General features: G+C 38.9%; 46 protein-coding genes and 1 pseudogene (2 of these 47 only partly in view). 20 read left to right on the forward strand and 27 right to left on the reverse strand.

Annotation, left to right across the window (positions count from 1 at the left end; genetic code table 11):
- The 3 genes from pstA to C9J42_RS03780 all read right to left on the reverse strand — a co-directional run.
- Positions 1 to 349, reverse strand: partial view of a phosphate ABC transporter permease PstA gene (gene pstA, locus C9J42_RS03770; protein ID WP_107206298.1) — the 5' portion only. It extends 539 nt beyond the left edge of the window; only the first 349 of its 888 coding nucleotides appear in the window; it begins with the start codon at positions 347 to 349; its stop codon lies beyond the left edge, outside the window.
- 5 nt (positions 350 to 354) lie between these two features.
- Positions 355 to 1,266 carry a phosphate ABC transporter permease subunit PstC gene (gene pstC, locus C9J42_RS03775; RefSeq protein ID WP_107206299.1) on the reverse strand — a complete coding sequence of 304 codons (912 nt, stop codon included), beginning with the start codon at positions 1,264 to 1,266 and terminating at the stop codon, positions 355 to 357.
- An 86-nt stretch (positions 1,267 to 1,352) separates the two neighbouring features.
- The gene (locus tag C9J42_RS03780; RefSeq protein WP_107206300.1) at positions 1,353 to 2,174 is read right to left on the reverse strand and encodes a phosphate ABC transporter substrate-binding protein; all 822 of its coding nucleotides are present in this window, start codon (positions 2,172 to 2,174) and stop codon (positions 1,353 to 1,355) included.
- Between the two features lie 450 nt (positions 2,175 to 2,624).
- On the opposite strand from C9J42_RS03780, the gene C9J42_RS03785 reads away from it, so the two are divergent.
- From C9J42_RS03785 to C9J42_RS03795, 3 genes are all read left to right on the forward strand, one after another.
- Complete coding sequence (locus C9J42_RS03785) at positions 2,625 to 3,539, forward strand: LysR family transcriptional regulator (protein WP_107287108.1); 915 nt, start codon at positions 2,625 to 2,627, stop codon at positions 3,537 to 3,539.
- Positions 3,540 to 3,849: 310 nt separating this feature from the next.
- Complete coding sequence (locus tag C9J42_RS03790; RefSeq protein ID WP_107206302.1) at positions 3,850 to 5,115, forward strand: NupC/NupG family nucleoside CNT transporter; 1,266 nt, start codon at positions 3,850 to 3,852, stop codon at positions 5,113 to 5,115.
- Between the two features lie 101 nt (positions 5,116 to 5,216).
- Entirely contained in the window at positions 5,217 to 5,492 is a 276-nt protein-coding gene (locus C9J42_RS03795; protein WP_107301657.1) for a hypothetical protein, read from the forward strand.
- A gap of 82 nt (positions 5,493 to 5,574) precedes the next feature.
- On the opposite strand, the gene C9J42_RS03800 is transcribed toward C9J42_RS03795, so the two are convergent.
- A complete protein-coding gene (locus C9J42_RS03800; protein ID WP_107287106.1) occupies positions 5,575 to 8,115 on the reverse strand; it encodes an Ig-like domain-containing protein in 2,541 nt (846 codons plus the stop codon).
- Positions 8,116 to 8,385: 270 nt separating this feature from the next.
- Here C9J42_RS03800 and C9J42_RS03805 point away from each other — a divergent pair.
- The 3 genes and pseudogenes from C9J42_RS03805 to C9J42_RS03815 all read left to right on the forward strand — a co-directional run bounded on the left by C9J42_RS03805 (position 8,386) and on the right by C9J42_RS03815 (position 10,790).
- A pseudogene (locus C9J42_RS03805) lies at positions 8,386 to 8,769 on the forward strand (DUF805 domain-containing protein).
- A 186-nt stretch (positions 8,770 to 8,955) separates the two neighbouring features.
- Positions 8,956 to 9,198 carry a hypothetical protein gene (locus C9J42_RS03810; protein WP_107206306.1) on the forward strand — a complete coding sequence of 81 codons (243 nt, stop codon included), beginning with the start codon at positions 8,956 to 8,958 and terminating at the stop codon, positions 9,196 to 9,198.
- Positions 9,199 to 9,614: 416 nt separating this feature from the next.
- Positions 9,615 to 10,790 (forward strand): amino acid permease, encoded by a 1,176-nt coding sequence (locus C9J42_RS03815; protein WP_107206307.1) that lies wholly within the window; start codon positions 9,615 to 9,617, stop codon positions 10,788 to 10,790.
- Between the two features lie 286 nt (positions 10,791 to 11,076).
- On the opposite strand, the gene C9J42_RS03820 is transcribed toward C9J42_RS03815, so the two are convergent.
- Positions 11,077 to 11,643 (reverse strand): C40 family peptidase, encoded by a 567-nt coding sequence (locus tag C9J42_RS03820; protein ID WP_107287105.1) that lies wholly within the window; start codon positions 11,641 to 11,643, stop codon positions 11,077 to 11,079.
- A gap of 371 nt (positions 11,644 to 12,014) precedes the next feature.
- Between C9J42_RS03820 and C9J42_RS03825 the strand changes: the two genes are divergently transcribed.
- Together C9J42_RS03825 and C9J42_RS03830 are read left to right on the forward strand one after the other, a co-directional pair.
- Positions 12,015 to 13,187, forward strand: a complete 1,173-nt coding sequence (locus C9J42_RS03825; protein WP_233218474.1) for an extracellular solute-binding protein — start codon at positions 12,015 to 12,017, stop codon at positions 13,185 to 13,187.
- Positions 13,187 to 15,253 carry a diguanylate cyclase domain-containing protein gene (locus C9J42_RS03830; RefSeq protein WP_107301658.1) on the forward strand — a complete coding sequence of 689 codons (2,067 nt, stop codon included), beginning with the start codon at positions 13,187 to 13,189 and terminating at the stop codon, positions 15,251 to 15,253. Before C9J42_RS03825 ends, C9J42_RS03830 begins: the two co-directional genes overlap by 1 nt.
- A 122-nt stretch (positions 15,254 to 15,375) precedes the next feature.
- On the opposite strand, the gene C9J42_RS03835 is transcribed toward C9J42_RS03830, so the two are convergent.
- Together C9J42_RS03835 and C9J42_RS03840 are read right to left on the reverse strand one after the other, a co-directional pair.
- The gene (locus tag C9J42_RS03835) at positions 15,376 to 15,843 is read right to left on the reverse strand and encodes an RNA methyltransferase (RefSeq protein ID WP_005368466.1); all 468 of its coding nucleotides are present in this window, start codon (positions 15,841 to 15,843) and stop codon (positions 15,376 to 15,378) included.
- Between the two features lie 111 nt (positions 15,844 to 15,954).
- Positions 15,955 to 16,290, reverse strand: a complete 336-nt coding sequence (locus C9J42_RS03840) for a PBPRA1643 family SWIM/SEC-C metal-binding motif protein (RefSeq protein WP_107259588.1) — start codon at positions 16,288 to 16,290, stop codon at positions 15,955 to 15,957.
- A gap of 604 nt (positions 16,291 to 16,894) precedes the next feature.
- Here C9J42_RS03840 and zwf point away from each other — a divergent pair.
- From zwf to C9J42_RS03860, 4 genes are all read left to right on the forward strand, one after another.
- The gene (gene zwf, locus C9J42_RS03845) at positions 16,895 to 18,394 is read left to right on the forward strand and encodes a glucose-6-phosphate dehydrogenase (RefSeq protein WP_107206311.1); all 1,500 of its coding nucleotides are present in this window, start codon (positions 16,895 to 16,897) and stop codon (positions 18,392 to 18,394) included.
- A 2-nt stretch (positions 18,395 to 18,396) separates the two neighbouring features.
- Complete coding sequence (pgl, locus tag C9J42_RS03850) at positions 18,397 to 19,122, forward strand: 6-phosphogluconolactonase (RefSeq protein WP_107301659.1); 726 nt, start codon at positions 18,397 to 18,399, stop codon at positions 19,120 to 19,122.
- A 1-nt stretch (position 19,123) separates the two neighbouring features.
- On the forward strand, positions 19,124 to 20,572 hold the full coding sequence (gene gnd, locus C9J42_RS03855; RefSeq protein WP_105059961.1) for a decarboxylating NADP(+)-dependent phosphogluconate dehydrogenase: 1,449 nt from the start codon (positions 19,124 to 19,126) through the stop codon (positions 20,570 to 20,572).
- Between the two features lie 330 nt (positions 20,573 to 20,902).
- A complete protein-coding gene (locus C9J42_RS03860) occupies positions 20,903 to 22,060 on the forward strand; it encodes a hypothetical protein (RefSeq protein ID WP_107301660.1) in 1,158 nt (385 codons plus the stop codon).
- 284 nt (positions 22,061 to 22,344) lie between these two features.
- On the opposite strand, the gene torA is transcribed toward C9J42_RS03860, so the two are convergent.
- The 6 genes from torA to C9J42_RS03890 all read right to left on the reverse strand — a co-directional run bounded on the left by torA (position 22,345) and on the right by C9J42_RS03890 (position 29,672).
- Entirely contained in the window at positions 22,345 to 24,813 is a 2,469-nt protein-coding gene (gene torA / locus C9J42_RS03865) for a trimethylamine-N-oxide reductase TorA (protein ID WP_107301661.1), read from the reverse strand.
- Positions 24,814 to 24,836: 23 nt separating this feature from the next.
- Positions 24,837 to 26,015: a pentaheme c-type cytochrome TorC gene (gene torC / locus C9J42_RS03870; protein WP_107206315.1), complete on the reverse strand. Its 1,179-nt coding sequence runs from the start codon at positions 26,013 to 26,015 to the stop codon at positions 24,837 to 24,839.
- A 42-nt stretch (positions 26,016 to 26,057) separates the two neighbouring features.
- A complete protein-coding gene (torE, locus tag C9J42_RS03875) occupies positions 26,058 to 26,234 on the reverse strand; it encodes a trimethylamine N-oxide reductase system protein TorE (protein ID WP_045153582.1) in 177 nt (58 codons plus the stop codon).
- 427 nt (positions 26,235 to 26,661) lie between these two features.
- Positions 26,662 to 27,765, reverse strand: coding sequence for a phosphoribosylaminoimidazolesuccinocarboxamide synthase (locus C9J42_RS03880; RefSeq protein ID WP_107301662.1), 1,104 nt, complete (start codon positions 27,763 to 27,765; stop codon positions 26,662 to 26,664).
- A 198-nt stretch (positions 27,766 to 27,963) separates the two neighbouring features.
- Positions 27,964 to 28,728: a metal-dependent hydrolase gene (locus C9J42_RS03885; protein ID WP_107206317.1), complete on the reverse strand. Its 765-nt coding sequence runs from the start codon at positions 28,726 to 28,728 to the stop codon at positions 27,964 to 27,966.
- A gap of 236 nt (positions 28,729 to 28,964) precedes the next feature.
- Positions 28,965 to 29,672, reverse strand: a complete 708-nt coding sequence (locus tag C9J42_RS03890; protein ID WP_107206318.1) for a DUF445 domain-containing protein — start codon at positions 29,670 to 29,672, stop codon at positions 28,965 to 28,967.
- A gap of 244 nt (positions 29,673 to 29,916) precedes the next feature.
- Between C9J42_RS03890 and C9J42_RS03895 the strand changes: the two genes are divergently transcribed.
- Positions 29,917 to 32,238, forward strand: coding sequence for an ATP-dependent helicase (locus C9J42_RS03895; RefSeq protein WP_107301663.1), 2,322 nt, complete (start codon positions 29,917 to 29,919; stop codon positions 32,236 to 32,238).
- Between the two features lie 618 nt (positions 32,239 to 32,856).
- Here the strand turns inward: C9J42_RS03895 and C9J42_RS03900 are convergent.
- The 5 genes from C9J42_RS03900 to C9J42_RS03920 all read right to left on the reverse strand — a co-directional run bounded on the left by C9J42_RS03900 (position 32,857) and on the right by C9J42_RS03920 (position 38,879).
- A complete protein-coding gene (locus C9J42_RS03900; RefSeq protein ID WP_107206320.1) occupies positions 32,857 to 34,101 on the reverse strand; it encodes a dicarboxylate/amino acid:cation symporter in 1,245 nt (414 codons plus the stop codon).
- 306 nt (positions 34,102 to 34,407) lie between these two features.
- Complete coding sequence (locus C9J42_RS03905) at positions 34,408 to 35,538, reverse strand: S-(hydroxymethyl)glutathione dehydrogenase/class III alcohol dehydrogenase (protein WP_107206321.1); 1,131 nt, start codon at positions 35,536 to 35,538, stop codon at positions 34,408 to 34,410.
- A gap of 618 nt (positions 35,539 to 36,156) precedes the next feature.
- Entirely contained in the window at positions 36,157 to 36,726 is a 570-nt protein-coding gene (gfa, locus tag C9J42_RS03910; RefSeq protein WP_105059970.1) for an S-(hydroxymethyl)glutathione synthase, read from the reverse strand.
- Between the two features lie 176 nt (positions 36,727 to 36,902).
- Positions 36,903 to 37,508 carry an S-(hydroxymethyl)glutathione synthase gene (gene gfa / locus C9J42_RS03915; protein WP_107301664.1) on the reverse strand — a complete coding sequence of 202 codons (606 nt, stop codon included), beginning with the start codon at positions 37,506 to 37,508 and terminating at the stop codon, positions 36,903 to 36,905.
- A gap of 144 nt (positions 37,509 to 37,652) precedes the next feature.
- Complete coding sequence (locus C9J42_RS03920; protein ID WP_107301665.1) at positions 37,653 to 38,879, reverse strand: NAD(P)/FAD-dependent oxidoreductase; 1,227 nt, start codon at positions 38,877 to 38,879, stop codon at positions 37,653 to 37,655.
- Positions 38,880 to 39,335: 456 nt separating this feature from the next.
- Between C9J42_RS03920 and C9J42_RS03925 the strand changes: the two genes are divergently transcribed.
- Positions 39,336 to 41,042: an alkaline phosphatase gene (locus tag C9J42_RS03925; RefSeq protein WP_107301666.1), complete on the forward strand. Its 1,707-nt coding sequence runs from the start codon at positions 39,336 to 39,338 to the stop codon at positions 41,040 to 41,042.
- Between the two features lie 232 nt (positions 41,043 to 41,274).
- On the opposite strand, the gene budA is transcribed toward C9J42_RS03925, so the two are convergent.
- From budA to C9J42_RS03955, 5 genes are all read right to left on the reverse strand, one after another.
- Entirely contained in the window at positions 41,275 to 41,994 is a 720-nt protein-coding gene (gene budA, locus C9J42_RS03930; RefSeq protein ID WP_107206325.1) for an acetolactate decarboxylase, read from the reverse strand.
- A 12-nt stretch (positions 41,995 to 42,006) separates the two neighbouring features.
- Positions 42,007 to 43,671, reverse strand: coding sequence for an acetolactate synthase AlsS (gene alsS / locus C9J42_RS03935; protein WP_107287099.1), 1,665 nt, complete (start codon positions 43,669 to 43,671; stop codon positions 42,007 to 42,009).
- 242 nt (positions 43,672 to 43,913) lie between these two features.
- Positions 43,914 to 45,104: a NupC/NupG family nucleoside CNT transporter gene (locus tag C9J42_RS03940; protein WP_105059977.1), complete on the reverse strand. Its 1,191-nt coding sequence runs from the start codon at positions 45,102 to 45,104 to the stop codon at positions 43,914 to 43,916.
- 675 nt (positions 45,105 to 45,779) lie between these two features.
- Positions 45,780 to 47,246, reverse strand: a complete 1,467-nt coding sequence (locus C9J42_RS03950) for a lytic transglycosylase F (protein ID WP_107301668.1) — start codon at positions 47,244 to 47,246, stop codon at positions 45,780 to 45,782.
- On the reverse strand, positions 47,243 to 48,436 hold the full coding sequence (locus C9J42_RS03955) for a VWA domain-containing protein (protein ID WP_107301669.1): 1,194 nt from the start codon (positions 48,434 to 48,436) through the stop codon (positions 47,243 to 47,245). The genes C9J42_RS03950 and C9J42_RS03955 overlap by 4 nt, the downstream gene beginning before the upstream one ends.
- Positions 48,437 to 48,623: 187 nt before the next feature.
- Between C9J42_RS03955 and C9J42_RS03960 the strand changes: the two genes are divergently transcribed.
- From C9J42_RS03960 to C9J42_RS03970, 3 genes are all read left to right on the forward strand, one after another.
- Positions 48,624 to 49,526, forward strand: a complete 903-nt coding sequence (locus C9J42_RS03960) for a hypothetical protein (RefSeq protein WP_233220721.1) — start codon at positions 48,624 to 48,626, stop codon at positions 49,524 to 49,526.
- Between the two features lie 78 nt (positions 49,527 to 49,604).
- On the forward strand, positions 49,605 to 50,090 hold the full coding sequence (locus C9J42_RS03965) for a DUF1456 family protein (protein ID WP_105059980.1): 486 nt from the start codon (positions 49,605 to 49,607) through the stop codon (positions 50,088 to 50,090).
- 150 nt (positions 50,091 to 50,240) lie between these two features.
- Positions 50,241 to 51,146, forward strand: coding sequence for a cation diffusion facilitator family transporter (locus C9J42_RS03970; protein ID WP_107287096.1), 906 nt, complete (start codon positions 50,241 to 50,243; stop codon positions 51,144 to 51,146).
- A gap of 52 nt (positions 51,147 to 51,198) precedes the next feature.
- Here C9J42_RS03970 and C9J42_RS03975 read toward each other — a convergent pair whose 3' ends face one another.
- Positions 51,199 to 51,444 (reverse strand): hypothetical protein, encoded by a 246-nt coding sequence (locus C9J42_RS03975; protein ID WP_107206331.1) that lies wholly within the window; start codon positions 51,442 to 51,444, stop codon positions 51,199 to 51,201.
- Between the two features lie 412 nt (positions 51,445 to 51,856).
- On the opposite strand from C9J42_RS03975, the gene lgt reads away from it, so the two are divergent.
- Complete coding sequence (gene lgt / locus C9J42_RS03980) at positions 51,857 to 52,657, forward strand: prolipoprotein diacylglyceryl transferase (protein ID WP_107292121.1); 801 nt, start codon at positions 51,857 to 51,859, stop codon at positions 52,655 to 52,657.
- Between the two features lie 85 nt (positions 52,658 to 52,742).
- Here the strand turns inward: lgt and C9J42_RS03985 are convergent, their stop codons facing one another.
- From C9J42_RS03985 to C9J42_RS03995, 3 genes are read right to left on the reverse strand one after another with little or no spacing between them, the layout of a single operon-like run.
- On the reverse strand, positions 52,743 to 53,585 hold the full coding sequence (locus C9J42_RS03985; protein ID WP_107292120.1) for an energy-coupling factor transporter transmembrane protein EcfT: 843 nt from the start codon (positions 53,583 to 53,585) through the stop codon (positions 52,743 to 52,745).
- A 2-nt stretch (positions 53,586 to 53,587) separates the two neighbouring features.
- Positions 53,588 to 55,282: an ABC transporter ATP-binding protein gene (locus C9J42_RS03990; RefSeq protein WP_107301670.1), complete on the reverse strand. Its 1,695-nt coding sequence runs from the start codon at positions 55,280 to 55,282 to the stop codon at positions 53,588 to 53,590.
- Positions 55,283 to 55,284: 2 nt separating this feature from the next.
- Positions 55,285 to 55,836, reverse strand: a complete 552-nt coding sequence (locus C9J42_RS03995; protein ID WP_005368393.1) for an ECF-type riboflavin transporter substrate-binding protein — start codon at positions 55,834 to 55,836, stop codon at positions 55,285 to 55,287.
- Between the two features lie 908 nt (positions 55,837 to 56,744).
- On the opposite strand from C9J42_RS03995, the gene uvrY reads away from it, so the two are divergent.
- Both uvrY and uvrC read left to right on the forward strand, forming a co-directional pair.
- Positions 56,745 to 57,389: a UvrY/SirA/GacA family response regulator transcription factor gene (gene uvrY / locus C9J42_RS04000; RefSeq protein ID WP_005368391.1), complete on the forward strand. Its 645-nt coding sequence runs from the start codon at positions 56,745 to 56,747 to the stop codon at positions 57,387 to 57,389.
- Positions 57,389 to 57,671, forward strand: the beginning of a protein-coding gene (gene uvrC, locus C9J42_RS04005) for an excinuclease ABC subunit UvrC (protein ID WP_107206335.1). Its footprint extends 1,568 nt past the window's final position; 283 of the gene's 1,851 nt are visible here — the first part of the coding sequence; its start codon is at positions 57,389 to 57,391; its stop codon lies beyond the right edge, outside the window. The genes uvrY and uvrC overlap by 1 nt, the downstream gene beginning before the upstream one ends.

Here is a 57,671-nt window from a genome sequence, read left to right on the forward strand (position 1 = left end):
GAATGACTTTAACTAAACGACTGCCTACTTTTGCGTATTCAGTTAAGTAGATAGCCGTCATAATACCTAACGGTGCTGCAACTGAGATAGAAGCAATAACCATATAGATAGTTGAGACGATCATTGGCCAAATTCCTGACTCTTGGCCAATAGTGGTATAGCCAGAAGTAATAAAGGACCAATTAACATGGGCTAGACCATTACTTAAAATGTACCAAATCACCCAAAGTAAAAAACCAACCGTGATACCTGCTGATAACCAAATTAAAAATAAAGCGATCTGATCTTTACGTTTTTGTGCTTGCGGGTTGGCTTTGGCCAATACCGATGTATTTGCTGTTAATGACATAACTTTTACCTCGCACGCTCACGGTTTAAAAACAAAAGCGCGCCGTTTAGCATCATGATGAAAACCAGAAGGACAATACCTGTAGCGTACAATGCACTGGCGTGAATACCGGTTGCGTAAGACATTTCGATAGCAATATTTGCCGTTAGTGTACGTGCCGACTCTAATAGACCATCAGGCATAGCAGGGGAGTTACCCATCACCATAATAATTGCCATCGTTTCACCTAGAGCACGAGCAACACCTAAGATGACGCCAGTCATGATGCCTGAGCGAGCTGCCGGAACCAGTAGTTTGAAAATGGTGAACATCGATGATGCTCCCAATGCTAAAGACCCTTCTTTATACGCACGAGGTACAGCGCGAATAGAGGTTTCAGATACCGTAATAACTGTTGGTAAGATCATGACGGCAAGCACGATGATACCCGCCAGAATAGTGTTACCGGCAGGGACATTAAACACTTCTTGGATAAGCGGCACGATAATAACTAAGCCAAAGAAACCATAAACGACAGAAGGAATACCAGCTAATAGTTCGATCATTGGACGAATTAAATCGGCTAGACGTTTTGGGGCTACTTCTGCAATAAAAATAGCAGTTAAAACACCAATGGGTACACCTAACACAACAGCACCAGCCGTTGAAACCAGTGATGCAACGATCATTGGTGCAATGCCGTATAGCGCTGGTGGTAACCAATCAGTACCAAGGACGATACCAGCTACACCAGCTTGCGCAAAGGCAGCATAACCTTCGCGGAAAATAAAGTAGCCAATGGTAATAAGAGATAAAATGCCGATAGCGGCACTTAGCATAAATAGATTTTTAAAGACTATTTCTCGCCAATCAATTCGTTTTTTTGATTTTAGCGAAGAAGTGCTCTTTGCTGTTTTTTCAATATTCGCGATGGTCATTACTTACTCCAGAACCAGTACAAAAGTGACCGGTTACTGACAAACAAAAAACGCTCAGCCCTAATGAGCTGAGCGTAAAATACTAATTAATGTGTAGAAATGAAGCCTTTGTTTTCAACAATTTTCTGTGCGTCTGCTGATTTCATCCAAGATAGGAATTTTAGCGCTTCAGCAGATGGACGGCCTTCTTTGAACACAACAAGGAATGGACGTTGAACTGTGTAGTCACCAGACTTGATTGCAGCAACAGAAGGTTTGTGACCGTCGATCGCTAGCGGTTTAACAGTATTATCTACTGAACCTAAAGAGATATAACCAATAGCAAATGGGTTGTTTGCAACGGTTGTTTTCAGCTGACCATTACCACTAGCAACTTGTGCTTTCTGTGAAATAGCTGAAACTTTAACGCCATTGATTTTTTTCTTTAGTTTCATGATGTCTTCAAAAGCACCACGAGTACCTGATGCTGTATCACGTGTAGCAACAACGATTGGCTTATCTTCGCCGCCAACTTGTTTCCAGTTAGTTACTTCACCTTTATAGATTTTTGCAACTTGCTCTTTTGTTAGGTCAGAAACCGGGTTGTTGTTATTAACAACAACAGCGATACCGTCACGAGCAATAACCACTTCTTGTACTTCAGGCGATTCTTCTGATGCTTTAAGTGCACGAGAAGACATACCAAAATCGGCTGAGCCATCGTGTGCAGTACGAATGCCAGCTGATGAACCTGGGCCTTGAACCTCTACTGTTACATCGTTTCCTTTCGCGTAAGTCTCACCAAAAACTTCCATAAGCGGTGTTACTGAGCTTGAACCTACAACAGAGATAGTTTCACCTGCAATTGCTGCAGTGCTAGCTACCATTGTTCCTGCTAAAGCGATTGCACCGATAATCTTTGTTTTCATTTTCCTAGTCCTTCGTGGTTGCTTATTACTGTAGATATAAATGAACGTGACAAAGATTAGGAAAGTTGTGTGACACTTATGTTTCAGAACTTTGAACACTCTATGAATGTTGTCACAAATACTTAATAGGGATTAATTGAGGCGTTAATTGAATGTTATTAAAGCGGTAAGCGTGCTTTATCGCTATTTGGTATCTTGTTTTTATGGGGTAATTTATATAGTTACAGCTGCTTGTGAGCGATTTTTCACCTATTTATATGCTCAAAGATTGAATGTTACGATGCGTAGAACTTAATCGTTGTTAGATGAAAGCTTATTTACGATATGAATATGAGCCTCTATATCAGACAGTTGTTTGACACTTTATCTATAGTAAAATGAACGGTTGTAATGGATAGTTAAATTGTAATGACTTCCTAACCAGACTTTTTATGTTAATAAAGGCTATCAATGTTAAAAAAAGCGCAGCAAATGGTGGTGTTTAATGCTCTAACCAAGCAGAAGAGTTTTACAAAGGCTGCTCAATTACTGGAAATTTCGCGTACTCAAGTGAGTAAACTGGTTCAACAATTAGAAGAACGTCTAGGTGTACAACTCGTACAGCGAACAACACGGTCTTTTGCGTTAACAGAATCAGGGCGAATTTTTGCGAAACATTGCGAAGTTGTTGTCGATGAAATTAATGAAGCTGAGAGTGAGCTGTTGATTTTTGGTGATAGCCAGCAAGGATCATTACGGGTGGGTATTGCCCAGTCATTTGCTTCAAATCATGTGGCGCCTTTCATCAATGAATTTCATGAACAAAACCCATTAGTTAATCTTGAACTCAGCTTATTTGATCATCGTGTTGATTTGATCTCAGAGCAATTAGACTTATGGATAGGTTTTATGGATTCTCCTCCTCAAGGTTTTGTTGCTCGTCACTTAACAAATTGTGACTTTGTTCTAGTCGCTAGCCCTGATTATTTAGCAAAGCATGGTGTGCCTTATCATCCAGATGATTTACAACATCACAACTGTATTACGTATTTTAGTCGTGAGCGTAAAGACAATATTTGGAATTTCAGCTTAGGTAATGAAGAACAACAGGTGAAGGTAACGGGCAATTATCGAGTGGATTCTGCTGATGCAATACGTGATGCAACCATTTCTGGTAATGGAGTAGGGTACTTAGCGACGTATTTATTAAAAGATGAAATCCGCCAAGGTAAATTAATTCGGTTAATGCCGGATTGGCAGTTAACACAACATATGCCACTGTATGCAGTTTATCCTCGCCATAAGTATTTACCCTCGAAGGTGAATCTTTTTATTGAGTTTATTCGTGAACATATCGCGTTAGGGAATATCTCATGTCAGGTATAGTGATCCATTAAACTTTTCATGTTGGTAAGTCTTTATTTTCATCAATCATATGATGTAAAAAACAGCAGCGTGACGCAAACGGTTAGCTAAACGCTGTTTTAAATGTTTCTAATTGTAAATTATGGGAACAATACTATCCCATATAAGAACCAATCAAACGCTTTTCGTTTGCTTAGTTTGAAAAGTAGCCGTTTCCTGTGTTTTTTGTTTCTCGATTGTTAATTGTAATAACAATTTGATCCTTGTCACGTTTTTATTTCTCAATAGAATCCCCCCGCAATCGTTTACTACTACACATTGGAGATTGACCATGCATTATTTGGTCGGCATCTTAGGCATTATTGTTATTTTTGCCGTTGGTTTTTCATTTTCAGAAAATCGTCGTGCAATTAATTGGCGTAGCGTGTTGGGTGCATTTTGTATTCAAGTTATTTTTGCGGGCTTCATTTTATACATTCCTATTGGTCGTGTAGTTTTAAACAGCATATCTGGTGCCGTATCCGGTATTCTTGAATATGGCCATGAAGGTACGGAATTTCTGTTCGGTCAATTAGCACAATTTAAATTAGGTTTCATTTTCGCTGTTAACGTTTTGCCTTCAATTGTGTTTTTCTCTGCGCTAATTTCTGTACTGTATTACTTAGGCGTTATGAAATGGGTGATCAGTACGATTGGTGGCATATTACAAAAGCTACTGGGTACAACACGTACAGAGTCAATGTCTGCAACGGCTAATATTTTTGTCGGTTCAGTGGAAGCGCCTTTAGTTGTTCGACCATTTTTGGCTCGAATGACACGTTCAGAATTATTCGCAGTAATGGTTGGCGGTTTAGCATCTGTTGCTGGTGGTACCATGGTGGGATATGCGGGATTAGGTGTTCAGCTTAAGTACCTTATCGCAGCAAGCTTTATGTCTGCTCCTGCAGGTTTGATGATGGCAAAGTTGCTTGTTCCTCAGACTGAAGGTGTTCACACCATGGAAGAAGAAGACGATGGTGAAGAAGACGAACCAGTTAATATGGTTGATGCCGCTTCTCGTGGTGCGTTAAGTGGTTTACAAATAGCTATGGCAGTCGGCGCAAGTTTACTGGCGGTTATCAGTTTAATCGCGCTTGTGAATGGCGGCTTAGGTCATATTGGTAACTGGTTAGCCTCTTTGGGTCAGTGGTTAGGCTTTAACTGGGATGGTTTACATCATTTAAGCCTTGATATGATCTTTGGCTATCTATTTGCGCCTGTTGCATGGTTAATTGGTGTGCCATGGTCAGAAGCAACAACCGCTGCAAGTTTGATCGGTACTAAAATTGCCGTTAATGAATTTATTGCATTCGCTGATTTAATGAAGCCAGAAACTGTCGCTAAATTAAGTGAGCACTCCCAAGCGATTGTGACCTTTGCATTGTGTGGTTTTGCTAACTTAACCTCTATTGCAATGTTAATGGGCGGTTTAGGTGGTATTGTCCCACAACGTCGTCCTGAGATTGCACGTTTAGGTATGAAAGCTATTTTTGCTGCAACACTTGCTAATTTAATGAGTGCGACATTGGCAGGTTTATTTATTCCTCTTTCACTGTAGTATAGAAAGCAGAATAAAATACAAAAACAGAGAGCCGAGGCTCTCTGTTTTTGTATATGTGTTTCAAGTCGCGATTAAATAACAAAAAGGAAACGAATATCATGAAATCTGATGTGGATAAGCTTGTAGCAAAACATGCTGAACTCATTCATAGCGATGGATTGAAAGTTCGCTCACATACTCAGCGAGAAGACGGTGAGTGGATCCTGCATACGTTGATGATTGAAGGTTACGACGTCCCATTTAAATTTAAACGAAAAAAAAAATATCAAAGTTTAAATGGCTGTAAGGTGAATATAACCTATTACCCTGAAGTGATGATGGTGGCAGGGTTTGAAGTTGAAACGATGAAAGTGGTTCGAATTAAGCGCTATTAATGATTTTCCTTATTTCAAAGAAAAACGCCAAGATGCATAAATAGCAACCTTGGCGTTTTTTTATCACGTATATGGATACGGGTTAACGTTGACTATTCATTTGTTGAAGCTTATCTCCGATAGGACCTGAGAAATTAAAGCCATCATGAACATCCCAGTTAATTGACCACGTCATTACACCGCCAAAGTTAGGATACAGTTTAGTCGGTACGACCGAGCCACAGCTACTGCCTTTGGTGACACAATCTAGTGCATCAATAATATTTTGTGTTGGTGCTTGTCCAGAGTTCGCAGAACTTGGTCCTGACGGCAAGCCAATCGCAACTTGATCATCGCGAAGTGGTGCAAATTGACTGCCATCTGCCAGTTCAAACCCTTCTACTAACATTTTGACTGATGCCACCATCATATCAACCGATCCTTCAGGGGCGACTCCTGACGTATATGGATTTGCTAAACCACCGTTGTTATATAGTTGTACATGCAGCAGATTTAGCATGTCACGTAACTCATTTATCATCGGGATGTAAGCGCCCCAAATTCCTGAGTAAGCAATCATGCCGCCTTGAACATAAGGGTGTTCTGGTGCCATGGTTAAATACATATCACCACCAATGTTGGCTTCGATTTGTTTTAACGCAACGGGTAAACGGGCTTGGATCTCTGTGCCATGGAGTAAGTTTGACCCACTTTCTAAGTCAATATCGAGTCCGTCAAATCCCCACTCATTAATAATATCAGTCAAGCTTGAAACAAAGTTTGCTTGGTCGGCATCGTTATTTAAAGTGATAGTACCCTCAGCACCACCCAGTGAAAGAACGATGATTTTACCTTGTGCGCGTAATTCACGAACATCATCTTTAAATTGTTGTGGATCAAGCGGCTCACAACTACTGCGAATGTCACCGTTGTATAAATTAAAGTGAACAGTACCGTCGCTGTTGCGATCATTATCAGCAAATGCGATATCGATAATATCCCAAGCGGGTGAAATATCACGAAGACGTATTGGACAGCCAGAGCCATTAACGAAGTTATGCCAATAGCCAATTAAGTTATGTTGAGTCTCAATCGGTTCTTGAACTTTTACACTGGCTGCGGTTGATAGTGCGGTTTCACCGTTACCATTCGTAGCGAGGGCTGTGACAGTGTAATTACCTGCAGATTGCGCCGTCCAAGAACTGCTATAAGGTGCAGTTTTATCGGTTGCAACAACATTGCCGTTAATAATGAAATCAACTTGTCGAACATCACCGGTTAGTGCTGTCGCTGTTGCTGAAAGGGTGAGTGCTTTTCCTAGTGTGACAACAGAGCCACTACTTGGAGATGTTAAGCTAGTAACAAGAGCCTGATCGCTTACAGTAACCGTAGCGCTAGCTTCATTCGTGTTCGCTTCATTATCAGTGGCAACGGCTTTAATCGTGGTATTACCTAAATCTGATGCTAACCACTGTGTGCTATAAGGGGCTGTAAGAACGGTGTCAATAAGTTGTTCGTTAGCATAGAAACTGACTTGTTCGATAGTACCATCGGCATCAGTAGCATCAGCATCAATCGTCAGAGTCGTTCCTGCTAATACCGTTTGTTGATCACTAAGAGAGGTGATCTTAACGTCAGGAGCAATGGCGCAAATTCCTAAATCTGTCCATGCATCTGTCCAATACTGTCCCTCACCAGGCTTATAAGCCCAATCAGATGATGATGAACACCAACCTGCGATGTCACAACGGTATTTATGATTATTACTTTCTACTAAATCACCTGCTAGATAATCAGTACCAGATTTAAAGGTTGGAATATCACTACAACCACCACCAACAATAGCGTCATCAACAGTGAGAGTTATCGCACTTGATGTGGTTGTACTATTTTCATTGTCTGTTGCTTTGGCTGTAATTTGATGATTACCAGCCGTTGATGTCCATTGTGCAGTGAATGGGGCTGAAGAACTTGTTGCGATTAGTTGGTTATCAACAAAGAACTCTACCTGAGTGACGGAGCCATCTTTATCTTCGGCATTTGCTGTGATCGTTACCGTATCGCCTTCAGAAATAGGAGTATCAGATGTTGGTGAACTAATTGAAATACTTGGCGCAAGGTTTTCACTCGCTGAAACGACACTAATATTCACAACATCTGTTTTAGTGGCATTTTCATTATCCGTTGCTGTGGCTGTAATGGTGTAGTTACCAAGCACCGTTGTCCAATTAATTTGGTATGGGGCTGTATCGACAACTGCAATAGATTGTTGGTTTATGAAAAACTCAACATGTTGAATAGAACCGTCTTTATCACTTGCGTTGGCAGCTAACGTAATATCTGTTTGCGCGGTTAATTGTGCATTATTAAGCGGTGAGATCAGTGTTACGGATGGATCTTGATTTCCACTGCTCATGCAGCTATCAACGAATGTCCATTCTTGCCAAGGCCCTGAGTGGCTCGCTGGCTGATTGCCTTGAGACCACCAATTTGCATTATATATGTTATTGTCTTGTTGGACTTGGCTACCGCCATTATAGGCTATATCTGCTTGCCATTCGGCGATATTAGAACAATCTGCCGCATAAGCATGCGATGTGCTAAAGGCGACGGCTAACGCACAGGTAAGAAGTGTCTTTTGCATTGTCTATCCCTATTGCAGTTACAATTCCTCGAAAGTGAGTAGAATAATAATGCGAGAGAAAGTGAATAAATGTTAAAAACAAGACACATATTTTTTAGGCTTTATTAAGTCACTCACAGTGTAAATAGAATACAAAGTGAATGTCATTTTTATTTTTGAGCGGTCTCACAACAAAGAGATAGTTAAAATCGCTTGGCTATAGTTATGAAAAGGAATACATTTTGTGTAAGAGGTTTATTAGCCTAGAAATATCGGACTAAAGGAAGAAAAATGGATTGGTATCTTGCTGTTTAAAAAAAATATGCACAGTTTAATGGTCGTTCACGTCGTAAAGAGTTTTGGTTTTTTACGCTTTTTAGCGCTTTGATCAGTATGGCACTAGGGTTTGCTGATAGTCTTTTAGGTTTACCAACCATTGGGGATGACTATGGCGTATTAGCGGCATTATATTCACTGTTTATTGTTATCCCTAATATTGCCGTGATTGTCCGTCGTTTACATGATCAAGATCGTACCGGTTGGTGGGCACTGATCATGTTTGTTCCGATTGTTGGTATCTTAGTGCTGATCTATTTTATGGTACAAGACAGCAAGCCAGGTGATAACCGATTTGGTCCCAACCCAAAACAAAATGAAGGTTCATTCACGGTGTAAATACCAATTAATCATTATGTTGAACGTAAAGCTCAGACAAAAGTTCTGGGCTTTTTTATGTGTGAAATTTAAGCAGCCAATGAAAAAAAGTATAAATTGATAAACGTCCCCTTGCATATCTTAGTGTGTTTGGTAAAAAGAAATGAGCGAATATGGAAAGCGCGGTTATTTTTGTAGGAGGCAACGATGCTTATTGCTGATAAATTATTAAGTAAAGCAATTCAAGAGCAAGTAAAGCGTGAAGGTGCGTTGAACGCTTTAGAAACCGTATATTCAAAAGCGCGTTATGCACACTTTAAGCGTGTGAAATGGGGTACTCAGTTCTTTGATGGTATTCAGTTTGGCGACGGTAGCTTAATTGCTGTAAAACCAGGTTCATTTAACCGCTTAACTCTCGTTAGCCTTGCTTCAGAAAAGCACGTGGGGTGATAACCCATTATTCTGAGTAGTGCTCTCGTTAAAGCATTCTATAAGCCTATTGGTGGCAAGCCCTGAAGGCTTATATAAGCAGATTGCTGGTCTGAGGATATAATCTATTATTTCATTCTTTAGAAATGTGTTTTAGTATTGCAACAGATGAGTGATGTTCGTTTTGACCGAAATGAAACATCATGACCACTCATCATTATTAATATCGTTTTTGGAGTACGATTAATGTTGTGTAACTTTTCTATTCATCAAGTTCAACGACAATGCTCGTTGGCTGTCTTTTCGAACCTATCTTTATATTCATCTCGATTTAGTCACGGCTATTAATTAGCCGACAATCTAAAGATTAAAATCATTTGATAATACGCAGCCATAAGCTGAGGCTTTGTGTTGCATATATAAAGTAAGGGTATTGTGTGAATTTAAAATTAATAGGTAGCTCGCTGATTATTGCGGGTACAGCACTCGGTGCAGGAATGCTCGCTATTCCAATGGTATTGGCTCAGTTTGGCTTATTGTCAGGCACAATTTTAATGTTGATTATTTGGAGTGGTACAACGTATTCAGCATTATTATTACTTGAAGCCAGTATTAAAGTTCGCGGTGGTTTAGGTATGAACACTATCGCGAAACAATCATTAGGAAAGGGTGGACAGTTAATCACTAATGGCTTGTTATACGCACTATTAATATGTTTATTAATGGCTTACATCATTGGTGCCGGCGACTTAGTGCATAAAATGGTACTGAATTTAGATTTAGATATCTCGTTAGTTCAAAGTCAAATTTTGTTTGCTGTTATTGCTGGTGGTATTGTCGCGGCTGGTACTGGTGTGATTGACAAGCTTAATCGTGTGTTATTTCTCTTAATGTTAGCAGTGCTTATTATTACGCTCTTTGCCTTAGTGCCAAATATGTCACTGGCACACTTTTTCACTGCAACAAATGACAGTAGTATTGATCTAATCAAAACCAGTGCTGTGTTATTTACCAGTTTTGGATTTTTTCCTGTTATTCCATCATTAGTGTCTTATAACGACAAAGCGACACATGCGCAATTACGCAATATGGTTTTACTAGGCTCGTTTATTCCACTTGTGTGCTACTTATTGTGGCTTTACGCTGTTGTGGGAAGTTTATCGTACGAGCAATTAACACAGTTCAATAATGTTTCCGAGCTAATTAATGTGCTGGCCACTCGATTTGAAGGAATCCATGTCATTCTTTCATTATTTACGGGACTAGCGTTGCTGACTTCATTCTTTGGTGTGGCTCTTTCATTATTTGACCAAAATATTGATTTATTTAAACAAAATCGTGCGGTGACGTATGTTTTAACCTTTATTCTTCCATTATTAGGCGCCATATTTGCTGCAGATAAATTTTTAGCAGTATTAAGTTATGCGGGCTTAATTATGGTGTTTATTGCAGTGTTTATCCCTATGATGATGGCTCTTAACTTAAGAAAAGCAGAGGGTAAGACACAAACAGCAATAAGTAATGATGCGTATTACGAAGTTGGAGGTGGGCAAATTGCAATGATGGTTTGTTTTGGCTTTGGTTTATTCTTGATTGGAGCGCAAGTTATTTAAACTAAGCGTAATAGTAAAAGTGTGGGGCTGATAGATTGACCGATCTATCAGCCCCTTATTCTAGGTATGTATTAAGTGACCGACTTAGACATACCAAACAGAGAGTGACTATTGGAGTGCGATAGGAGTATCGCTAGCACACACTGTTATTTTTTCAAATAATACAAAGTTTCTGGTAGTAGGGCTAGATGATGAGAATTTTAGGAAATCTTACAGTGTAAAGAAATGATTACAGATAAAGGGAGCATGGTGCTCCTTTTATCGCTAAATTGCTCGATTATCTGTGCTACATTTTGATTACTGTTAAGTAACGCTTTGGATAACCACTTTTGTAATAGTCGGTTTCAGTTACACCAAAATGCTTTTTAGATGAAGAGCTATGAACAAATTTCAATGTGTTTTTACCCACTTCAGTAATAATACCAGCATGACCTGGTTTACGAATCTTCGGATTTGTTCCTGTGAAAACAATAAGATCACCTACTTTGGCATTTTTTAGTGATACTTTTTTATCATAAAGATTAGGGTAAGCCGCTGTTGTACGAGGTATTGAAATATCGTACTTGTTATAAACATATTTAATGAAACCTGAGCAATCAAAACCTTTAGGCGTTGTCCCACCCCACACATACTTTGTACCAAGATACTTACGTGCGAAGTTGATCATGTCTTGTTCTTTTTTTAACTCAGTGTTTGAGATAGGGGTAACGGATGGCTTAATAACTGTTTTAGCTACCATAGGTTGTTTTGAGAGCGCTTCGGGCTGTGGTGATGCATTTACCGTTGATTCACAAGCAGTAAGAAAAAAAAGAGAACAGGTGATAAGTGCCACTGAGGATTTAGGTAATGTCATAACTTTATGTGCGCTTGCTGTTTAAAAAAGGAAAAGATAGCTCATCATAACGGTTAGATGAAAGTTGTGTTAATTTTTTACTTGAATCCCTTCACATTAAGGTGATTAAGTTATCGATGATCAACAAAAATAAAAATTAATTATGTAACCTATTGTATTTTATTTAAATATTAGTGCTTTTAGGGAGTAAAACGAAATACATAATCCGTTTTGTTACTATAAGTTATTGATATGTCACATAAGGTTTTACTGGTAGGTGTTTGATTCTTTTTGGGAATACTCTATCATACCGATTATATCGATAGGTGTGTATTATATTTATAATATTGTTCGCGCTTTATCGATATCCTAAAAAGGTATTTGGTGTGGTTATGTTAAGAAGTGTAGTATTTTTTCTGATGATGTTTCTTTCTTTATCTGCGAAAGCTGAAGAGAGATTAACGCTTTGGTATTCGCATCAAGATAATAGTTTTATTGAATTATTGGTAAGTGAATTTCAAAAAGAAAATAATATAAATATCTCTCTTGTTCAATTTGATCCTGAGAAGATAAAAGCTGAAATTTTACTGGGCGCACAATATGGTGGTTTACCTGATCTTGTCATTTTTCCCTCTGATTTTGTTGGCCTACATAGTTTAATGAAACTATCAAGTATTCCTAAAAGTTGGTTATCACCAGAGCTTTCTCGAACGGCGATGATGACAGCGTACGTTGATGATAAATATTGGGGAGTTCCTGTTATTCAAGGGAATAACCTATTGTTATATTATAATAAAAAGCTAGTTTCTCAGCCAGTGAGTAGTTGGCATGACATTATCGATACCAAGCAAAAGTGGCTTGATAAAAATATTTTGCCTATTGGGTGGAATTACCTCGATATGTATTACTTTATACCATTTTTATCTGCGTTTAATGGTTGGCCCATTATTGATGGTGAAATATCACTTAATACACCAGAAATGGTTAAGGCTTTAAAATATTATCGTTATTTATCAGAGCAAAAAATTGTAAATCCTGAATGTAATTATACTTGTTCACAAAGTGATTTTATTCAAGGTAAAGAGGCGTATGCGATTAATGGTGATTGGGCATATCAAGATTTAAAGAAGGCAATGGGCAATGCTCTAGGCGTAGCCTTATTACCTACTGTTGATGGTAATGTAATGCACCCAATGAGTAGCACATTTCTTCTGTCATTACCTAATTACAATAACCACACGGTACATAAAAAAGCCTTAATTAAAAAGTTTGCTAAGTTTATTCAACGCTTAAGTATTCAACAATTGGTCTATAAAGAGACACGTTTATTACCTACGTCAGAGAAATTATTGAATCGCTATCAGCAGCAGGCTACAGGTGATGAGCAAATATTGTTTAAGCAATTTGAATTATCTAAACCAATGCCATCAACAATAAAAATGTCGATAGCATGGCAAGCGATGGCTATTGGCTTTAAGCGTTATGAAGATGGACTATCAGCAGAAAAAACGGCTGAATTTATGCAGCGTATCGCTATTCAGCAATGGAAGCGGTTGAGTAAATAATGAAACTAAAATTAAAGTCATCACTGGCGCTATTAATGGTTTTCGTTGCGGTTTTACCAGCATCTATTATTGGCGGTTTATTAATAAAGCAGCAAACAGAAGTTGAAACTAATTACCGAATTGATCTCATAGAGCGTTTATCCACAACGTTAGCACAAGAGTTTAATTATCGCTTTTATCTATTATCTACTGCGCTAGATGTGTTATCACGAGATAGGTTGTTAGTGCAGGGCATTGATGACTTCTTTCTGACTAGCCATGTCGATGCCACATTAGCAAATTTAGTTGATAACACGCCATTAGCACAAGCGGCTTATTTGGTTGATGCTAACTGGGATGAGGTAGAAAATTATAATGGTATTAATGGAGTAAAATCCTTCTCCAGTTTGAAAACCTTGTTGAGTAAGAGTGTGGGTACGAGTAAAAGTACAGGCAATCAATGGGTGTTTAATTATGGTGATGAACATTTGATGCCTGATAAATTTAACCCTAGTCATAAAGGCGTTGCCATAGGTGTACCTATATATCAGTCAACGCTGACGGAAGGGCTAAAGCGTAAACCGTTAGGTTATTTAATTGTTATAGTGCCTGTGGAAAATATTGTTAAGGTTCTTCGCCCTTATTTAAAAGATGGCGAGCACGTTATTTTTCATCATAATGGCATGGATAATATTGCGGTTTATAAAGGTAAACTTGATCCCTTAATGCCGACGGTATCAAAAACGGCTGAAGTGACGATAGATAATAAATATATTGCAGAGCCAATGTCTTATGAAGCTCAAGTCTTCATGAATAAATATTTGGGAGAGAATCCCTTTACTAATTCATTAAAGATATTAACTATTGTCGCTATTATTGTAATTATGTTTACGTTATTAACGGCGACAATATCGTATCGTTGGTTCGCAAAACCTTTAACCTATCTTATGGACAGTGTAAGGGGGTGTTTAGGTGGCAATTATAATATATTAGATAAAGATTTAAGATTTTCTGAATTAATCATGGTGAATAATCTTATTCAGAAAATGTCGACCACAATAAAAGCCCAGCTTAGTGACTTAGAAGATAAAAATGTAAAGTTGATGACTTTTAATGATCAACTAGAGCAGAAAGTACATGAAAAGACGTTAGAGTTAACTCACTCATTACAGCGCGAAGAAAAACGTCGAACCATGCTTCAGTCACTCTTGTTATTTAGTAATAAATTACAACATGGTGATATTCACTCTACGGTTATGACGCAGTTAGTGAGTCTGTATCCTTATTCAGGATGGGGGATGCAGTTATTTATAAACAATAATACAAATTGGTTTAGTGAAGGCTTGTCTAACATTAATTTAGACAGTATTGATGCAGATGCGCATTGCAGTGATTACTTTCGTATTAATAGTGGCGATAAAGCGCTTCAATGTTTCAAAATTGTCGATACACATGGTGTGTTATTGGGGATTATTGTGATGGAGCACCCTAATATTGCACGAGATGACTATGAAATTATTTCATTATTTATTCGTCAATTATCTGCAGAACTTGAAGGTCGATTACTGAATGAAGAGTTGGAAAGAAGCGCAATCACAGACCCATTAACGGGGCTAAGTAATCGTAAAGCGTTTGATGTTGATCTTGATGAGTGGATAAAAATTGCACATCGATATCCAGAACAATACTTTGGTTTGTTTATGATCGATGTGAATGGTTTAAAGCAAGCCAATGATGAATATGGGCATCATATGGGTGATCAGCTGTTAATCGAAACGGGCAGGCTTATTCAAAGTGTTTGTCGTAGTACCGACAAGGTATATCGTCTCGGTGGAGATGAATATGCGATTATTATCAAAGGTGGTGATAATGTAGGCTGTGATAAGTTAACGTTGCGTTTACAACAGTTAGTTATAGATAAGCATTATGCACGCCTAGCTTCAGGAGAGAAAGTGGCTATTCACTTTGCTATGGGCTGTGCTAGCACTGAAAATATTGATGCACGTGCACTTTATCAAGTAGCAGATAAAGCAATGTATTTAGATAAAAAAGCATATTACGAACAAATTGGTAAAATGCCAAGGTAGCTTTAGATCACTCTAATAAAAAGAGTAATGCACAAAACAAGGAAGCTAACATCAGAAAATGCATAAAATTAAGCCACGATAGCTGATGATTCAGTTATCGTGGCTTTTTATGATTAATCGCGTTATTTGTGATTTGAAAAGTTATCGCCTTTAGCTAAACGATCATAAAGAATCACATTAACGGCAGCGGCAAGATTCATTGAACCATTCGTTGGTACATAAATCGTTTCACGACAAAAATCAGTAATTTCTTTTTTTAAGGTGCCGTCTTCAGGGCCAAAGATATAGAAAGCACGTTTTGGATGCTTATAGTCAGGTAATGCTTTTGCACCTTCGATTAAATCAACAGCAACGGGTACACAGCCGATAGGAATGATTTTCTTTAAGTCTTCAACACCTATTAGCGGTATATCAAGTGATGCTTTTTTTGTATCAGTACAAAACTGTGCGGCATGATCATAACGCGTTCCCGTATAAAACACAGAGTTAACACCATAACAGCCAGCTGCGCGCATAACAGATCCAACATTCTCCGGTGTTTTGGGATTAAATAGGCCAATACAAGAATAGCCTTGGCTTTTTTTGCTCATACTTCTATCTACTTTAAATTACAGATAAATAAATGTTTAACCGGTGTCAGTTAGACATGTATTTGAAGCTAAAAACAAAGCAGGTACGAATACCTGCTTTTTTGTTTGTTACTACTTACCACAGCACTTTTTGTATTTTTTACCACTACCGCATGAACATGGGTCATTACGGTTGGGTGTCTTTTCAAACACAGTGGTTTTGGGTTTATTTAAAACACTGTCTAGCTCTGCAATATCTTCTGCAATGTCAGCATTGATCGTGATATTTGCAAACAGTTGGTTGTCATTAACTTGCTGCTGTACTTCTTGTTGACGTTCTTCGCTGTTCACAATCAATGTGAGTGGGTTGGTTTCCGTGCCCAGTTTGGTTTCGCGTTTCGTGTTGTAACCAAAGCTTTCATATTTTGGTTTCTTTTCGATACGACCTTTGAAGAAGAATTTAGACATGGGATAACCTATTTACCATGAATTAACCCAAACCATAATCGTGGGTTAATTGTTACGAATAAAAAACCACCGCGTGGGTGGTTGAAATTGCGGGCATAATAACCGCCATTAGTGAGCTTATCAATAGTAACCCATATGCGGTATAAGGTATTTTGAACGGCTAAGTGAGAGATGAAGTATGATTGAGAATGTGAATTGGTGAACGTTTAAACGTTTGCGTCAGTCTGGGTATCTTTTAGATTGACGATCGTTTCTAATAATGAGTACTTTAAAGAAAAGCGCAAGAAGAAACGGCGCTCAAAGGCTTAGCCTATTGGCATAATAGAAAATTTCGACTGGTACTGATAACAAATGTTGTTAACATAAGCCGTAATAATTTTCTGTATTAGTGATTTATCGCTGTCTAGTCAGCGATTTATGCATCGAGTTGGTGTTAATAGTCATTATACTTTTTAACAAAAATAATAAGGTATAACGAAATTTTTTTATTTTTTTCATATTTATTCGTAACGAATGAAAAAAATACGGCATAATAAGGCCCCGTTATACCAAGCAATTGATTGCTGTCGCAGGTCTGAAGATCTGAAATTAATGGGAAAATGATATGGTTCAACCAGAAAATAACTCAATTGTAATTTTTGGTGCGTCAGGTGATTTGACACACCGAAAGTTAATACCTGCGTTTTATCACCTTTATGCTAATGGTTTATTGCCTGAAGATTTTGCAATTTTAGGGGTAAGTCGTACATCATATAGCGATCAAGAATTTCGTGATAAGTTAAAGCAATCTTTGACAGAAAATGAAAAAACCGATGACGAAACATTGGTTAATTTTTGTCAGCATCTTTACTACCAAGCATTAAATACGTCTGATAAAGATGAATATGCAGTCTTGAAAGAACGCTTAGATACTTTCAAAGTAACGCACAATACCCAAGGTAACGCTGTTTTCTACCTCGCGACACCACCAAGCCTTTACGGCGTGATCCCAGAATGTCTAGCCGCTCATGGCCTAAATGATGAGACAGAAGGTTGGAAAAACCTGATTGTTGAAAAACCATTTGGTTATGATCTAGCGTCAGCGATCTCATTAGACAAGCAAATTCATGCTTGTTTTCAAGAGCACCAAATCTACCGTATCGATCACTACTTAGGCAAAGAAACGGTACAGAACCTGCTTGTATTCCGCTTTGCAAATGGCATGTTTGAGCCGCTTTGGAATCGTAACTTTATTGATTACGTTGAAATCACTGCGTCTGAATCATTAGGCGTTGAAGATCGTGGTGGCTACTACGACGGTGCCGGTGCTGTTCGAGATATGTTCCAAAACCATTTGCTGCAAGTATTGGCAATGGTTGGTATGGAATCGCCTGCTGCAATTAATGCTGATTCTATCCGTGATGAAGTGGTTAAAGTGATGCAAAGCTTTAAACCATTATCAGATGATGATCTTAAAAATAACTTAGTGTTGGGTCAGTACACGGAATCAGATGCTCGTGGTAAGCATTTGTTAGGTTATCGCCAAGAGCCAGGTGTAGCGGAAGACTCACGTACTGAAACTTACGTTGGTATGAAAATGTTTATTCAAAACTGGCGTTGGAATGGTGTGCCATTCTACGTTCGTACAGGTAAACGACTACCAACACGTGTGACGGAAGTGGTTATTCACTTTAAGAAAACACCGCACCCAGTGTTTGGTGAAAATGCACCTGAGAACAAGCTAATTATCCGTATTCAGCCTGATGAAGGGATTCTAATGAGCTTTGGTCTTAAAAAACCAGGGGCAGGTTTTGAATCTCAAGAAGTATCAATGGACTTCCATTACGACAAGCTTGAAGAAACCCATATGCTGACAGCGTACGAACGTTTACTTCTTGATTGTATGAAGCAAGATGCAACCTTGTTTGCACGTACAGATGCTGTTCGCGCTTGTTGGAAATTTGTTCAACCAATTCTTGAATACAAAGAAAACCCAGAACACTTATTTGGTTATGCCGCAGGTACGTGGGGACCAAAACAAGCTGATGACTTACTTGCATCAAGTAATCGTGAGTGGCGTTTTCCTTGTAAGAATTTAGCAAACACTGACTATTGTGAGCTATAAGCATGATTAATTATCGCGTATTTGAAACACCGCAGGATGTTGTCGTTTCATTAGCTGACACCATGATGGCAATGAGCAAGCAGGTGAAGCCTGTCCATATATCGCTTTCTGGTGGGAGTACACCAAAACTGTTGTTTAAAACATTAGCGCAAGCACCTTATGCGAAAAATGTTAATTGGAGCAACTTACACTTTTGGTGGGGCGATGAGCGTTGTGTTGAGCCAACCGACCCGGAAAGTAACTTCGGTGAAGCAAACGAGTTATTGTTCCAACAAATCGATATTCCAGCTGGCAATATTCACCGTATTAAAGGTGAAGATGATCCTGCTGTAGAAGTGGTTCGATTTGCAGAGGAAATGGATGCAGAAATTCCACTTAAAAATGGCTTACCTGCATTTGATTGGATTTTATTGGGTATGGGAACCGATGGGCATACAGCATCATTATTCCCGAACCAAACAGACTTTGACGATCCTGAGCTTTCTGTGATTGCAACACATCCAGATAGCGGTCAAAAACGCATTTCAAAAACAGCGCGCTTACTTGAAAATGCGGATCGTATTACCTACCTGGTGTTAGGTGAAAGCAAAGCTGAAGTATTGCAAGAAATTAATAATACGCCTGCAGAAGCTCTTGCTTATCCTGCAGCGAAAATTAAAGCCGTAAATGGCAAAACAGAATGGTTTTTAGATTCAGCAGCGGCAAAACTGCTGGCGCAAGGAGAATAATATGAAAGGCGATATCGGTGTAATTGGCTTGGCAGTAATGGGCCAAAACCTGATCCTAAACATGAATGACCACGGCTTTAACGTTGTTGCTTACAACCGTACTGTAGCAAAAGTGGAAGAATTCCTTGAAGGCCCAGCAAAAGGCACAAACATCGTTGGCGCAACGTCTCTTGAAGATCTTGTTGCTAAGTTAGAAGCACCACGTAAAGTGATGCTAATGGTTCGTGCTGGTGATGTTGTTGATGCATTCATTGATCAACTAATTCCACTATTAGATGAAGGCGATATCATTATCGACGGTGGTAACACTAACTACCCAGATACTAACCGTCGCGTAGCGCATTGCCGTGAGAAAGGCATCTACTTCATCGGTACTGGTGTCTCTGGTGGTGAAGAAGGCGCTCGTTTCGGTCCTTCAATCATGCCTGGCGGCGCAGCTGAAGCTTGGGAAGCGGTTAAGCCAATTTTCCAAGGTATCTCTGCTAAAACTGATGCTGGTGAGCCTTGTTGTGACTGGGTTGGTAACGACGGTGCTGGTCACTTTGTTAAGATGGTTCATAACGGCATTGAATACGGTGACATGCAGCTTATCACTGAAGCATACCAGTTCATGAAAGATGGTCTAGGTATGAGTGCTGATGAGATGCAAGCAGTATTCGCTGACTGGAACAAAACTGAGCTAGACAGCTACCTAGTTGAAATCACAGCTGATATTCTTGGCTACAAAGATGAAGATGGTGAAGCACTAGTTGAGAAGATCCTAGACACTGCTGGCCAAAAAGGTACGGGTAAGTGGACTGGTATCAACGCACTAGACCTAGGTATTCCACTAACGCTTATCTCTGAGTCTGTATTCTCTCGTTGCCTGTCTGCACTGAAAGACCAACGCGTTGAAGCTGCAACGTTATTCGGCAAGACAATCACGCCAGTTGAAGGTGATAAGCAAGAGTGGGTTGATGCACTTCGTCAAGCACTACTAGCATCTAAGATCATCTCTTACGCGCAAGGTTTCATGCTAATGCGTGAAGCATCGAACGAAAACGGTTGGGATCTAAACTACGGTAACGTAGCACTAATGTGGCGTGGTGGTTGTATCATCCGCTCTGCGTTCCTAGGTAACATTCGTGATGCGTATGAAGCGAACCCAGATATCGCATTCCTAGGTTCTGACGAGTACTTCAAAAACATCCTACAAGGCAGCCTAGCAGCATGGCGTAAAGTAGCAGCGAAATCTCTAGAGTCTGGCATCCCAATGCCATGTACGATTTCTGCGCTATCTTTCCTAGACGGTTACACAACAGCTCGTCTACCTGCTAACTTGCTTCAAGCTCAACGTGACTACTTCGGCGCTCACACTTATGAGCGTACTGACCGTCCACGTGGTGAGTTCTTCCACACAAACTGGACTGGTACAGGCGGCAACACTGCCTCTACTACTTACGACGTTTAATACCTAAATAACGTAAGCAAAAAAACCACCGTTCGCGGTGGTTTTTTTATATCTGATTTTTAAGTGTATGTTTTTTTTGTTCTTTTTTTATTTGAACTAATGATATTGATAGCTTAGTCTGAAATCGGATTTCATTGAAAGGGGATATGGATCACTTTTACCATCTCGAAACAACAAGTAAAGAGATTGGGGGTGTTGAAGAATATGTTTCAGAAAGTATAGACAGGAATAAACAGTACGCTATCTGTTCACTGCTGCTGATGACTGTCTATGTTCTACTTAACTTGAAAGTTTAGCTTTAAACTTTTATGGCTATGAGACTAGGACGCTATGAAAATATTAAAAAAAACAGGACTTACTCTTTTTGTTTTACTCTCGTCTGGTTCTGTATTTTCTGCTGATGACTCATCATTTTGGAATCAAGAACTCACGAATTTGATGAGAAGCTCAAAAGAAAATACGTTTGCAAACTGGAGTAATGATCCTTCCATTCAAGTTGGTGCTATTGGTTATTTAAACGATCTCACCGGTGAATTTACTTTAGTTAGTACAGATATGGTTGATGACCCTGTTTATTTTCTGACTAAACGTAAAGATGAAAAATGGGAGTTCTCATCAAAAAACACATCTAAAAATAGTGGTGAAGTAAAAGTTGACGGTGGGTACTTAGATCCAAACTCAGGGGTTAAAGTAGACGTTGGAATGGAACACTCTTGGGTTTTTTCAAAAGCGAAAAGTTTAGCTGCGACGTATATTATTGCGGTAGAAGCATATACTAATAACCCTTATGGTTTAGTTGCTGATAAATGGGATATTATAAAAAGTGCAGCCGAAAAAACACCGTATATTGACCATGACACCGGAGATATATCTCAAGGGTTTGGCTATATCAGTGGGGTAAAATGGGCAAGTCGTGGTGTTGCTATTGCAAGCAACGATGACGAAGGTCAGTACAGTATCGTAACCTCGGTGAATGTGGCCTCACCAAAGAAAGATCAAATAGGTCTTACTCCAAAATTAATTTCTGAAAAAGGCAGTAATTCTGTTACTGCAACTAAATTCCCAGCAACAAGAGATGAAATCGGTGATCTGGTTCCTGTTGCTTTTACGTTTACTTCAATTGACGGTAAACGTCCAATCAATAATTGGACTCAACCAATTAATCAGTTAGAACTCATCATCAATAGTAAGCCCGGTAGTACGTATATAACCAAGTGGCAATTAGCATATAAGACAGTAACGAATAAAAATATTCAGCACAAATCTGGTGCCTTCCCTGCACCACAAAGTGCTTCAGTTTATTTGCCTAAAGATGCCGTAGATGTTCAGTTATCTATTAAGTTACCCGGTGTTTTTTCAAGTAATAGATGTGAAGTCGTTTGGAAAGATTCTATTAATCAGTGGAATAAAGGTAAAAAAGAAGTTCAGACGTACGGTATATGGCCTGCAAATGCATGGTGTACAGAGCTGAAATCTTCTATTGGATAAGATGCTGCTATGACCCGCCCTAAGCTGACGGGTCTTTTTGTAGTGTTGCCTTTTTTCTTCTTTACTATTACTCATTACAAAATAACAACGTCACTTATTTACCGCTTTATCCGATAGAGCCTCTCAAAATGCCCGTTATACTACCTGAATTGAATAAACCATGACTGCGTTGTTTTTCTCTTTCAAGAATAAGTATCCCCAATAGTAACGTTTTACCAAATTTTAGAGTAAAAAAAGCCCTAACAGACAGTTAGGGCTTAATATTATTCAGACACTAATTTTAATTAGCTGACTTCAATTGGACCACCGAACGAGGTGACAGGTGGCAGTTCACCTTTAAACTTCTCGAAGTTCACAATACAGGTTTGTGCGCTTGTTGCCTGCGCAAGTTCAGAAGATGGAATATCCATAGTTAGTGTATTTGGATCGCCATAAGTGTCGATCGAACCAATTTTTTCGTTAAGAGGGCCATACCATGCCCCTTCTTCGATACGAACAATACCGCGAGGGTAGCTGTCAGTCAGCACTGCACCCGCTAATAGCTGTCCACGGTCGTTAAATACACGTACCACATCACCATCTTTGACGCCTTTTTCAGCCGCATCTTGAGGGTTAATGTAAATAGGTTCACGACCTTGTACAGTGTAAGTTGCACGGAACTCTTCCGATTCACACATTTGTGAGTGCAAACGCTTATCTGGGTGACAAGACTGCAGCCAGAACGGGTGTTTATCAGAGCCCGGACCACCGTGAGAACGTTCTGTTTTTTCAAACCACATTGGGTGTTCTTGACAGTGTTCGTATTTGTAACGGCCAATCTTACGGCTGGTGATTTCAATAAAGCCTGATGGTGTACCTAGCGCGTTAATTTCAGGATCTTGACGGAAGTCAGCATGACGTACCCAAGGCTTACCTGTACCAAAGTCTAAGAAACCTTGTTGCCAGAATACATCAAACTCAGGCATATCAAACTTACCCTTGTTCGCTTTACGACAATCATTATAAAGCATACTAACCCATTGCATTTCATCCATACCACGGGTGTATTCGTTGTTTTTACCAAAGCGACGTGTCAGCTCTGTAAAGATCTCAAAGTCAGTTTTAGATTGGTAAAGCGGATCAACCAGTTTATGCATAGCCAGTAAACCACGACCACTGTATGAACCCATAACATCAATATCATTTCGTTCAAACTGGGTACATGCTGGCAGCACAATATCTGAGAAACGACAGGTGGCCGTCCAAGCAAAATCAATCGTTACAACGGTTTGTAGCTTTTGGAACGCTTTCTTCATACGGTTACGATCTTGGTGGTGATGCCAAGGGTTGTTACCACTGATCACCATCATTTTGTAATCAGGAAGAATAACTTTTGAACCATTGTATTTAATTTCTTTGCCCGGCTCTAAAATACAGTCAACGAAACGTGCAACAGGGATAGTGCGGCTGTAACCGTTAAAATCATTGTTATCCCATTTCGGCTTTTGACCTTCATCGACGTTACGAGGGAAGCCACCTGGTGCAGCAAAGCCTGTTGAAGGTACACCGATACCAGAGTAGTGGTGACCATATGAAATACCACCGCCAGGCAAACCGATTTGACCAACCATCGCGGCAATAACCGCACCCATCCAGTATGGCTGCTCACCGTGCTCTTGACGTTGAATACACCAACCAAACAGAATTTGAGTACGCTCTTTAACCAGCATACGAGCAAAATCTTTAATTTGATCGGCTGGTACGCCACAGATCTCAGCAGCCCACCCAGGGGTTTTCTCAACGCGATCTTTGGTTTCACCTTTTACGTAACCAATGAACTCATCGAAACCAAGGCAGTACATCTTGATGAACTCTTTATCGTAAAGGTTCTCGTTGTACAGGGTATGCGCCACACCTAACATAAATGCCACATCGGTTTGTGGATTAATGTATAGGTGTTTGTTGTTTAGGTAACGTTGGGTCTTATTCTTAACCGGATCAACAGAGATCACATTGATCTCACCGTTATCAACTTTCTCTTTTAGTTTCGCTAAGTATGGGAAAGATTCGTGGGTTTCACAGTTCCAGCCCACCTGCAGGTTTTTCACCGGATCGTTTGCCCATAGCACCACATTTTTACTGTGATCAAGGATTTCAGACCAAGAAGTACCTTGTGCGTAAACTTCTGTTGAGCCGAGCACGTATGGCATGATGGTTTGACCAGCACCTGTTGAGTAGTCGCCTACTTTAGTGATGTAGTTACCATGCATACCCACAGCACGTTGCATGTGGCTGGTACAGCTGTGGAACTGACCCGTTTGACGCCAACCCGTTTGGCCTGCATGCAATGCCCATGGACCGTAATCTTTTTGAATACGTTCCAGTTCACGGTAGAACAAATCTAATGCTTCATCCCATGTAACACGGATAAAACGGTTATTACCGCGAGTTTCACCACTAAATTTGTGTTTCTTCAGCCAATCTAAACGCACCATAGGGTAGCGTACACGTGATGGATTGTAGATTACGCCCTTAATGCCTTTTAGCATTTCGGTTGGGTTTTTATCTATTTCAATCGCTTCGATTTCTTGTACTTTACCGGCATAGATATGGGCGCGGAAAGCGCCCCAGTGTGAGCCGGAGTAACGCCATGTACCTTGACCAATTTGATCGTCTGCAAACACTTTTGATGATGCGAGTAGGCTAGGACCGATAACAGAAGCAGCACTTGTTGTTGCAAGGCCTTTAAGAAAACTTCTTCTTGATACAGACATATTTATTTTAACTCCATCAATACTTAGTGTTGTGCGTCAGAAAAATCAGAAGAGTGCTTCTGAAGGTATTTACGCACTACGGCTTCACTATCACGGTCAAAGTTAACGAACGCTAACATACCGTTGAACATTCCAGGCCAAGTATTGGCATCGAAGTGGCTTTCAGCAGGTTGAGTGTGACAAACTGAACAGTTAGTGGTGTAAGCTGATTTCGCTTTTTCCCAAACTGGCGTGATGTCATTAACAAGCGAGTCTTTTGGCATCCAGACTTTTGCTGTTACACGTTGCCAAGGAAGACCTGTTAGGTCATCAACTTTCTCTTCATATTTATCAACAACCTTGTCGTTTTGTGCAGATTCTTTTAGGAGCGATGCAACAGGAATGTTCATACCGAAGTCTTCTTGAATCACTCGGCCATAGCCCTTGTCTTTACGCCAGCCTGCAATTTCAACTTCAACTGCGTTGTCAGTTTCATCGATCACTTTTACGCCAGAAGCAGGGTTTAATAGGCCAGCTTCTACCTTCATATCTTTATCTTCATAAACAGGAAGGAAACGTACGCTATACACTTCTTCGCCTTTGTTGTACTTAGTATCGTGAGATAGCTGTACTAACTCAGATATCATGCCACCACTGGTATCCATATCTTTCGGTAAGTGGTGAGCAATACCTTTGTGACAATCTACACAGCTTTGATCACGCTCTGCTGCATTCTTCATTTGAACGCGAGCAACAGGAGACATCTTAGTGAAGTCCATTCCTTTATAGTCATGGCAATCTCGACATTCTTGAGAACCATTCGCTTTAAAGCGTTCCCACTCATGTTGAGCCAGTACAATGCGGCGGTCTTCAAATTTTTCAGGGGTATCAATGAAGCCAGCTACGTGGGCGAAGACTTCTTTACTTGCTTGAATTTTACGCGCGATTTTATCTGTCCAGTCGTGTGGAACGTGACAGTCAGGACAAGTTGCACGAACACCAGAACGGTTTTTGTCATGAATAGTGTTGGCGTATTCAGGTGCAACGTTGTCAGCGTGGCAACTAACACAGAACTCTTCGGTATTGGTTGCTTCTAGTGCAGTATTAAAACCACCCCAGAAAATAACGCCAGCAATAAAGCCACCAAGGGTTAGTACACCTAGGCTAATATGAACGCTTGGACGTGATAGGGTCTGCCAAGCTTTAAGCAAAAATGATTTCATTATAGATTCTCTTATATGATGCTAACGGTGATTAATTAGGGATTAACCGCCATGTCCTGGTGGACCAAATACGAAGAGTTGAAGCATCCAAACGGTAAAGCCGTAGCCCCCGACAAAAATGACGCTGAGAATTGGAAATAAAAAGACGACGATAAAAATGAACATCTTCCATTCTCGGCTACGAGTTTGCTTGGTTTCTTGATCAGTCGCACTGCTCATACAACCTCCTAATTTGTAAAAATGAGTAGTTATAAATATTTTTATTAAATCTATTTATATTGCGATCATAAATTAACCACTACATGCAGTTCAATTAATACTTTAGAGTTAACCCTATGTTTTACAGTGTTTTTTGATTTTGACCCTATGCTGTAATAATAAAAGACATAATAAGTAGAAAAATTAAAATTTATGACAGTATGTTTTAATTTAAAGGAGGGGGATTATTCGTGATTGTATTATTGGTTGTTTGATTGTAATAAAATAAAAGTAAAGTTGTATTAATCGTTATTTGAATGTGTAGGTGTAATTGTGTTATAGCAATTAATTGCTGCTTAAAATATGAATAGCATGAATAACATTACTGATGAAAAAATAGGCATTATATGAATGCCTATTTTTTATTGATAATTACAACGCTTAAGCTTTAATCAATAAGCTGATAGTGATTACGTAAAATATTAATAATTTCAGCTTTAGGGTTTTTGCTTAATGTGATCTTTTTTCCGGTGATTTTTTCGGCAATACCCGTATAAACACGCGATATTTGCATGAGTACTTCTTGTGGTAACTCGTTGTCACGAGCAAGAGCAAAGCGTTCTTCCATGCGATCTTTATTTAATAAAATATCGGGCTCTGGAAAAGTGTTAAGTAGTACTTGGCGAAAATCTTCTTTTGAGTTTTCGACGATTTGACCGTCGCGGTAAGCTGCGCCATCCCAGATACGAGAAGAATCGGGTGTTCCCACCTCATCCATATAAATGAGTTTTTCGTTACCACTAGCATCTGTTACATAGCCAAACTCAAATTTGGTATCAACAAAGATTTGATCAATATTTGCGAGTGCATTACTGATAACATTAAATCCTTCTGCCAATAACTTTTCATACTGGGTAATGTCATCAGTATTGCGGAAGTTGAATGCAGCGAAATTATTGACGAGATCATCACGAGTGACATTGACATCATCTGCTTCAGGAACATTCGGAATGCCTGTTAGAATACCTTTGGTTGATGGTGTCATGAGTAGTTCAGGGAGCTTTTGATCTTTTTCTAGCCCTTCAGGTAATTCTATACCGCAGAAATGACGTTCACCTTTGCTGTATGCACGCCACATTGAACCGGTAATGTATTGGCGACAAATAGCTTCAACCATCACAGGTTTTGCTTTTTGTACAATCCAAACAAAAGGGTGGGGGATATCAAGGATATGGCTATCCGCTAATCCATTATCTTTAAATAATTGAAACCAGTGATTAGATATCGCATTTAACGCAGCACCTTTCCCTGGGACTCCTTTAAGCCCTCCTTCACCGTGCCAGATACAATCAAAAGCAGAAATACGGTCGCTGATCACCATAATAGCGAGCGGTGCGTCGGGTTGAACGTTATAGCCTTTTTCTTTAATCAAACGTTGACTGTCAGCTTCTGTAAGCCAGTAAACAGAGCGTACCTTACCGCTATGAACGGGTTTATCAGTACGGATAGGGAGATCATCATTAACAGCTAAAACTTGATCGGCAAGGCTCATCGTGAAAGTCCTATTCAAAGATTACGCAGAAATGCAGAAGGATAATGACATGAATAAAATCACATCGTTATCAATCATCGTAATCGCATAATACAAGGTTAAGTAAGTCACTGCCAGTAAAATAGCAAACGTTTGCCTTTGGTTTGATTAAAACAAAAAAGGCGATAGACATTGGAATGTTTATCGCCTTGGCTATGTTTAAAATAGCTGGTGGATACTGCTTAATTTTTGTGGTGTTTGATGGATGAAGTGGGTTACCCATACTTGAATATCAGTCCAGTTTAGCCATACGGGACTAAACCGAAAGTGATGCCAATTGGTTAAAATATGCAATGTCTTATGATAAGACGGTGCGGTCGCAAAAAGTAAAACAATTGCCACTATTTGCGCCAAGCTAATGAGAGGGTTCCTAACGGAAAAGGGTTTTAATGCTGTTCCAAATGACTTTTTTAGACGTTGGTTGGAAAGATCAACACTATAAATTTCATCTAACAACAAGTGAACAAAACCACCAAAAAGAACAAAGCTACCTGCTAGCCAGCTGGTTTCGGCGGTATGTCCAATGATAGAGCTTACATGAACGCAACATAGGGCAATGAGCAGAACAAACGCAATTGAATGGCAGCAACCACGGTGGACAGTACGGCGTTCAAAAACCGCTTTTCCCATATAGCGGATAGTAATAAACAGTGCTGCGCTATAGAGTAGTAACTCAAGCATAGTCACTTGAGTATAAATATGACTAATTAAAATGAAGCAGCAAAAACCAGCCAAGATATTAAACAAGGCTTTCATCGATGTTGAATGATCTGAATCTATGTCAGGTAATAGGCCACCAATAGTGCCAAGAAATGTCATCCAAATTGCCGCCGAAGGCGAAATATGATCAGCCGATAAGAAGGCGGTGGCCGTTAAACCACTAGCAACGGCTGCAACACTAAAGTGAGTAGAAAAGTTTGCCAAGAAGAAAGTTCCAACTGGGTTTATATACAGTTGTGTTTATCATTATATGGTCATAAATTTCAACCAATATCACAATTCTAGCATGTACTTTATGTTTGTTCGGATAAATAAACAACGAAACGGAGTATTTATCTGTTAAGTGTGTTAGGGCGTTGATGGTGAGAGAAAGAGATAAAAAAGCCTTAGTAAAGTTGGAGTAACTTAACTAAGGCGCTAATTCACAGGGAGAGAAAAAGTTATGCAGCGATAAATGCTGAGATAATACCGATCACACCACCAAAGACACCGCCCCAAACGACTAACCAGCCTAAGTGTTCACTGATCATCTTTTGCACCATTTCTTTGACCATTTTTGGGGTTAATTCATTCAGGCGCTGATCGATAATTTCTTCAATCGTCTCTTCGATATCATTGAGTGATTCAGGCTTAGCTAGTTGATCTTTAAGTGCTGCTTTAAAGTCATCTTGTTGGCTAATTTCGTTAACAGAATCCTGCATTTTTTCAATGAAAGGTTCGCGTAGTGGTTGGAGTGCTTCTACGCCACCCATCATGGTTAGCATGCCACCAAATTGTGAATTCATAATCACATCAAGTAACGAATCGTAAGCTGGCGCAAAATCAATTTTTTGGATCACAGGCTGCAAGTTTAAATTGGTTGAGCTTGTCATTTCTTTATTAAGAAAGCGGCTAATGTTTTCTTGAGTAAAGAATTGCTCCATCATGAGATTTTTAATGGCTGTTTTAAATTCTTCAAAACGAGCAGGAATAACCCCTGAGCCGTAGAGTCCTGGCACCTTTTCAAATAGCATATGAATAGCAAGCCAGTTTGTTAATGCGCCAGAAAATGCGAATAAGCCACAATAAAGGATGACTTGCTGGTTAGTAAGGTAACCAATAGCTAGCAAGATAAGTGAAATAAGGTTGGTGAGTAAGCTTTTATTCATACGGGGTTATTCTCGGTGTGGAGTACACAGCTAATTTTAAAAGAGGTGAGCCAAGTCTTTATGGCTTATTGTGGACAGATTTTAACAACAGACTATGCGCAATGCCACAATTAGCAGATTGATAGGTAATCGTTAGGTATATGTTATGCTCAACTGCTGTATATATCACCAGCAATGAATGTAAACCTAATTAAGGAATTGTTATACTCGCGCATTCACTTATCTATCATCACGTGGTGTTGTCATGACAAGCTTTACAGCTGAACAAACGGCTTTTATTAATCACCTATCTGGTAATGCATTATGTGTTGCAGGAGCGGGGACGGGTAAAACCACCACTTTGGTAGGGCTAGTTGAGAAAAAATTAGCGACAATTGCACCACAAAATATGTTGGTGTTGATGTTTAACCGTGATATTCGCACCGATTTTAAAGCTAAATTAGAGCGAAATAGTCATGGGGTGAATGTTCCCGTGCATACATTTCACAGTTTTTGTTATCAATTATTACGTCAATCAGGCTATTTAGCTGAGACGGGTTATCAAATTGATTTCAATAATGGTGAAAGTGATAAAATCATTGCGAAACAAATTTTGCGTCAAATGGCAGCGCAAGAGAAGTCGTATCAAAAGCAACAAACATTCAAAGATCCGCGCACCATTGAATTATTGATGAGTTTTATTGGCTTGGTAAAAGCGCATATGTTACCGCCAAAGGAAGTGTTTGAGCTGTCTGATATTAGTGATGAATACCATTTTATCATTGAAGCGTATTGGAATTTTGAAACTATTCGTAAAGAGCGTAAACAGTTATTCTTCGATGATTGGTTGGTAGAAACGGTTAATTTACTGACTGATAATGAGGCGTTACGTGCTTATTATCATCAACAAATCCAATTTATGGTTGTTGATGAATTTCAGGATATAAATACCGCGCAATATCGATTGTTAAAACTGTTACTCGGGGAGCAAGCGCAATTAGTGGCTGTCGGTGATGTCGATCAGTGTATTTATAAATGGCGTGGCAGCGCTCCCCAATTTATGCTGAACTTTGAACAAGATTTTACGCCTGCAACCACCTATAGCCTGTCACATACATTTCGTTTTGGCCACAGCTTAGCGTTAGCTGCGAGTCACTTGATTGCCAATAACAAGCAACGTTTCCACGATTTTCAAACGATCTCTCATCAGTCAGTTGCTGATACCCCCGTTGAAGTGATAGGAACTGCGCGCCAAGTCGGCGAGATCGCACAATCTATTGCTGAATATATCGAACAAGGTGGAACACCTTCTGATGTTGCGATTTTAGTTCGTCGTTGGTCACAAACTATGTTGTTTGAATTAGCGTTTTTAACTAAAAATATTCCTTTTTATATGCCTGTTGGCTCGGTGTTATCAAATAGTCGAGAAGTGAAATTATTGCTTGATGTGATGCGATTTGCCACTGGGCGCTACAATCAGTTTCAACCATATGAGAAAGCGACACTCGTCTTTAATATGATGTCTTTTCCACACTGTTATGTGCCAAATACCAGTTTGCGACCGTTATGTGATGAGCTTGCTAATACGCCAATTGAGCAGTGGTTAGAGGTTGTGAAGAAAACGGAAAAGTTACAGCCAGCATTAAATCTTGATAATTTTACATCACGAGTAGAATTATTAATGATGCTTCGCCGTAAAGGGGGCTTTAAAGCATTAGATGTTTATCGTCAGTATCGTCGTGATAGCGAGTTAGATAATTGGATTTGGAAAACAGAAGCGACTGCATCAGAAATAGAAGAAGCGGTTGAACGACTTGATAGTGTTGAAACGGTATTGGCTTCGATGGATCAAGATTGTGAAAAAGCACTTCAGTATTTTGAGTATTATACGCAACGTTCTGATTCGTTACGCCAATCAGAATCCACCACAAGCAATGTGCAATTAACCACGATATTCAGAGCGAAAGGTTGTGAGTATAGCCAAGTACATTTACCGTATTGGGATAAAGATGCTTTTCCTTACGTTAATCGATCTTCTGTCGGTATTTCAGCAGATACTGAAGAAGAACGACGCTTGGCGTATGTCGCGATAACGCGTGCGAAACATAAAGCTAAAATTTACTATTCAGTTGAGAACAGTAAAAAAGATACTTATGTTCGCAAAGATAAAAACGCGAGTCAGTTTATTCTTGAATCGAAGGCGACACTTGCACAAGAAATTGGTCCTCAGCTTTATCTGGAAGGGACGTTACCCTTTAATAAATCGCCGATTGTTCAAGGGTATTACCAACGCTTAGGACGGTTTGAGCAGATGCAAGCAGCGCCAGAGCCTGTAGAAATAGAGCAGCCAGCAGTTGGTAAGGATGGACAATTAAACTACAGTTTTTTGTGGGCAGTTGAACAACCGTTACCAAATAATGCAGAAAAGCTTGTTCGTTCAATGGTGAAAACTAAAACAGCAAAATATTTAGAAACAGAGTTAAATAGAATTTTACGAGAATTAAAAAAAGCAGATTTGACGAAAGAAAAAGTATTGGTGAATCGGCTTATCGTAATCGCTAAAGCAAAAGCGAGAAGGTATAGCTAAATAGATATGTCATTCATAATTTCACGTTATCAACATGCTATTTATGGCTTTGGCTTGTTTTAGGACCGATTTTTTGTTGAAACTCGTAATTAATTTACTATTTTAATTATTTCAATCGTATTGTTTTTATTTGATGATATTTACATGATAAACGTTTCATTATTATATCTATCATTAATCAACAAAATAACGTTGTTCTCTATTATATCGAGCTTCGCGTTGACCTAAATTTTGTTGAATAACAAATTCAAGACGAGAGCGTAATTGTTGCGACTTATTAATTTTTCGTCTATGAAAAACAGAGTGAAGTAATTGTTTTAACATTCTAAACCTACTTGTTTTTTAGCTACACAATAAAAAGATTTGTTAGTTATTCAAAAACATCGTATTCCAGCTTCCCTATACAACTCAATATATCAAACCGTTTCTGAACCTACGTTGTATTAAATAACATAGGTGCTGACTTCTTCATTCAACAGAGAATGTTAAGAATGATAAATATAAAGGGAGATTAACATCAATAGTGATTATGTTAAGTAACGAGAGTTACCCTGTCAAAATCGAAAAATGCATCATAATATTGTGCAATTATGATGCATTTCCATGCTTAAGTTAAGGTTACTTATTTTGCCATTTATCAACAACAAGTGCTGCAATCAAATCACCTTCAACGTTAACGGCTGTTCTAAAGGTATCTAACGGACGTTCAATAACCAATAAAATTGCGATTGCCTCTAAAGGGATACCGACAGCCAGCATGACTAACTGCATACCTGACATAGAACCTGACGGCATACCTGGTGCGCCAATAGAAGAGACCATTGCCATGATGAAAATCATGATTAGACCACCAGTACCTAAGTCGATACCGTAAAGCTGTGCTAGGAAGATAGCTGCTACGCCTTCAAAAAGGGCTGTACCATCCATATTCATAATAGAGCCAAGCGGCAATACCATACTGCTGGTTGATTGTGAAATGTTAAGCTCTTCTTCCGCTGTTTGCATTGAAAGTGGTAGCGTTGCTGAACTTGATGATGTTGCAAATGCCATGGCCATTGGTGCTGATAGCGCTCTAAATAAGTCTTTGAACTTAATACCTGTCACGACTTTTGCGATGATAGGTAAGACAAAACCACCGTGAATAAAGGTTAGAGTAAATACCAGTAACGCAAAGCGGGCGAGTTCACCAAAAATGGCATTACCGCTTTGAAGAGTAAATTGGAAAACAATCGCAAATACAGCCAGTGGTGCTAGTTTGATGATCCACGATACCACACGGTTAACGGCAGTATTGAGTCCATCGATAACCTCAAATACAGGGTGCTTTTCCGGTAAGCTTGCCAGCAGTGCAATGCCAAGTAATAGCGCAAATACAACAATCGCTAATAAGTTAGTTGTTGCCATTGCTTGAAAAGGGTTTACCAATGCCATGTTAAATAGCTTTTCAACAATAGCGCCACCGGAGGCGGAGGTTTGATCGATTAATTGAACATGGCTGCTGACATGAACTTTTGAAGTATCGACTAATTGTGGCCATTTAGGCAGTGACAGTGAAACACCTAAGGCTAATGCAATCGCAAGCGTTGAAGTAAAGGCATAAAACGAAACTGTTTTTAAACCAAGCTCTTTTAATCGAATTATTGAGCCGATACTGGTGATACCACGTAGCAATGAAAATAGCACTACGGCACCAACAAGCATTTTTAGTAAACCAATATAAGTGGTTTTTAATAACATAAGGAGCTTGAAGGTTGTGCTTGTTTCAAACCCTGACGATAGTGGTAGCAGTGTTGCTAACGCCCATGCTAACAAGCCAGCAATAAGTAATTGAAATGGTAATGATTTTAATAAACGGCGATGCATGAGAGTCTCTTGTAACGTTCGTTGAGAATAAAATTAAAAAATAAAAATGAGCGTTGTTATAATTTTTTATAAGAAAAAGCGCTCTGACACAGAGTACCAGAGCGTGGCAAATGCCAATTCTCAATTAACGATAAGTCGGTTGTCTTTACGACTGACAGAAAAATTTGGTTTATTATTACTTTCGCTAAAAGAGGAAGTGCTGATCCGTAGCAGGTTTTGAACAAAGGTGTGAGATAAAATCTCGCCTGTCTTCGTAACAGACAGTAGTCGTTACGAAGACAGGATGTAGCTTAAATAAGAGGAAAATTACTTATCAAAGTGAATGATAGTACGAATGCTCTTACCTTCGTGCAGCAGATCGAATGCTTCGTTGATCTTGTCTAGGCCCATGTTGAATGAGATGAAGTCATCTAACTGGAACTCACCTGCCATGTAACGATCTACGATACCTGGAAGTTCTGAACGGCCTTTAACACCACCGAATGCAGAACCACGCCATACGCGACCTGTTACTAGTTGGAATGGACGAGTTGAGATCTCTTGACCTGCACCTGCAACACCGATGATTACAGACTCACCCCAGCCTTTGTGACAGCACTCAAGCGCAGAACGCATCACGTTTACGTTACCGATACATTCGAAAGAGTAATCAACACCACCGTCAGTCATCTCAACGATCACTTCTTGGATAGGCTTATCGAACTTAGTAGGGTTAACACACTCAGTTGCACCTAGTTTACGAGCAAGGTCGAACTTGTCTTCGTTGATGTCGATAGCAATGATGCGGCTTGCTTTAGCCATTGTTGCACCAATGATAGCTGCTAGACCGATACCACCAAGGCCGAATACAGCAACAGTGCTACCTTCTTCAACTTTCGCTGTATTAAGTACCGCACCCATACCTGTAGTAACACCACAACCTAGTAGACATACTTCTTCTAGCGGTGCTTCTTTGTTGATTTTCGCTAGTGAAATCTCAGGAAGAACAGTGTATTCAGAGAATGTTGAACAACCCATGTAGTGGAAGATAGGTTGACCATCTTTATAGAAACGTGTTGTACCGTCTGGCATTAGACCTTTACCTTGTGTCTCACGTACTGCTTGACATAGGTTTGTTTTGCCAGATAGACAGTATTTACACTTGCCACATTCTGCAGTGTAAAGTGGAATAACGTGGTCGCCTACTTGAAGATCGGTAACGCCTTCACCAACCATTTCAACAATACCGCCACCTTCGTGACCAAGAATTGCAGGGAAGATACCTTCTGGATCATCACCTGATAGTGTGAAAGCATCAGTGTGACATACGCCTGTTGCTACGATGCGAACGAGAACTTCACCTGCACGAGGTAACATTACATCTACTTCTTCAATTGAAAGTGGTTGTTTTGGACCCCATGCAATCGCAGCTTTTGATTTGATAAATTTATCAGTCATCGTTAAATCACTCTGTTAAGCCAACTTGATTGGCGATAATTATTATTAAAATACGACAATTAAACGATATTACTCATGTCGTCTTGATGGAACTATTATATTTATTTCTTAGCAAATGATAATCCCTTGATATGGAAAATGATTATTACCAAATAGTAATAGTCAAAATTATCATTTCCGTTAAAAGCATAAAATTAACTTTAAATATTAGTAAAGAACTATACGCTATTGTAGCTTATGTTTTAAAGGAATTTTCAGGTATTCCATTTTTAATGTTATAAACACTCAAGAGGAAAAGTGTATCTTGCTGATTTTATAGTTTATTTTGACTTTTAAGAGTGGGTTTGTTGAGTGTGCTTGAACAGCGTGATTAGGTTGAATGAGTAAAAGGTATAAGTGTTATTTGTCGTTATGGGAGAGCGGTTTATTTTAAAAACGTTATGAAGTTGCTGTTTGGGATGGGATTTAAAAAAACAATAGGTGTGATTGTTATCGTGTGAAAGACGGCAATAATGCAGTATTGTGTCATTCATGTATTTTATTTAACGTAAATAAAAAAGCACATGCAACCCGAATGGTTTACATGTGCTTTAAACGTTATTGGATTTATTTTATCGCTTATGCACTTTTATGGTTTTGTGCGTAAACGTGAGTTGCGATAGCATCCATTAGTGCTGGAGATAGGCAATCGTATGGCTTAAGGCCTAGTTCGTTTAAACGCGCACGGATTGCATCCATATCTTTTGGATCAGTACCCGTTTCGATGATAGAAGAAACAAATGCTGCAAATTCAGGAGCAGACCAACCTTCGTCAGTTGATAGTTCAGTGTGAACAAAGTCTAAACCGTGGAATGGGTGGTTAGTATCTTCGATACGGCCGTACATGTGAACACCACATTCTTTACAAGCGTGACGTTTGATTGCTGCATTTTGGTCAACGACAACGAGTTTGTCTGCATTTGCAATCACTTCAACGTTGTCACGAGAAATAACAGCGATTTGAGAGAAAACTGCGCCTTCAGGCTTCCAGCATTTAGAACAACCACAAGCGTGGTTATGTGCTGTTTGACCAGAAAGTTTAACTCGAACTGTATTTGTGTCACATTTACAGCTTAATACGCCACCAACAAAGTTTTCTTTAGTTGCAATAAAGCCATTATCAATTGATGGGTGTAATTTAATAGACATAAAGATGCTCTTATATTATTTATAATTAAATGTAGAGTTAGAGTGTTATTTTTAGTTTTCTATTCGTTAATTAAATATTAATTAACGAATAGAAGTATTCTAAAGTTTAATTAGATTTAAACAATCTGTTTTACAGTAAATGATTATTACTGATTAGAAACAATAAAATTAAATTATTACTTGTTTTGCTGTGCAATATGGGTAGCAATGGCATCCATTAAGTCTGGAGATAGACAATCGTAAGATTCCATACCTAGTTCTTCAATGCGAGCACGGATAGCAGCCATGTCTTTTAAATCTGTGCCTGTTTCAATGATTGAAGAAACAAAAGCAGCAAATGTTGGTGCAGACCAGCCTTGTGTTGGCGATAGTTCAGTATGGACAAAATCTAAGCCGTAGAATGGGTGGTTAGTATCTTTAATACGGCCATACATATGAACACCACAGTCTTTACACGCAAAACGCTTAATCACAGCAGTGTCATCAACAACTTTTAGTTTATCTGCATTTGCTGTTACTGTTACTTTGTCGCGAGGAATAACAGCAACTTGTGAAAATAGCGCGTCTTTAGGTTTCCAACATTTAGAACAACCACAAATATGGTTATGCGCTGTTTGTGACTCTAAATTAACAACAACTTTATTATGTCGGCAATGACACTGTAATTTACCGCCATTTAACGTGTTATTAGTTGGATTAATACCACGATTAACAGCTGGGTGGATATTAATAATAGTCGGTTTGTTTTTACGATTAAAAATTTTAGCGAATAGATTTAGCATTATTAGACTTATTTAATTTTGGTGTACGGATTCACTATTTACGAAAATAGTAAGATGTTGGATATTTATAATTTAATTCAGAGAGATTAATAACGGTCAATATAGTCGTTATATTGACCGTCATAGTAGAAGGCAATTTACAGATTAAATACCGTTTGGCTTAAATACCGCTTTTAGACGTTTAGCAATCATTAAACGTGAAACGGTGAACATACCTGTCACTGTACGTTGGTGCAGGCGGAAGATCGTATCGTATAAACGACGGATCAAGCGACCTTGTAGTACCATTTTACCTTCCATCTTTGAGCCTGGTGCAAATGAACCGACTGCAAAATGGTGACCAACAGCAACAACCATGCCGCCATCTTTAAATTCGAAGTCAGTCAATGGTTTACCACGTAGCATACCGCCTAAGCTTTTCGCTAGGTGTACTGCTGCACGGTTAGCCGCTTGTGCTTTAGGTGGAACAAAGCTGCCATCAGCCTGAGGGATTGATGCACAATCACCTAAAGAGAAGATGCTGTCATCAACGGTTGTTGTTAAATTAGCATTCACCTGAATTTGGTTCATACGGTTATAACTTAAACCGCCAATACCGTTTAGCCAATCCGGTGCTTTAACACCCGCAGCCCAGAACTGTACGTCAGCATCTAACTTACGGTTATCAACTGTTAGCATACCTTTTTCAGTGACTTCACGAATACGTGTATCAAGAAGAACATTTACGTTATTACGCTCAAGCTCTTTTTGTACTTTTTCTGACATTTTTTCAGGGCTATTTGGTAATACACGACCTGCAGCTTCAATCAAGTTGATATGCAGTGGGGCACCATTATAGCGTTGAAGTTTGTGGCTAACACGAGCAAGCTCTGCTGCAAGCTCAACACCAGTCGCGCCAGCGCCAACAATATTTACTGAGCGATCTTCACTTGCACGAAGGATCTGGCTAACTTGATGCCATGCTTGACGCGCTTGGCTTGCTGAATCTAGGAATAAGCAATGATCTTTTGCACCAGTGGTATTAAAGTCATTACTTACCGCACCAATCGCAATAACAAGGTAATCGTATTTTAAAGCCGCTTCTGTACCATCAGGACGACGAACAGAAAGCATTTTATTATCACGATCAATATCTGTCATCGCGGCTTGGTAATGTTGATAGCCATGACGTGCACCATGGGTGAAATAACAAACTGTATCTAAGTCGCTATCAAAAGTACCTGCTGCAATTTCATGCAAGCGAGGTTTCCAGAAGTGATGCGTTTCTGGTTCTACAAGAATAATTTCATCTTCTTTACGTACGGTTTTTGCTAATAGAGTTGATAACTCTAAGCCTGCGGCACCGCCACCTACAATAACGATTCGTGACATACGAATTCCTCAAAGGCACCCCGGGCTTCATTCCACAGGGGATGGTTTGACCATCATTAAATTAATGAGCTAATCCGTTGCTACTCTATTTTTTGTGAGTATGCCTATATGGAATGGCATGCTCTATCATTTATAAGATCAATTTCTTTGATATAAGACAATGAAATTCACCAAAATTCAAGTTTTGTGAGATAAAGCAGGATTTTTTTTTCAAAACCGTACTTTTCTTCGATGGAAGGTATTATATTTATTTCAGATAAGATAACAATGATCATAAACGTCAAATTACTTTTACTGACAGGTAATAATCAGATGCCTTAATGGTATCTTTTGTTGCTGTTGTACACATTCTGAGTGTTTTGTTAATAAAAATTACATCCCACTCAAATAAAAACGTCATAAAGACATGCGACATTCCTTCTGGTTTGACCAGTTATTATATTTAAAGGAATAGGTATGTCGTTATCACGTCGAGGATTTGTAAAAGCGCTATCATCAGCAGCGATGGTTACTTCGCTTACAGGATGTAATAGTAATGATCAACAGCAACAAAAATCGAAAATTAAGGTTGGCTTTAATCACGGCGTTGCGAGTGGTGATCCTTTACAACATGCCGTTATTATTTGGACGCGTATTACGACAGAAGCACGCTCAATTGACGTTCAATGGCAGGTTGCGACTGATGAGAAATTTATGCAGATTGTTGCGTCAGGCGAGGTGACGACCGATAGCGTAAAAGATTTTACAGTAAAGGTAGATGTTAACGGTCTACAACCTAATCAACATTATTATTATCGTTTTGAAGCCAATGATACGTTAAGTCCTATAGGGCAGACTCAAACTTTAGCAGAAGGTGAATTAGATAAAGCGTCTATTGCTGTCGTGTCATGTTCTAATTTTCCTGCTGGTTACTTTAATGTGTATCGAGAAATAGTTAAGCAGCACCAAATGTCACCTATCAATGCAGTACTACATTTAGGCGATTATATTTATGAATATGGGGCTGGGCAGTATGCCACTGAAGATGCACAACGTTTAAATCGCATTCCAAGTAAAGAGTCTGAATGCCTTACTTTAGATGATTATCGCAAACGTTATGCGCAATACCGTAGCGACAGTGATCTTCAAGCGTTACATGCGGCATTACCAATGATCGCTATTTGGGATGATCATGAAATAGCCAATGATACATGGCGAGAAGGTGCTGAGAATCATCAACAGCAAGAAGGTGCTGAGAATCATCAACAGCAAGAAGGTGACTTTGCTCAACGTCGAGCTGCAGCTGCTCTAGCTTGGCTAGAATGGTTACCCGTTAGAGAAAATCCTGTTTCTTCTATGATCACCTATCGAGACTTTAGCTTTGGTGATTTGTTTGACTTATATATGTTAGATACCCGCGTTGTCGCGCGTGATGAACCGCTTGACTACTTTTCACTGGCTGATACATCGATTGAATCTATCTCTGGGTTAATTCAACAGGCACGCGCTCCTGAACGCAAGTTACTCGGCAATGATCAAAAGCAATGGCTCAGTGAGCGTATGACAACGAATACGGCAAAATGGTCATTGTTAGGCCAACAAGTGTTAATGGGTAAGATTGAAATGCCAAGTAGTGTCATGATGGGGTTGTTTCAATTATTTCAGGCAAGTGATGCAAACAAGTCAGCTGCGATGATCGCGGTACAGAATGCAATTAATACCTATTTAGCTGATCCAAGTTCAGACCCATATTTACTTCCATATAATTTAGATGCTTGGGACGGGTTTTATATGGAGCGTGAATGGTTATACGGCATGACGACAACGTTAAATAAACAACTTATCACGCTAGCAGGCGATAGCCACAATGCTTGGTGTAGTGAATTAAGTGATCATAAAGGAAATGGGGTGGGGATTGAGTTTGCAACAAGCTCGGTAACCTCTCCCGGATTAGAAAAATATTTAGGGTTAGATTTGCAAACTATTGGGCAGATGGAATTTATCCTACCTCAATTAGTTTCAGATCTTCAATGGGTTAATTTAAAACAACGTGGTTTTATTCGTTTAGATCTTGATCATCAGCAAGTGCTTTCAACGTGGCACTTTGTTTCGACGGTAAAAGAGAAAGAGTACCAAGTAGACACTCAGAAGCTGGTGACCCAAAATGGATTAATGGTCAGCTAAACCTATTTATAATTAACAATGAATAACCTGATGAATTGCCGTTTGGTGAATGAGTTAGGATTTTTATTTGCTATTAATAAGAAAGAAATTACCGTTTCATTACCGAGTGATCCTACACAAACTGGTATTCGATCTGAGTGATCTTAGGTGGTACGAAAAGTAGCAGATAAAAGAAAAGGAGCGTTAATAAACGCTCCTTTTGTCATTAAGAAATGCCTAATCTTTTCAATGTTTATTTCTCAGTTACATGGATCGCAGTTTGCAGATCTTCAGGGTGAAGATCTGCGCGATCAAATTCTTGTGAGGCGGGCATACGAAGGTGGAAATCTTTAAATATTTCAACTTCAACATTACCTTCTGTGAGAATAAAGTCACTCACATGACCACCTTGAGTACGATCATCACTAATAAAGTGAAAGTGGAACCCCGGCACATTAATACCAATCATATAGTCTGGTATTTTAAAACCAATCATCACACCTGAAACATGCGTCATTTCAGCAATAGGTTGATGTTTAACAACTTCAACCATAGGTGGATATGGACGGTGCTGAGCCGGCACTGTACGTGTTTTAACATACGAGAACTTGCCTGTTAAACGGATGGCATTAATCGCGTTGTGAGCGAGTAGATCTTGCTCTAAGCACGTTTCAAATTCTTTTTTACTTAGTTCAATTAAACTCAGTTTTGCTTTTGGCTCAAAGTTAACAACCGAAGCAAATGGTGTGGTGATATCGTGATCAACAAGATGAACATCGCCTGTGCTTGTAAGTTGGTAAACGTCATCACCCATTACAATCATTTCACCGTCAAGATCGTTAAAGGTACCAATGCCAAAGTTACCATGATCTAATAACTGACCAATTGTGAAATCACCTTGATATAAGCCTGCAATTAATGCACTCATCATTGAGGTTTGGTAGAACGTTTTGTTATGTGTTTCGGCACTCATGTGATGCTCCTATTAATCTTGTTGGCATGGATGAAGTTGATCAAGTAGGCGACTGTTATCGCTATAATCAACATTGACGTTAACCAATACTGGGCCACTTAAGTTCATAGCTTTTCGCATAACAGGCTCAATATCATCGGCAGTATTGATCGCTAAACCATGTGCGCCGAAACTTTCTGCGTACTTAACAATATCAGGACCTATAAAGCTGACAGCACTCTCTCGACCATACTTTTTAAGCTGTTGGATCTTAACCATGTCATAACTGTGATCAGTCCAAACAAAGTGAACGATATTACATTTATGACGCACGGCCGTGGCTAATTCCATTGATGAGAATAGGAAGCCACCATCACCAGACATGGAAATGACTTTTTCATTAGGGTGAAGAAGGGAAGCTGCAATTGCCCAAGGTAAAGCGACGCCCAATGTTTGTTGACCATTACTGAACAATAAACGACGAGGTTCAAAGCTGTGGAAGTAACGTGCCATCCAAATATAGATTGAGCCTACATCACAACATACAGTGGTGTCGTCACTGACAAAGCGACGTAAATCATGAACAAAACGAAGTGGGTGAACGCCGTTTGATGAGGTTTTATTTATCCCCATCTGCATAATATGTTGTAAATCGTGGCGTAATAATTGGATTTGTTGGTTACTTTCTAAGGATTCTCGCTTATCTAATTCAGAAGCAATAGACGTAACAGACACCGCTAAGTCACCCACAACTTCACAAACAGGGTTATAGCTAATTTCTAAATCTGCTTGTTGATAACCAATATGAATAATTGGTGTGTTTGCATCTTTATTCCAAAGAATCGGATCGTATTCAATTGGGCTGTAGCCAATGGTAATGATTAAATCTGCACTGTTTAATGCAATATCACCGGGTTGATTTTTAAATAAGCCAACACGACCTAAAAAGCAGTTGTATAAATCATGAGAAATAACCCCAGCTGCGGCAAACGTATTCACAACGGCAATTGGTGTTTGTTTGAGTAGTTGGCGAATGGCATCAGTAACAAAAGGCTGGCTTGCATCCATGCCCAGTAATAACACCGGATTTTTTGCAGCATTAATGCGATCAGCAGCCTGACGAATAGCTTGTGGGTGTGCACCACCGAACAAAATTGGATTAGGCTGTTGTACTGGCTGGTAAGGAATACGGTTAGTTAGAATATCTTGCGGTAGACTAACAAAGCTAGCACCTTGGGTAGGTTGCTCTGCAATACGAAAAGCTTTATGTACAACATCAGATACCGAGCCGCTATCCATCACTTCTGCTGAAAATTTGGTGATAGGAGTAAACAGTGAACGGGTATCCATGGATTGGTGAGTATTGTGAGAATACATCGAAAGCGGTACAGCACCTGCAAGTGCAACCACAGGATCACCTTCACTGTTCGCTGTTGCAACGCCTGTGACAAGGTTTGATGCGCCCGGGCCAGAGGTCGCTAAACAAATGCCTGCTTTACCCGTTAAACGCCCTGTTGCTGCTGCCATAAACGCTGCATTTTGTTCATGATGACAAATAATGATTTCAGGTCCGTTATCACAAACAGCATCGAAAACAGCATCCACCTTTGCACCTGGAATACCAAAAATGTGTGGAATGTTATGTGCATTTAAAGTTTCAACAACCAGTTCAGCACCAGAGACGGTTTTATCCGACATATAAGCCTCAAAATTATATTTATTAAGTTAATAGGCTCAGGACATTGTTCGTGAATTCGAATTTTATGTGATGAGTGGCACAATTCTATACATTCATCATACAAATCAAATAACTGAAAATGAAAGTTAAATTCTCAATTTACAGATAAATAAGGGGAGGGGGAATTTACGATGTAATAAAAATGCCAGCCTTCATATTAGAAAAGACCGGCATTTTAAGGGAGGAATGGCAATGACAACGATTAAATCATGATGCCTGCAATTAACGCTGATAGAAAACTAACGAGCGTTGAACCGTAAAGCAAACGTAAACCAAAACGTGCCACCATATTACCTTTTTCTTCGTTCACCCCTTTTACAGCACCAGCAATAATACCGATAGAGCTAAAGTTAGCGAATGACACAAGGAAGATAGAAACAATACCTACGGTGTGCGGTGTTAATTCACTTACTTGTTTTTGTAGTGACAGCATTGCTACAAATTCGTTAGCAACAAGCTTGGTTGCCATAATACTACCTGCTTGTAGGGCTTCATGAGCAGGGATACCCATGATCCATGCAAATGGATAGAAAGCGTAGCCAATAACATCTTGGAAGCTAATACCGAATGCAGCATCAAAGCCGGCATTAATCATTGAAATTAGCGCGATAAAACCAATCAGCATTGCCGCTACAATAACCGCGACTTTAAAACCAGTAAGAATATATTCTCCTAACATTTCAAAGAACGTCAGTTTCTCACCACTTTCAGCCGCCATCATCTCATCAATATTCATCTCTGCTTCGTGGTCATATGGGTTAATGATAGAGAGAATAATGAAGGTACTAAACATGTTTAGAAACAAGGCAGCCACGACGTATTTAGGATCGATTAGCTTCATGTAAGAACCGACAATAGACATCGATACGGTTGACATGGCTGTTGCCGCTAACGTGTACATGCGACGCTCAGACATTCTACCGAGAATATCTTTATAGGTGATGAAGTTTTCAGATTGACCGACCATTAAGGCACTAATAGCGTTAAAGGATTCAAGTTTACCCATGCCATTAACTTTTGATAATAAATATCCAAGGCCTTTTATGACATATGGCAAAACTTTGATGTGCTGAAGAATACCAATCAGTGCTGAAATGAATACGATTGGCATTAGAACACTTAAGAAGAAGTTAAAGCCATCATTGTTAGATAGGTTACCAAAGACGAAATTTGTCCCTTCTGCGGCAAAATTGAGTAATCCATTAAATCCATCAGCAAACTCTTTAACGATCCCTGTACCCATTGAGGAGTTAAGCAAGAAGTAGGCTAATCCCATTTCAATAAGCAGTAGCTGAATAATATATCTGTACTTGATGTTTTTACGGTTATTACTTGCAACAAGTGCTAGGGCTGCGATAACGATTAACCCTAAAACGAAATGTAGATAGACCATGTTTGGTTGCTCTCAGTGTGATTCTTATCAAGATATATACTTATGTTTAAATATTTCTTTCTCTCTAAAAGTGACTTAAGTCTCACTTTTTGGTCGCGTAATTTTCTGTCACTATTACGTGCTTAGATCAATGACGATTGCGGCAAACGATTGCAGTTCGAAAGAGCCCTGTCATTACTGGGTTGTCGTTATACGCTCATATAACTGTATCATCAACATGCCAAATGAGCATAACTGTGAACTGAATCTCACCTGTAATATGATTGAAAAATACTTTTTAGTGGTTTTGGAATATCGCAGTAGTCCAATCGGTAAAAACACGATGATTGAATAGGCAATTGTAGTCTCTGTGTATATCAAATGTTATTTTTTATTATGTTTAATAAATATGGAAAATAATATTTTAGATAAATAAATTTCAGAATTTTTTAAATATGATTCAATGCTGCACTTAATGTTCATTTGTCTTACAAAATGAAATATTATATTCGTGATAATTTAGTGGAATAGAAACGATGAAAAAATCCTCTAAAAATCGTAAGCTATGGTACTTCCATCGACACGATCAGCGTAATGAAACAAGATTGAATAAAAGCTTAAAGGCTAAGTAATGCATGTATGGCTAACTTACGTTGATCGTCTAAACGAAAGGCGGCTCAACGTAAGTAAGTATACTTACTCAAGAATGGTAGGGACATTAAACCGGTAAGGTGGAACAAAAGGTCGGACACCTTTCTGGCGGTATTTTTTTAAACGCATTAATTGTTTATAGACAATGTAATAACGATTTATATTTGTAACGTAGACAACAGGTTGTTTGCCTATATATCTCCTGGTAATAATTTCAACATTATTAAACCATATATCAGGGTTATAGCCTTTTTCCTTTGCATAACGTCGCATTTTTCTAATATTGCCAGGTCCTGCATTATAAGAGGCGAGTGTCATATACATTCTATTATCATAGGTTAGACTGCTATCATCTAAGTAATTATTTTGGATATAGCGCATATACTTTATACCCGCATGAACATTATTACTTGCTATATAAATGTTAGGAATATTTATATATCGATCTCTTGCTGTACTTGGTAGTACTTGCATGATGCCAACGGCACCTTTATTGGAGACTTTATGCTGATTAAGCCCTGATTCTTGGAAACCCTGAGCCATCATCATTAAATAATCAAAATCATATTCCGTAGAATATTTAAAAAACAGATCAGAAAGTTTTTCCATTTTATCCATATTACTATGGTTCAATAGGTTTGTTATCCAGCCTTGATTATTTAAATACTTGTTATAAATAACATTTCCTAATAATGACCCTGATTTTATTTGTTCAATATACCTATTAACTAATTTCATTAATTTAGGGCTATCTTTTCTCATTGCCCAGGCTATTTCAGCATTTTTCCTTAAAACGAAAGCAGAATTCATGCGTAATTTTGGTAATATCTTGTTCCATATTTTCATCTTATGATCATCTAAAACGGTCATATTCATCAACCCGAGATTAACCATTTCCAACAACTCATAATCTTGCAGTGTTTCTTCTAAAAAATGGATCTTCATTGGCGCTAGGCGTTGGAGTAATAGACGATTATTGACTTCAAGTAGGCTTTGATAGTAGCTCGAACTTTTTCTTACCCAGATATCTTGATCGCTGAGTTGCTCTATTTTTGTAATTTCAGGTGAATCAATATTATTAATAATAACTTCTGAAATATTGGTAAGTACAGGCTCACTAAAGGCGGCTTGCTTTTTGCGCTGTTCAGTAATGGTTAAATTAGCGACGGCAAGATCACCATATCCAGTAATTAAGAATTTGATGAGTTGATCTCGATGTACAGGGATCACTTGAATATTGAGTTTTGGATAAGTTTTATGAATATCTAACTCAAAGTGGTGAAGTAATTCAGCGATAATGCCTTTTGGAAGACCATCTTCAATATAGTAAAAACCTAAGTCAGCCGAAACTAATACTCTTAGCACCCTTTTTTTTTCAAGGACGCTAAGATCGCCAGTGTAAGTTGGGCCTGTGAGCGGGGACAGTGCTAAGCCTAAAGCTGTACTAGAAGTAAGGAATAAAGCCAGATATACCCATAAAGGTAATAACAGCCTTTTTAGTTGGTTGTTCATAGAAAACTAAAGCCTTTTGATTTAGCTTGATCCTGAATGGTTAAAATAATCGCATTTCCCAAATCATCCTTAGCCTTTGTGTTCTCATTTTTCGATTGTTTTATGAAGTGTTTTCGTTTTTGCTCTAACGTTGATATCTGTTGTTGCAGCTGTACTCTTTGTGCGATTTGTTGTTTAAGCTTTTCGGTGATTTGTTGGTCATTTAATCCATGATAGTGCTGTTGATCTTTTTTCGCGAACGCTACACCTTGTTCTAAATTTTGTTGGGCAAGCGAAATCAAATCCCAATCTTGTGTTTTATACTGCTTTCCTGCTTTGGCAATACTGCGCTCTGTGCTACTAGATTTAGAAAGGCTTGATGCATTCATATCTTGAGCGATTTGCTGGCTTTTCTTACTTGCCCCTTTTGTACCATAACCGATGTAAGTGTCATTAATTTTACGACCCAGTTGGATGATATCATCGTCGTAAGGGGTCTCAATATGAGGGGCTTTCTTCTTATGGTCGATATTCAAATATTTGCCATGACTCAGCAGTGCAGGTGTTGCCCACTGTAATTTACGTCCTTTTAAATGGGGGCCGCAATATAAGGTGTTGATGATGATATCTTTACTGACTGCTAGAGGAATAGCATGGCTAATCGGAATATCACCTTGTTGAAACTCTTCATTACCTGCAATGATGATTAAACGAAGATCGTCTTGATGGGGGCTCCACTGTAAACGGTTTGTTGCCTCTTGAATTACTTGTGGCGCATATTCTTTACTCCCTCCAATCTTTATTGCAAATAGTGCTTCTGAAAATTGGTCAAGATCTGAGGTGAGTGGTGAGAGTAAACGTAAATAACCATCATATTTTGATTGATGTTCAACACCATATTCAAACAATGCAACTTGTAAAGTAACAGGGCGATCATGTTTATTGGCTGTTGCGATGGCATTAATGATTGACCAGATCTGCTCTCTTGCCTGATTAATTAATCCCCCCATAGAGCCACTAGCATCGAGTAAGATCGCGACTTGAATTGTGGGGCCTGTACGAGTAAAAGGTATGGGCGTGTTATTATTATTTGTTTGTTCTGGTTGTAAAATCTCAGGCAATACGAGTGCTGGTGGCTTTTTATCACTGCTACTGTAGGTAGGAATAGAGACCACCAGAAGAAAACTGAGCATTAATAGTCGTATCAGCATAATATCTCGCATATCAATATATTAAGTGCTAAATGTCAGCGTACACTAAAAACTAATTCTCTAAGTATGGTTGGTAAGTGCTATTTGTGCCGAGTTTGAGGCAATATTTGTGGTTTCCAATAACAAGCTAATGGTAATAAAAACATGCTAAGTCATCACGCATTTTAAATTTAATAGGTTAGTGTCAGTGGCGGATATATTTAAAAAAAACATCTATCTGATGGTAGTGTTACTCGGTTTATCAGGTTGTAGTTCAGCGTCTACGTATTCAGTACGTAAGCCTTTAGACATTGATGTGCTGGCAAATTTGCCTGAAGTTTTAAATGAATCATCAGGTTTGGCGATTATTAATGGGCATGTATGGTCACATAATGACAGCGGCAGCCGAAATCAGATTTATCAACTGTCTTCTAATTTTCAAACAGTCACAAAAACGGTGACGGTTCAACGCAGTAAAAATTATGATTGGGAAGATTTAGCGCAGAGTAAACGCTATTTATACATTGGTGATACAGGAAATAACTCAACACGGCGTGATGGAGGTGTGATTTATAAAGTACCACTCACCTCGCTTGAAAAAGGCTCGTCAGTCACGCCTGTTTCAACTATTCGATACCGTTTTAAAGATTTTAAACCGGGTAAAACGTATCAACATAATTTCGATAGTGAAGCGATAACAGTTGTGGGTGATCAATTATGGCTATTTAGCAAAAACTGGCAAAATGAGCATACCAAGCTATACCGACTCAGTACGACTCAATCTAGCCAGACGGTCTCACCGGTTGGGGATTATTTAACAGAAGGACTCATTACGAGTGCTGATTATAACGCCAAGACCTCAACACTTGCGTTATTAGGCTATCGTAAAGACATCTTTTTAGGTTATTCCTTTATTTGGTTAGTCAAAGTGAAAAACAATCAATTGGATTGGTCAACGTCTAAATATAAGCGTTTAAGAATTTATTCACAGTGGGAAGCTGTGCATTGGTATAAGGATAATAAACTCTTAATTACCAGTGAGAAGAACCCATTAACTAAAGCAATGATAGCAACGGTAGATGTGTCATCTTTGATCAATGCAAGTGAATAACCCTGCAACATCTGCTAGTATCTGCCAAAACTTAGCTGTGATCCCCATGAAGGGGCAGCCTACTAAACTGGAAAAACTGTGACTAATAACGATATTTTACGCCGTGTACGCTACATCTTTGATTTAAATGATAGCCAACTAATTGAAATCTTTGCACAAGCAGATGCAACTGTAACTCGTGAGCAAGTATGTAACTGGTTAAAGCCAGAAGACAATGACGATTACAAAAGCTGTTCAGATGAAGAATTTGCAACGTTTCTTAACGGCTTTATCAATCAAAAGCGTGGCAAGAAAGAAGGTCCACAACCAGTACCAGAGCAAAAGCTAACGAATAATATTATTTTCCGTAAGCTGCAAATTGCCTTAAATCTAAAAGCAGATGATGTATTAGATTTGTTTAAGCTGGTGGATTTCCGTTTAAGTAAGCATGAATTAAGTGCGTTTTTCCGTAAGCTTGATCATAAACACTACCGTGAGTGTAAAGATCAGGTGCTACGTAACTTTTTACAAGCATTACAGATCAACCTTCGTGGTGATGAATCTGCGACGGTTGAAGCCGAATAATCGTGTTGTTTTTATAGATATAACACAATAAATCGAAAGTGATAAAAAGCAGCGTTGGCTGCTTTTTTTTACATCTGTAATATCAGGTTGCATGTGATTTTTATTAGAAAGAGTAAAATTAATAGAAATTAAATTTAAGGAAAACGGCCAATGGCGCATTCACATGAACACCATGTTTCAAATTACAACTCCGCCTTTGCAATAGGGATTGTACTAAACCTTCTTTATGTCATTGTAGAAGCGACTTATGGTTTTATTACTGATTCTTTAGCATTACTAGCCGATGCAGGGCATAACCTTAGCGATGTTGTTACTTTGGTCTTGGCATGGGGAGCTTTTGCATTAGCAAAAAAAGCGGCAACTGAGCAGCGAACCTATGGGTTCCGTAAAGTGACAATATTAGCTTCATTAACAAGTGCGTTATTATTATTGTTTGCGCTTGGAGCAATTGCATGGGAAGCGGTTCTACGATTTTCTGACCCCCGTCCAGTGGCTGGTACCACGGTGATGGTGGTGGCTTTTATTGGTGTGATCATCAATGCTGCGACAGCGATGTTATTTGCCAAAGGACAAAAGCATGATTTAAATATGAAAGGGGCTTTCCTTCATATGGCGGGTGATGCCGCAGTCTCTCTTGGTGTGATTATTACCGCTTTGATTATAAATATTACTGGGTGGGATTGGTTAGATCCTGCGATGAGCTTAGCGATTGTCGTGATAATTTTAATCGGTACGTGGAGCTTACTAAAAGACTCAATCAATTATTCATTAGATGCGGTGCCGAACAACGTTGATATATCAGCATTAAAAACCTATTTAGCAGAGTTGCCGCATGTTAATACTTTCCATGATTTACATGTTTGGCCGATGAGTACTACTGAAAATGCCATGACAGTTCACCTTGTTGTTGATGAGTATGTTGAGGGGCAAGGTTTACCTGATGAAATTAAACATTATGTTCATGATCACTTTGAAATTGAACATGTGACAGTACAAATTGAGGCATCATCTTACGCATGTGATAGTAAGCATCAACATTGCGGTATACAGCAGTAGTTTATTAGATTAAAGATTTAAACGTTTTTTAGTTAAAGCATTTTAGGCAGCTCTACTTCAATAAGCACTTTTTATTATTAGCTTGTGACCAATAAATTCTAGCACTACGATCTCTGACAATTTTATAGCAATGTCTATCGATTTCTTTGTAAATAAATTGAATGTTCGGGCTTGAAATAAGTAGGCCATCAGTGCCGTATTTATTATGGAAATCAATTGAGTAATCGAGGTGATGTAATGAAGGTGCAGCATGTAAGGCGGATGAGAAAAATAAGCTGATAACGAAAATCTTCATCATAACCAGTCCTTGTTTTTATGGTAATAAAAAGAGCCGCTTAATAAGTTATAGCAGATATATTCATGTGTTGTTTATATTTAGAAAAAGAGTGGCCGCAATAATTATTAATTTAATTAACGAGTTAACGGCATAACCATTTTTTATTGGTGCGGCTATTTCTCACGATGATGATGACGTTGAAATATTAATGACACGGACAGACAATGCATTTTATAAGAGTAAGAAAAAGGCCGAATTTGTTTATCTATCTCGCTTTAAACAGACATAAAGATAGTTATGAACTGACGGATAGGATTAAATTTACTTAAATTAAGCTAACGTTTATTCACCATAGTGATTTTTCTTGATAACCTGTGCTTATTGTAAGTCGTCCATCTTGTTTGGACACTATATTACTGAGAAGGTAATCTCGTTGGAACATTTTGTTTGGGATGTAAACCCCGTTATGGTGTCAATCTTCGGCTTGAAGATTCATTGGTATGGTGTGTTATTTGCGTTAGCAATTACTGCTGGTTTCCAAGTTATGAAGTCAGTGTATGAACGTGAAGATAAGCCGGTAGAAAGTTTAGATTCATTATTAATGTACGCCGTCGTTGGTATTATTGTTGGCGCGCGTTTATTTCATGTAGTGTTCTACGATCCAGACTATTACTGGGCGAACCCTGGCCAGATTATTGCGGTATGGAACGGTGGGTTAGCGAGTCACGGTGGTGGTTTAGGTGTTATTCTAGCCGTCTACTTCTATACTAAGCGCTACAAAATTAACTTCATGTGGTTACTTGATCGTTTAGCCATCGCAACAGCATTGTTCGGCTTCTTTGTTCGTACGGGTAATTTCTTTAATTCAGAGATTCTAGGTACACCGAGTAATCTTCCATGGGCAGTTATTTTTGAGCGTGTTGATATGATCCCGCGTCACCCTGTCATGTTGTACGAAGGGTTTTCTTATTTAGCCATCTTTGTTTTATTGTTTGCGCTTTACCGTAAAACAGATATTGGAAAGTATAAGGGGCTACTACTAGGCTGGTTCTTAGTATTAGTGATGACAGTACGTTTCTTATTAGAATTTATTAAAGTCCATCAGGCTGATTATTCTACAGATTTGGTGCTTAATACAGGTCAACTGTTAAGTATTCCATTTATTATTGCTGGTATTATCTTGGTGATTCGAGGTCAAAAAGCACGTCGATTAGCGCGAGAATCACAAGGTTAAAAACTATAGTTTGTATAGATATTAAAAAGCCGATCTCATGATCGGCTTTTTTTTGCTGGTAATTGATAATGCAACACTAAAGTAATTAGTGGAACGGATACCAAAATAAGCTGGTGGATTCAACGCGGTGGAAAATACCAAAACCAAGTATTGCTACAATAATGACTAAAGCAATGAAATCATTTTTAGTCATTGGTTTTAAACTGTACCAAGTACGCTTTTTATTGCGACCAAACCCCCGTAAAGTCATTGCATTGGAAATGACATCTGCACGATCTAGGCTTGAAAAAATTAATGGGCCAAGAATCTTTGCTACATTACGGATACGTATCATCACGGGTGCATTTTTTGATATATCCACACCACGTGCTTGTTGAGCATGCATAATGTTGGTGAAGTCTTTCATCACTTCTGGTAGATAACGTAAAGTTAAGCTCACAGCATAAGCAACACGATAAGGTACACCTAGTTTATTTAAACTAGCGGAAAATTCTGTTGGATGAGTGGTGAACACAAACACCAATGCGATCGGGAACATGCTGAAATATTTTAGTGTCACTGTTAACAAGTAAAACAATGTTTCAAGCGTAATATCGTAATGACCAAAGAGATGGATCAGAACGGTTTTACTGTGCATATAATCGGTGCCTTGCTGCGGCGCAATCAAGAACATAAATAATGCGTTCATCAGTAAAACGACAGCTGTACCCATAAGTAACGGTTTATAAACCTTAAAAGGTATTTTGGTTTCTTTAAGTAAGAACAGACCTAAAATAATCAATCCACAAATAACACGTAGATCGAACGTCAATAATACCATGGTAACCCAAGCCATAAAGAGAATGAGTTTAGTAATACCGTTTAGCGAGTGTAGCCATGAATGGGTATTAATATAACTAATACCAAATTTGAATTTATTGGTTTTCATGATTATTTCGTTTTTGCTTCGTGCTCAATAAAACAACGGATGAAGTTGTCGATACGTGTAATGCCCATAGCCTCAGCTAAAGTGTAAAGGCTTGTCACTGTTAAGTTAGCTTTATCAAGTAGGGTTGGCTGGCTAAATATACGGTAGACACTGTCATCTGCTAGCAATTGGCTGTCAGCAATAACAATGGCGCGCTGTGTGTATTCCAGTACTAAATGCATATCATGCGAGATAATAATGATGGTAATACCAAGCTTTTCATTAAGCTCTTTAATGAATGCCATCATTGCGGTGTAGTGGTGGTAGTCTTGTCCTGCTGTTGGCTCGTCAAGGATCAACAGTTCAGGCTCTAACACAAGCATAGTCGCAATAGTTACACGTTTCTTTTGGCCAAAACTCAGTGCATCAATCGGCCATTCACGGTAACGACCTAAGCCACAGAGCTCAAGCATGTGATTAACTTTGTCTTTTACTGTATTTTCGTCAACACCACGGTTACGAAGCCCAGATGCGACTTCATCGAAAATCATGTGGTGTGAAATCATATGATTGGGGTTTTGTAATACCACGCCAATTTTATGGCTGCGTTCAAAGATAGAACAACTGGCGAGATCATTACCGTTTAACGAAATAGTACCGCTATCTTGCTCCAATACTCCCATGATTAAACGGGTGATGGTTGACTTGCCCGAACCATTTTTTCCCATAATAGAGACAAATTCACCTTTATGGACATTAAAGCTAACATTATTAAGGGTGTTTTTTACGCCATCATAGGAGTAAGACAAGTTTTTCACGCTCAATAATACTTCGCTAAGCTCAGGCTTTTGTACTGGCGCCACCTGATGAAACCATTGCTCTAGTTGTGGCTTAAATTTATCTAGCGAAAGGGTAGAGAAATAAGCGGGGTGATCGTCTTTTGAAAGTGTACACCCCGCCGCTTTAATAGCAGAAATATACAAAGGTTCACGAATACCGTGCTGCTCAAGCACCGTACTTGCTAATAATTCGTCAGGCGTCATATCTGCGACAATTTCACCACGATTCATCATAATGATGCGATCAACAGGACGATGGAGAACATCTTCTAAACGGTGTTCAATGATAATCACTGTTTTGCCTGTATCTTTATGCAGGTTATCAATGATTTCTATTGCTGCTTTGCCTGTTTTAGGGTCAAGACTTGCTAAAGGTTCATCAAATAACAGGATATCAACATCATCAACCATAACGCCAGCAAGTGACACTCGTTGTTTTTGACCACCACTTAAATCAAATGGTGAGTGATCAATGATTGCGTTCAAATCAATCATGTCAGCCGTTGCTTGAACAATATCGTGCATCTTTTTTTGTGGGATCATTTGATTTTCAAGCGCAAAAGCAATGTCTTCGCCGACACTTAACCCTACAAACTGACCATCAGTATCTTGCAATACTGTACCAACCATACTTGTACAGTAGTCGAGGCCCATTTTTTGAGTATCTTGCTGATTAATAGTGAGTGTACCTGAACAATCACCTTTGATTGCATATGGAATGAGACCATTAAGACATTGTCCCAATGTTGATTTACCACTACCACTAGGGCCAACAATCACGACTTTCTCACCAGCGTTAATGGTGAGATTGATATTTTTTAATGTTGGCTTTTCAAGTGCCCAATATTTAAATGAAAAATCAGTAAATTGAATAGCCATGCTTAATATGCCTCTTTGAGGTTGTAGCTTTGCTGTTTACGTTTAGCAACAGATGTCAAAATAAAGTGTCCGACAACGGCAATTAACGTTGTGTTACCTGCCGCAATAATGACAAGTTGCGCTAAGACTTTGGCAAAAGGTTCGGCATAGAGAATAGAGTCTAAAAAGGCAGAGCAGCCATAACCAATCACATTACCTAAGAATGCGAGTACTACAAATAGAGTGAAATCAAGTTTAGAAAAAAGGCCTTTTTCCAAGCGTTCGCGGGTGAGTTTAGGATATAAGCCAATGATCATACCAACGATTCCAGAGCCTAAAACCCAAGTGAACCAAACTCCCCATCCGGCAAACAGATCTGTTACCCAGTGGCCGATAAAACCAACAAGAAAGCCAACTAATGGGCCAAATAGAACAGCGAATAGTGCCAGTACAGCCATAGCTGGCTTTAAAGTTGTGTTTGCAAAAACAGGAATACCAAACATAGGTAACCCCCCAATGCCGTAAAGTGCAGCACCGATAGCAATCAGAACAACAGTTTTGGCTGAAAGACTCATAACTAAACCTTGTAAACTCTTGATAATTATTCAACGAATATTGAACAACACATATAAAAACTGGATTCGCGTATGCTTTATGGTTAAGTAAATGTCACCGGTTCAGCAGCCATGCCAAAGTTGGTGATAATCAATAGCAAGTTATGCTAAATGTTGTCACTCAACGCGAATAATCCATTATAAAACAAGAGCGGTGTCGGCCTAATTTCTGAGTTCGAGATATCGAAAAAAGAGTAGAACCAAAAGCGGCGCACATAATACTCTATTAAGTAAGCGATGGGAATGCTTTACATCTAGACGTCTAAAGAATGAACGACTTTATTTAAATAAATATTCAAAACTAAAATTTAGTCAGTATTTGCTGTTATTTTATTCAATGTTTCAATACGTTATAGAGTAGATAAAACGCGATTTTTACAATGTGTTCGTTGTTTGTATAGGTTATGGATCTTGATGTAAAAACTGGAGTCATAGAGATTTAAGAGGTTGATGTACATTCGTTATTGGTGTTTTTTTGCGCTTATTTTTCTATTCGAGTTAAAAAAAATCACATAATCAATTACACTCAATGGAGTGGAGAGAGCAAAAGTCATTTCGAAATTAGCATTAGTTCTAAATTTTATAAATCATAAATGATGTAACAAACTGTTATTTGATTGATAATTATAACTAATTGGAAATATTATATTTTCCGCTTTATTTTTTTTTCCAAATAGGAAATAATCAATGTGCACACTTTATTTTGAAGCGTGTAATAAAACAACTTATTGTCAAGCTTTAACTTAATACTAAACTTTGCTCTGATACACAGAATCAGCAATTGGCGAAGTGTTAAGTTAAGGTAGAATTATGTAGTAGCTATCCTGCCATTCTGGCTGGGTGCAGAGCCAAATCATTGGAGATACAGCTTGATTAATGTATTCCTTGTAGATGATCACGAACTGGTTCGCACAGGGATTAGACGTCTTCTTGAAGATGTCCGTGGTATTAAAGTGGTAGGAGAAGCCATCAGTGGTGAGGAAGCCGTAAAATGGTGCCGTAGCAATCATGCCGACATTATTCTTATGGATATGAATATGCCTGGTATTGGTGGACTTGAAGCAACCCGTAAGATTTTACGATTCAATCCCGATGTAAAAATTATTGTTTTAACAATTCATACCGAAAACCCATTTCCAACAAAAGTCATGCAAGCCGGTGCTGCGGGCTACTTAACGAAGGGAGCGGGACCTGATGAAATGGTTAATGCGATAAGAATGGTAAATAGTGGCCAGCGTTACATTTCACCTGAAATTGCGCAGCAGATGGCGTTAAGCCAATTTGCTTCAAATTCTGAGAATCCTTTTAAAGAGCTTTCTGAGCGCGAACTTCAGATAATGATGATGATAACGAAAGGACAAAAGGTAACAGATATTTCGGAGCAATTAAATTTGAGTCCGAAAACCGTTAATAGCTATCGCTATCGTTTGTTTAACAAACTGGATATTAGTGGTGATGTTGAATTAACGCATCTTGCCATTCGACATGGAATGCTTGATACAGAGACGTTATAGTGTCAGATGTTCCAAACGAAAAAAGTTTTGATCCTCAAGCTTTTCTGAAAACAGTAACACACCAGCCAGGCGTCTATCGTATGTATGACGCTACTGGTGTGGTTATTTATGTCGGTAAAGCAAAAGATTTAAAAAAACGTCTCTCTAGTTATTTTCGAACTAATGTTGCGGGTGAAAAAACACGTGCTTTAGTTAAAAATATCTGCAATGTGGATGTGACGGTAACCCATACTGAAACTGAAGCACTTATCCTTGAACATAACTATATCAAGCAGTATTTAC

The sequence above is a fragment of the Photobacterium sp. GB-56 genome (genome assembly GCF_003026105.1).
GTDB lineage: Bacteria > Pseudomonadota > Gammaproteobacteria > Enterobacterales > Vibrionaceae > Photobacterium.

What these genes read in the sequence shown, in the direction of transcription:
- C9J42_RS03820 (WP_107287105.1), bottom strand. Translation starts at nt 11,643, where the DNA reads ATGACATTACCTAAATCCTCAGTGGCACTTATCACCTGTTCTCTTTTT.
- C9J42_RS03780 (WP_107206300.1), bottom strand. Translation starts at nt 2,174, where the DNA reads ATGAAAACAAAGATTATCGGTGCAATCGCTTTAGCAGGAACAATGGTA.
- C9J42_RS03970 (WP_107287096.1), top strand. Translation starts at nt 50,241, where the DNA reads ATGGCGCATTCACATGAACACCATGTTTCAAATTACAACTCCGCCTTT.
- C9J42_RS03825 (WP_233218474.1), top strand. Translation starts at nt 12,015, where the DNA reads ATGTTAAGAAGTGTAGTATTTTTTCTGATGATGTTTCTTTCTTTATCT.
- zwf (WP_107206311.1), top strand. Translation starts at nt 16,895, where the DNA reads ATGGTTCAACCAGAAAATAACTCAATTGTAATTTTTGGTGCGTCAGGT.
- C9J42_RS03990 (WP_107301670.1), bottom strand. Translation starts at nt 55,282, where the DNA reads ATGGCTATTCAATTTACTGATTTTTCATTTAAATATTGGGCACTTGAA.
- C9J42_RS03795 (WP_107301657.1), top strand. Translation starts at nt 5,217, where the DNA reads ATGAAATCTGATGTGGATAAGCTTGTAGCAAAACATGCTGAACTCATT.
- C9J42_RS03920 (WP_107301665.1), bottom strand. Translation starts at nt 38,879, where the DNA reads ATGTCACGAATCGTTATTGTAGGTGGCGGTGCCGCAGGCTTAGAGTTA.
- C9J42_RS03880 (WP_107301662.1), bottom strand. Translation starts at nt 27,765, where the DNA reads ATGAGCCTTGCCGATCAAGTTTTAGCTGTTAATGATGATCTCCCTATC.
- pgl (WP_107301659.1), top strand. Translation starts at nt 18,397, where the DNA reads ATGATTAATTATCGCGTATTTGAAACACCGCAGGATGTTGTCGTTTCA.
- C9J42_RS03800 (WP_107287106.1), bottom strand. Translation starts at nt 8,115, where the DNA reads ATGCAAAAGACACTTCTTACCTGTGCGTTAGCCGTCGCCTTTAGCACA.
- pstC (WP_107206299.1), bottom strand. Translation starts at nt 1,266, where the DNA reads ATGACCATCGCGAATATTGAAAAAACAGCAAAGAGCACTTCTTCGCTA.
- gfa (WP_107301664.1), bottom strand. Translation starts at nt 37,508, where the DNA reads ATGCTAAATCTATTCGCTAAAATTTTTAATCGTAAAAACAAACCGACT.
- alsS (WP_107287099.1), bottom strand. Translation starts at nt 43,671, where the DNA reads ATGTCGGATAAAACCGTCTCTGGTGCTGAACTGGTTGTTGAAACTTTA.
- C9J42_RS03950 (WP_107301668.1), bottom strand. Translation starts at nt 47,246, where the DNA reads ATGAACAACCAACTAAAAAGGCTGTTATTACCTTTATGGGTATATCTG.
- C9J42_RS03785 (WP_107287108.1), top strand. Translation starts at nt 2,625, where the DNA reads ATGTTAAAAAAAGCGCAGCAAATGGTGGTGTTTAATGCTCTAACCAAG.
- C9J42_RS03835 (WP_005368466.1), bottom strand. Translation starts at nt 15,843, where the DNA reads ATGAGCAAAAAAAGCCAAGGCTATTCTTGTATTGGCCTATTTAATCCC.
- C9J42_RS03860 (WP_107301660.1), top strand. Translation starts at nt 20,903, where the DNA reads ATGAAAATATTAAAAAAAACAGGACTTACTCTTTTTGTTTTACTCTCG.
- torE (WP_045153582.1), bottom strand. Translation starts at nt 26,234, where the DNA reads ATGAGCAGTGCGACTGATCAAGAAACCAAGCAAACTCGTAGCCGAGAA.
- C9J42_RS03830 (WP_107301658.1), top strand. Translation starts at nt 13,187, where the DNA reads ATGAAACTAAAATTAAAGTCATCACTGGCGCTATTAATGGTTTTCGTT.
- C9J42_RS03975 (WP_107206331.1), bottom strand. Translation starts at nt 51,444, where the DNA reads ATGATGAAGATTTTCGTTATCAGCTTATTTTTCTCATCCGCCTTACAT.
- C9J42_RS03925 (WP_107301666.1), top strand. Translation starts at nt 39,336, where the DNA reads ATGTCGTTATCACGTCGAGGATTTGTAAAAGCGCTATCATCAGCAGCG.
- C9J42_RS03940 (WP_105059977.1), bottom strand. Translation starts at nt 45,104, where the DNA reads ATGGTCTATCTACATTTCGTTTTAGGGTTAATCGTTATCGCAGCCCTA.
- C9J42_RS03955 (WP_107301669.1), bottom strand. Translation starts at nt 48,436, where the DNA reads ATGCTGATACGACTATTAATGCTCAGTTTTCTTCTGGTGGTCTCTATT.
- C9J42_RS03810 (WP_107206306.1), top strand. Translation starts at nt 8,956, where the DNA reads ATGCTTATTGCTGATAAATTATTAAGTAAAGCAATTCAAGAGCAAGTA.
- C9J42_RS03900 (WP_107206320.1), bottom strand. Translation starts at nt 34,101, where the DNA reads ATGCATCGCCGTTTATTAAAATCATTACCATTTCAATTACTTATTGCT.
- torC (WP_107206315.1), bottom strand. Translation starts at nt 26,015, where the DNA reads ATGAAATCATTTTTGCTTAAAGCTTGGCAGACCCTATCACGTCCAAGC.
- torA (WP_107301661.1), bottom strand. Translation starts at nt 24,813, where the DNA reads ATGTCTGTATCAAGAAGAAGTTTTCTTAAAGGCCTTGCAACAACAAGT.
- gfa (WP_105059970.1), bottom strand. Translation starts at nt 36,726, where the DNA reads ATGTCTATTAAATTACACCCATCAATTGATAATGGCTTTATTGCAACT.
- C9J42_RS03890 (WP_107206318.1), bottom strand. Translation starts at nt 29,672, where the DNA reads ATGAATAAAAGCTTACTCACCAACCTTATTTCACTTATCTTGCTAGCT.
- gnd (WP_105059961.1), top strand. Translation starts at nt 19,124, where the DNA reads ATGAAAGGCGATATCGGTGTAATTGGCTTGGCAGTAATGGGCCAAAAC.
- C9J42_RS03840 (WP_107259588.1), bottom strand. Translation starts at nt 16,290, where the DNA reads ATGTCTAAATTCTTCTTCAAAGGTCGTATCGAAAAGAAACCAAAATAT.
- C9J42_RS03905 (WP_107206321.1), bottom strand. Translation starts at nt 35,538, where the DNA reads ATGACTGATAAATTTATCAAATCAAAAGCTGCGATTGCATGGGGTCCA.
- C9J42_RS03985 (WP_107292120.1), bottom strand. Translation starts at nt 53,585, where the DNA reads ATGAAAACCAATAAATTCAAATTTGGTATTAGTTATATTAATACCCAT.
- budA (WP_107206325.1), bottom strand. Translation starts at nt 41,994, where the DNA reads ATGAGTGCCGAAACACATAACAAAACGTTCTACCAAACCTCAATGATG.
- C9J42_RS03790 (WP_107206302.1), top strand. Translation starts at nt 3,850, where the DNA reads ATGCATTATTTGGTCGGCATCTTAGGCATTATTGTTATTTTTGCCGTT.
- C9J42_RS03995 (WP_005368393.1), bottom strand. Translation starts at nt 55,836, where the DNA reads ATGAGTCTTTCAGCCAAAACTGTTGTTCTGATTGCTATCGGTGCTGCA.
- C9J42_RS03895 (WP_107301663.1), top strand. Translation starts at nt 29,917, where the DNA reads ATGACAAGCTTTACAGCTGAACAAACGGCTTTTATTAATCACCTATCT.